Origin of the sequence: Corynebacterium singulare, assembly GCF_000833575.1 — a bacterium.
In the GTDB taxonomy this organism is placed as follows: domain Bacteria; phylum Actinomycetota; class Actinomycetes; order Mycobacteriales; family Mycobacteriaceae; genus Corynebacterium; species Corynebacterium singulare.
In genome coordinates this window covers 513,095-569,348 of record NZ_CP010827.1, presented here as the reverse complement: position 1 = coordinate 569,348, position 56,254 = coordinate 513,095, and the positions used below count along the sequence as shown (strand labels likewise).

Below are 56,254 nucleotides of genomic sequence, written 5' to 3'. Positions count from 1 at the left end.
TGATTGACCGCGTCGAGAAGGCCACCGCCGAATACACCGAACCTATTGCCAAGGTTGCGCCCAATCACCGCCCCGGCGCGGTCAACTTGGTGCGCTATATGGCACTGCGTTCCCAGGATGCGGTGGAGGTCCAAGAAGGCCTCAGTGCGCTGGGCGCGACGAGCCTGAGCCACCCGGAGCCGGCGGTGCTGGAGCGCCTGCATGCGGCGCGCAACGTGCTCGATGCTTTCGACGGCCAGGCTCCGACCTACCCCATGCAGGCCATCGCCACCGCCTATGCGGATGCTGACGACATCCTCGACGCGAACACCGAGGCGCTCCTCGGCCCGACACAGGAGGGCACCCATGCCCGCATCATGGTGACTCTTCCGTCCGAAGCCGCCGAGGATTACGACCTTGTTCTGGGGTTTGCCCGCGCGGGCATGGAGCTGGCCCGCATCAACTGTGCCCACGACGGTGAGGCCGCCTGGGAGAAGATGGTCGAGCACGTCCACCGCGCCGCCGCGGAGGTGGGTCGCGAGATTCTCATTTCCTGCGATATTGCCGGCCCCAAGGTGCGCACCGGCGCCATCGAGCCGGGGCCGCGAGTGGTTCGGGTGCGCGGCGAGCGCTCCGCGGCGGGTGAATTGTTATCCCCGCCGACGCTGGTGCTTTACGACGTCCCCCAGGCCGAGAAAGCCCAGGAGGTGGCGAAGGGGGCGTCGGCAAGCGTGGCTCGCCCGGCCATCGCCGTAGAGGTTGACGGCGCGTGGCTGACCGATCTGGAACCGGGCAGCGAGGTGCGTTTTACCGAGGCTCGCGGCCGTTCGCGGTCCTTCACCGTGGAGTCTGTAGAGGAGGACGTGGCGGTGCTGCGCGGCGAGCGCAATTGCTACCTAGCGGAGGGTACGGTGCTCAGCCACGGTGCCGAGACGACACAGGTGCGCGGGGTTCCCGCACTAGAGCAGAAAATTCGCCTCCACCGCGGCGATGAACTGGTGCTAAGCACCTCGCAGGAGCCGGCGCGGATTGCGGAAGGCGAAGTGACAACGATTGGCTGCACCATCCCGGAGGTCGTCACCGCGCTCGAGGTGGGGCATGCCGTGATTTTCGATGACGGCGCCATTTCGGGCCGCGTTACCGAAATCCGCACTCAGGGCGAGGACCGCGAGGCCGTCATTGCTATTGAGCACGCTGGGCCTAACGGCACCAACCTGGCAGCGTATAAGGGCATCAACCTTCCGGAGACCGACATCCCGCTGCCCAGCCTCACCGAGGAGGACATTGCGGCGCTGCGTTTCGTCGCCACGCACTGCGACATCGCAGCGGTGTCCTTCATCCGCACACCTGCTGACGTTTCCTTCCTCTACGACACCCTCGACGACATCGCCGCCGCACAGGAGTCCGAGGACATGGCGCAACGCGTGCGCAACCTGGGCGTCGTGCTCAAGATCGAGACGGTGCCCGCATATGAACAGCTGGGTACTGTGCTGCTGGAGGGCATGCGCCACGAGAAGTTCGGCATCATGATTGCGCGCGGCGACCTCGCCGTGGAGCTGGGCTTTGAGCGCATGGTGCAGGTGCCAGGCCGCATTATGAAGGTGGCTGAGGCTGCGCACATTCCGGTGATCATGGCCACGCAGGTGCTCGAGACACTGGCGAAGACCGGCCTGCCCTCGCGCGCGGAGATTACCGACGCCGGCTATGCACTACGCGCCGAGTGCGTCATGCTCAACAAGGGCCCGCATATTACGGAGGCCATCCAAATTCTTGACCGGATGTCGCGCAAGCTCGGCCGCTCGCGCCTGAAGAACCGCCAGATGCTGCGGAAGGTGGGCAGCTGGACGCAACCGAACGGCTAACACGTGACGCGACTGCGTCACGTGGTGAGGATCACCTAAAAAGTGCACGTCAGAAGTAGGTAATTTCTTCTTTACTTAGGGTAACCTATATTGGAACGCACGATAGGAAGAAGGCCGACCGATATGTTGTCTGGGTGCCCACGGCAGACTGCCGACGCCATCCCCATGGGATGTTCCGTGACCTTGGGTAGCGAATGCATTTCCTGCACCTGCGATGCCGCCTTGGCAGTGCGCTTGGGAGAGCTGGGCATCCGTCCCGGCGCCACGCTGACCATGGGCCCACGCGTGGCCGGCGGTGCGCGCGTTGTATCGGTGGGCAACTGCCGCTACGCCATCGATAAAGCAACGCTTAAGGCCATCGAGGTCTAGCTTATCCATGGCCTCCTCCCCTAGCTGCCACGGCGATCCGGGCGGCGCGCTCGCCCCTGCTGGCGCGCCCATCCTCGCCCTTGTCGGCTCCCCCAACTCTGGTAAATCCACCCTGTTCAACGCCCTGACCGGTGCGAAAGCGCAGACCGGCAACTGGCCGGGAACCACGGTGGAGGTCAGCCGCGGTGCGTGGAAGCTGGGTGATCGCACCGCCGATCTCATCGACTTCCCCGGCACGTATTCACTCGATCCGTTGAGCCCAGATGAGGCGCTGACTCGCGCCATGCTCATCGAGTGCGCGGGGGACGAGCGCCCCGATGCCGTCGTCGTGGTCGTCGATGCCACCGCCGTTGCCCGTGGCCTCAACGTCGCGCTCCAGCTGGCAGAGCAGCCTTATCGCCTCATCATCGCCCTGACGAAAACTGACGTTGCGCTCAATCAGGGCCAGGCGGTTGATGCCGCAGCGCTCGCCGAGGCCACGTCGATCCCGGTGGTGGTTGTGGATGGGCGTAGGAGGGAAGGCGTCGAGAAGCTGCGCGAGGTCGTGCTCGAGTCTTTGGCTCACCACCCGGTGCAGCTGCGTGAGAATACCGGGCTGGAGGGGCGCTTCGCGGAGCTGGACGCGGCGGCGAAGGCCTCGGTGAGCGAGGTCGAGCACGCCACTCCCCTTTCGCACCGACTCGATGCCGTGGCACTCCACCCGGTTGTGGGTCCCTTGCTGTTTTTGGCCGTCATGTGGCTGGTTTTCCAGATCACCACGACGGTGGCCGCTCCCCTTCAGGACGGATTGGAGGCGTTGGTCTCCGGGCCGCTGAGCGATTGGGCTCGGGCGGGGCTTGAGGCCATCGGCCTGGGTCACCCCCTCATTACGGGCCTGCTTGTCGACGGCCTCATTGGCGGCGTCGGCATGGTCCTCACCTTCGCCCCGCTCATGGCGCTGATGTTCTTGTGCTTGGCGGTGCTGGAAGATTCCGGCTACATGGCACGCGCGGCGGTGGTGACGGATCGCCTGATGCGGGCCATTGGCCTGCCGGGCAAGGCCTTTATCCCGATCGTCGTGGGCTTTGGCTGTAATGTGCCCGCGATTTCGGCCACGCGCGTGCTGGGCAGCCCGCGCCACCGCATCATGACTGCGCTGCTCATCCCGTTTACGTCATGCTCGGCACGCTTGGTGGTGTTCGTGATGCTCTCGGCCACGTTCTTCCCCGACCATGCCGGCAGCGTGGTGTTTCTTATGTACGTCATCTCGATTGCGCTACTCGTACTCGTGGGCTTGGCGCTGCGCAAGACTCTGTGGCGCGCGGTTCCGGAGGAAGCGCTGGTCATTGACTTGCCGACATATCAGCTGCCCACCGCGCGGTTGGCGCTGAGCGTCATGTGGACGCGCTTGAAGGGGTTCTTGAACACTGCCGGCGGCATCATCGTGAGCACGGTGGTCGTGGTGTGGCTACTCATGGCCATCCCCGTCGGCGCGGCCGTACACGACACCACCTTGGGCGAGCCTCCGGCCCCGGAGGATTCTGCTTACGGCGCAGTTGCCCACGCCATCGCTCCGGCCTTTGCTCCGGCAGGCTTCGATTCCTGGTCCCTGGCCGGCCCGCTGGTCACCGGTTTCGTGGCCAAGGAGGCACTGATTTCGACATGGGCACAGACTTACGCCGTCGACGATGTCACCGATGCTTCCGCCGAAGAGCAATCCCACAGCGCGCTCAGTGACCACGTGCGTCAAGATTTCGAGCAGGCGTCCGGCGGCCATACCCTGGCAGCGGTGTGGGCGTACATGCTCTTCCTTTTGGCCTACACTCCCTGCGTGGCCACGATTGCGGCGCAGCGCCGCGAGATTGGTTGGCGATGGACGCTTTTTGGCTTCGGCATGCAGCTTGTCACCGCGTGGGTGCTGGCCGTGGCAGCCTTCCAAATTTTGAAGGTGTTTATCTAATGCCTGCCTCCCCCATTCAGGCCGTGCAAGGAGCTATCGAATCTGGCGTGCGCTCGCGTGCCGCCATCGCCCAGGAGACCGGGCTAGAACCCGGCACGGTGGATCTCATCCTGGACCACCTCACCGCTTCCGGTGTGCTCGACATGGAGCCGCTGGGCTCCTGCCCCGCGGGCGGGTGCGGGTCCTGTTCTTCCGCCTCCGCCTGCGCGGGCCCCAGCAGCACCCGCGGGCCGGTGCTGCTTAAGCTTCGCCGCCCTGCGGACCGCTAATCGGCCCCTCCAGAGCCGGCAGGCGGCGGGTGCGCAGGCGGGTGAGGAGCTCGGAGGCGTCGGCAGGCGTAAGGTCCTGACCGGCCATCCTGACTGGGCCCGCGACGAGGTCGAAGCGCACGGTGCGCACGCCGGCGAGGTGGCTCAACGGCCCCACTTTCAGCGTGAGCTCCTGAATGTGCGGGGTGCCAATTACCATGACGCGGCGGTTGATGCGTCCGCGGTGGACGATGGCGACCGGCTGGGGTTCATCCACCAACGTCACCGACTGCTGCGCGCGGTCAACGGGGCTGACCCACGTCGCGCGCCGCGGCGAGGTGTACGTGGGCTGCGTGTGTCCTTCGGGTCGGGCGTAGTCCTCAATCTGCGTGCGGTCCAGGTCTGAAACGAGCGCCAGCAGCTCCAGTGCCTGCTCGCGGGTACCTACCGGCAAGATACGCGTGGAGCCCGACTGTTTTCCGCTACTCTTCGCGCCATAGCCTGCGACCGACACGTGCACCTCGTACCAGCCAAACATCCGCCACAACAGAGGCTGGCTGACCCGAACACCGTGGATGCGATTGATGCGGATGGTCTGGCGGCGGCGGTCGGCGAGGCCGTAGGAGATGTTGAGGGAGTTGGAGGGGGCGTCGTGAAGCGCGGTGAACGTCCACGAGGAATCCACCAGGCTCCACACGCGCCCCACATAGCCCACGATGACCGGCAGAAGCGCCGTCCACATGCCAGGAATGAAGAGCAACCCACCGATGAAGATCGCGGTCACGAGCGTGGGAAGACGAAACAGCTCCGCAAGAAGCGTGCGCAGGATAGGAATCTCCGGAATCAAGGCATCCGCGGCGGGTTCTTCCTCTACCTCCACGCTCGGTGCAGTTGCCGAGCCCCCTCCGTGCGTGCGGCGCAGCAATTCTTCACGCAGCTCTTCCGCCTTCGCCTTGGACAGGTACTCGATCTTGATGACGGATGACCTACCGCCAGCGGTCTCCACGCGCACCGTAGCCAATCCCAGCAAGCGTGCAATGACGGATTCCACCACATCCACAGCCTGAATGCGCTCATAACGCGCGGAGCGGAATGACGTGGAAATAACACCATGCCGTAGTGCAATTTCATCCTCGGTGAGCTTGTAGCCCAACTTGCGCCACCAGATGCTGGACACCAGCCAGATGACCGCGCACAACAGCACAAAGCCACCGATACCGAGCAGCGTTCCGCGGCCAACCTCACCTAGGTGACCACCTTGCAGGTAGGACAGAACGTCGGAGAGCATCGAGGCGTTGATATTGAGAACAAAGACGGCCACCAGGGCTAGAATCAGCGACCAAAAGCGCAGCAGCGGGGTGAGGCGATGGACGCGGGTGTAGCCGTCGACGTCGACAAGCGCGCGATCCTTCACAGTCCGCTCATCCTCTCACGTGCCTTGATGGCGAGGCGTTCGCGCAATGCGTCGGCGTCAACTGCGGGTAGGCCGGGGATGGTGGCATCGCTGCTTGGCGACGCCGTATGCAGCTTCACCTTTTTCAGTCCCATCGCCCGTTCCACGGGGCCGGCGGTGACGTCGACGAACTGGATACGGCCATAGGGAACGACGGTGAAGGTGTGCCAGATTTTGCCGCGGGTGACTAAGAGTTCGTCTGCGGTCTCCTGCCAACCTAGGTTTTTCACCTGCGCGGGAATGAGCCAGAGCTCATACAGCGCCCACACAACGAGTGCGCCGGCCACCCAGTAGAGCCAGTCCCAGAAGAAATATGCAGCGGCTGCTGCGAGGGCGGCGAGGATAATATCCCAGCTCAAATTCGTGATGTAGCGGGCCTTGGTGAGCTTAGGCGATACCGGATTCATGCCACCATTTTAACACGGACCCTTGACAAGTCGTTGGGTTTATACAACACTGTGATGCATGTCCCCAAAGAAAAAGCCCACACGCCCATTATTTAACCGGGTGCGCGTGCTCCGCGTTGAACGGGACATGACGCGCGCGCAGCTTGCCGAGATGATTGGGGTCAACCCCCAAACCATCGGCGCGCTCGAACGCGGCGACCACTCCCCCAGTTTGGATCTCGCTTTCAACATCTGCGAAGTCTTCAACCTGCCTGTGGAAGCCGTATTCTCCCGGACCGAATTCACCCCTATGTCCTCCGAAATCTACCGAAAAGGATAAGCCACACATGTCCGCCCCTATTCCCGATTCAGTAAAGACCCGCAAGCGCTACATCACCCTGACCGACCTGTCCGCCGGCCTCATCATCCTTTCCCTCCCCCTGCAGTTCTGGGACCTGTTCACCTCACTGATGGTGGCCGCCCTCGGAACGCTGCTGTGCGCGCTCATGACCGCGCGCCTGCGCACAACCATCAACTCGGCAGACCTGCCCACAGCGGAGCTCGATGAGTACCAGATGCAGCAGCACGTCGAAGCGCGCGACGATGGCCTCAAGTACTCCCTCGCCGCACTTGTCATCCTGCTGCTGGTCACCGGCGTCATTAGCTGGGGAGCAAGAACCATGCCCATCATGGATGGCGTGTTCGTCTCCTTGCTCTACTTCAAACTCATCCTGCTCTTGCTGGTGTGGCTGCCCTTCTCCGTGGCGCGCTCCCTCGCCGGAAAGATGAACCGCGACGAACTCATCTCAAAGGAGTAGACCACTTAGCGGAAGTCCCGCGAGCCGCGCGAGAGCGCCTCACCGAAAGCCAGCGGCTCCAGCTGGTCCGCGGCAACGGTGACCGCGCCGGAGGCATTCTGTACGATTCCGCGTACGATGAGCGCAGGAGCTGTCCGAGCCGTCACCTTATCCCGGGCCCACAAGCCAGGCGAGACCATCACGTTCATCAACCCGGTCTCATCCTCCAGGCCGAAGAAGACCACGCCACCTGCAGTCTGCGGGCGCTGGCGGTGCGTGACCACCCCGGCAATGCGCACGCGGGTGCCGTCCTCCACGCCTGGCAAGTCTGCGGCACACAGTATCCCGCGGTCTCGCAGCACCCCGCGTGCCTGCTCCATCGGCTGCTGGTTATGCGTCACGCCGGTGCTCGCCACGTCCGCTGCCATGAGCTCGAACGCGCTCATCCCAGGCAAGGACGGCGCCGTGATGGCCGACAGCCCCGGCAGCATCCCCTCTCGCTCCGTCGCAGCAACGCCCGCTTGCCACAGCACTTGGCGCCGCTCCACTCCAAAGACATCCAGGGCCCCCGCCACCGCGAGGGCCTCCACGTGATCGACGGTGAGGTCGGCGCGACGGGAGAGATCCGGAACGCTAGCAAACGGCGCGGCCGCCTCAATGCGATCAGCGGCCTTATCGCCCAGCCCCTTGATGAGGTTGAGCCCCAAACGGATGCGCACCTGGCCATCCTCCCCCAGCACGGCACGGGCTTCACGGCCCGAATCGTTGACAGTGGCCGGCAGCACCTCCACACCGTGGCGGCGCGCATCCTGGATGAGGGACTGCGGCGAATAAAAGCCCATCGGCTGCGCGCGCAATAGGCCCACGCAGAACTGCGCCGGATAGTAGCGCTTAAACCACGCCGAAAAGTACACCAAAGAGGCAAAAGACTGCGAGTGGGACTCCGGGAAGCCATAGGCGGCAAAAGCCACAATCTTGGTCCACAGCTTGTCCGCGACCTCCCCGGTAATCCCGTTGGTCTCACACAATCCGTCATAGAAGCGCTGCTTGAGCGCGGCCATCCTCTCCGGCGAACGCTTCGAGCCCATCGCGCGGCGCAGGTCATCGGCCTCTGCACCGCTAAAACCGGCGGCATCGACGGCAATCTGCATCAGCTGCTCCTGGAAAAGCGGAATGCCCAGCGTCTTGCCCAGGGATTTCTCCAGCACCGGATGGTCATATTCCACCGGCTCTTTACCATCGCGGCGCCGCAGATAAGGATGCACCGACCCGCCCTGGATGGGGCCGGGGCGAATGAGCGCGACCTCCACCACGAGGTCGAAGAAGACTCGCGGCTTCAGCCTGGGCAGCGTACTCAGCTGCGCGCGCGATTCCACCTGGAACACGCCCACCGCATCCGCGCGGCAGAGCATGTCGTAAACTTCCGGATCCGCCAGGTCCAGCTCCCACAGATTGACCTTCCGGCCCGTGGTCTCCTCCACTAAGTCCATCATGTGATGCAGGGCCTCGAGCATACCCAAGCCCAGCATGTCGAACTTCACCAACCCCGCCGCGGCGCAATCGTCCTTATCCCACTGCAGCACCGAACGGTTCTCCATGCGCGCCCATTCCACGGGCACGACATCCGCAATCGGCCGGTCACACAGCACCATGCCACCAGAGTGAATACCCAGGTGGCGCGGCTGGCCGAGGAACTGTTCGGCTAAGGATTCGACGTCGCCAGGCGCGGGCGCAATCCCCTTCGACCACGCATCGGCCGAGCCTTGCGGGTAGCCCAACGCGCGGGCGGCATCCCGCAGCGCGCCTTTGCGACGGTAGGTGATCACGTTGGCCACCTGCGCGGCACGCTCGCGGCCATGCTTGGCGTAGACGTACTGGATAACCTCCTCGCGCCGCCCGGATTCAATATCAATATCAATATCCGGCGGGCCATCACGGTCCGGGGACAAGAAGCGCTCAAAAAGCAGGCCGGCGGAAATCGGCTCCGCATTCGTAATCCCCAGCGCGAAACACACCGCCGAATTCGCCGCCGAGCCACGCCCCTGGCACAGGATGTTCTCCCGCCGGCAAAAATCCACGAAGTCGCACACAATAAGGAAGTAACCCGGAAAACCAAGCTGCTCGATAACATCCAGCTCGTACCGCATCTGCTCCCATGCCCTGTGCCGAATTTCCTCGGGGCGCGTGGCATAGCGCGCTGCCGCGCGCTCGAAGGTGAGATGCTCGAGCCACGACATTTCGGTGTGACCCTCCGGCACATCGAAATCCGGCAAGTTGGGGGCGAGCGCCTCCCAGGTGAAGCTGCACTCCTCCAGCACCGTGATGGTTTCCGCGATGAGTTCTGGCCGGTCTGGAAGCAATTGCGCCATCTGATCCCCAGAGCGCAGCCAGGGAGAGCCCATGGGGTGGGAGTTGGGGGAGGCGTCGACAAGCGCGAGGCGCTGGGCCAGCGCAAGCTTGGCCCCAGCCAGCCTGGCACGGTCCCGCGTAGCCGCAGCGGGCCGGGCAGTGGCAATGGCGCGCGGAACGGGGAGATTATCCAGCGCCGCGTGGTGGTCGGCGTCCTCCGGAGTTTGGGTACAGGAGTACTCCAAAACCATGCTGTCTATTTTAATTCTTTCGATCAAAAGATCGAAATGCTCTGCCCATTCCCACCCCACAAGGAAGAAACAATGCTCCTGCAACTCCGCCGCAATATCCGCCAACGGCGGATAGGACACCGCGCCCTTCTCCCCCGCCTCCATGCGCGCGCGGGAGATAAGCCGCGACAGACGGCGATAACCCTCCGGAGTGCGCGCCAGGACGGTCAGCGGAGCCGGATCAAGACTGAGCTCCGCGCCAAAAACGGCAGGCAGCCCCACCTTAGCGGCCGCCTCCGCAAACTTCATGAGGCCATAGAATCCATCCCTGTCTACCAGCGCCATTCCCTGCAAGCCCAGCTCGACGGCGCGCGCTACAAGCTCTTCCGGCTCGGACGCGCCCCGCAGGAAGCTATAGGAGCTCACCGCATGCAACTCCGCGAAGGGCACAGTAGAGTGCCCCACCCTCGGCTCATCCGTGGGCTGCGGCAGATGGTCCACCGATACCGGAATGGGCCCCGGGCGGCCGGACAGAATCCGCTCCACGCGGGACCACGGCAGCGCTGCACCCCCGTTGAACCTCATAGCCCCACACCCTAAATTAGAACAATAGTTCGCGTCAAGGTTTTCGTTGAACAATCACCGAAATAGACAAAGCGGTTCAATCATTGCTAGTTTTCGAGCAGTGTAATCACCTGCGGCATCCCTGCATGCCGCACAAACAATGAAGAAGGGACACTAGACCCATCATGAGCATCCGTCGCGCACTCGCTGCCACCTCCGCAGCCGTCATCGCCGCCACCGGCCTGGTTGCCTGCTCCTCCGACTCCTCGGACTCCGCTGAGTCCAAGGACTCCGGCGAGGCCATCACCAAGGACTCCACCATCACCATCGGCACCACCGATGCCAACATGGAAGAGTGGGCTGTCTTCCAGGACCTGGCCAAGGAGGCCGGCTACGACGTAAAGCTGGAGAACTTCGCGGACTACAACACCCCGAACCAGGCTCTGGATCAGGGTCAGCTGACCGCTAACAAGTTCCAGCACCTGCAGTTCCTCGCTAAGTACAACCAGGGCAACGGCACCGACCTCGTTCCGCTGGCATCCACCGAGATTTACCCGCTGGCCATCTACTGGAAGGACCACGAGGATCTCTCTGACGCCGAGGGCCAGGAAGTTGCCATCCCGAATGATTCCACCAACCAGGGCCGCGCTATCGGCCTGCTGGCTCAGGAAGGCCTGGTTACCCTCAAGGAGGACAGCCCGCTGATCCCGACTCCGCTCGACATCGACGAAAAGAAGTCCAAGGTCACCGTCACCCCAGTCGACGCCGCCCAGACTCCGGCCGCGTACGGCGAGGGCAAGCCGGCCGTCATTAACAACTCCTTCCTGGAGCGCGCCGGCATTGACCCGAAGTCCGCTGTTGCGCAGGATGACCCGAACTCCACCGAGGCCGAGCCGTACATCAACGTATGGGCCGTACGTGCAGAGGACGCAGACAACGAGACCCTCCACGAGCTGGCCAAGCTGTGGAAGGATCCGAAGGTCACCGAAGCTGTCCTGAAGTCCTCCGGTGACACTGCCGTGGCTGTGGACCGCCCGCAGGAGGAGCTCCAGGAGATTCTGGACCGCCTCGAAGAGGAAGCCTAAGCTCCCCTCTACTCCACATGTCCCCCCGCGTTCACGCTGAAGTGCGTGGCCGGGGGATTTGGCCGTTACACACGATTCACATAACCCCACAAGGACACCCACGTGACTGACTACTCTGGCGCCCACCGCGGCACCCGGATTGAGTTCCACAACATCACCAAGGTCTTTAAGAACAAAAAGACCACTACTAAAGCACTCGACAATGTCTCCCTGACCGTCGAGTCCGGCGAAATTGTCGGTATCATCGGCTTCTCCGGCGCAGGTAAGTCCACGCTGGTGCGCATGATCAACGGCCTCGATACCCCAACGTCGGGAGAGCTGCTTCTCGACGGCACCAATGTCGTCGGTATGCCCGAAAAGCAGCTGCGCGGCATCCGCCGCAACATCGGCATGATCTTTCAGCAGTTCAACCTCATGTCCTCACGCACCGCGGCGGGCAATATTGAATACCCGTTGAAGCTGCAGGGCGTCGACAAGCAGGAGCGTAAAAAGCGCGTCCAAGAGCTGCTCGATTTCGTCGGCTTGTCTGACAAGGGCGATAACTACCCGGAGCAGCTCTCCGGTGGCCAGAAGCAGCGTGTTGGCATTGCCCGCGCATTGGCGACGCAGCCTTCGCTGTTGCTTGCGGACGAAGCCACCTCCGCCCTCGACCCCACCACCACACACGAGGTCCTCGACCTACTACGCAAGGTCAACCGCGACCTCGGCATCACCATCGTGGTCATTACCCACGAGATGGACGTCGTGCGTTCCATCGCCGACAAGGTCGCCGTGATGGAAAATGGCCGCGTCATTGAGGACGGCAGCGTCTACGAGGTCTTCTCTCACCCGAAGACGAGCGTGGCCGAGAAGTTCGTGGCGACGTCGCTGCGCAACACCCCGGACATCGTCGAAGCCGATGACCTTCTCGCTCACGAGGGCCGACTGTTCACCATCAACCTGACCGAGAAGTCCGGCTTCTTCGACGCTGCCGGCAAGCTCGGCGACAAGGGCGTATCCATCGCCGTCGTCCACGGCGGTATTACGACCCTGCAGAAGCATTCCTTCGGCAAGCTCACCGTGCGCCTCAACGGCCCGGCAGAGGCCATCGAAGAATTCTACGCCCACATGCAACGCACCACCGAGATTGAGGAGATTCAACGATGACCGTCACTTACCTCGCGGAGGCCAACTGGGACCGTCTAAGTGGCACGCTTGTCGACGCCATCAAAGACACCCTCATCATGGTCGCCACCACCATGGTGCTCGCCGGCCTCATCGGCCTCGTTCTGGGTATCTTGCTCTACACCACCCGCCCAGGCGGCATCCTGCAGAACAAGGTTATTTACTTCATCATCAATATCCTGGTGAACTTCATCCGCCCGATTCCGTTCATTATCTTGCTGGCCTTTGTCCAGCCACTCACGGTGGCGGTGTTGGGCAGTTCCATTGGCCGCGGACCAGCAACGTTCGTCATGGTCATCGCTGCAACCTTTGCGGTGGCGCGCATCGTGGAGCAAAACCTCGTGGCGCTGGATCCGGGCGTCATTGAGGCGGCCCGCGCCATGGGCGCCTCACCGTGGAAGATCATCACCACAGTCATCGTGCCCGAGGCTCTCGGACCGCTGGTGCTGGGCTACACCTTCCTGTTCATCGGCATCGTCGACATGTCCGCCATGGCCGGCTACGTCGGCGGCGGCGGCTTGGGTGACTTCGCCATCGTGTACGGTTACCGCGCCTTCGAGTGGGAAGTCACCGTGGTGGCTACCCTCATCATCATCGTGCTCGTGCAGGCAGCTCAGTTCTTCGGCAACTGGCTGTCAGCGAAGATTATGCGCCGCTAGCCGTGTCGCGTCCTACCTACGTGTCGCGTCGAAAGACGCGACACGCAACATAAAAGCGAGAGGTCTTTGGCTCGTCTCCGCAGGAGGAGACGACGCCGGAGGCCTCTTTTTCTTCCAGCTCTACGTCCCACGCACGGCCATCAGCATGGCGCACGGTGACACTGTCCTCCGCAGCAGCCTCAGCTGCTGCGTCGACGTGGAGGTCGCCGTAGTGGAGGGTTTCGGGGACGTCGAGAAGCATCCGCGCCACCGCAAGTTCCGCCACCTGGCTCTGCGGTGTGTTCAGTCCCGAGCCGCGGTTCGCTGGGTAAAAGTACTCGCCGCGCAAAGCTTTGCCCACGAGCTCGCGGCCGGCCTCCACGTTGAGGCGCCCGAAGGAATAACCCCACGGCATGAGCAGCACCGACGGCGCGAAGCGATGGCCCTTGGTGTGCGAGGTCTCCCACACCGTCTCCTCGTACTCACAGGCCAGCGACGCCGCGAGCGGGCGACCCTTCACCGCGCAGCAGGCATCGCGCTTGGCGTGAGTACACACCAGCACTAGCGGCAGGCACGTGCCGCGCGGGTTCTCCAAGTCGAGGTCGAGGATGTCCTCCGGGCCGTTGAGGATGTAATCCTGCACCAGGCCCTCGCGAGCCCAGACCACGAAGCAGCGGAAATGACCCGTTCCGCGCTCCCGCCCGGCGCGTCCAGGGCGGCGGATGAGCTGCAGGCCGGCCACGCCCTTAAGCTTGGCCTTGAGCTTTTCGGTCAAGCCGGGGCCGAACGTGTGGCCGTCAAGCACATCGCGGGACCAGGCCGCGGGCCACTCGAAGAGAACATAGACGGATTCTTGCTTAGCGGTACCAGCCAGGGGTTCGACCTGGATGTCAGAGCAGAAGGTCATGGCGCCAGTTTAACTGTCATCACTTCTTTCACAACAATGTGGTTACGATGTTCACTTCGGTGCTAGGAATTTCTCTACCGGCAGCTACGCTCGGGGGTATGCCGAAACACACTCTCTCGCGCGCAGCTGCCTCCGTGGCAGCACTCGCTGTATCGAGTGCGCTCGTGCTGCAGGGCTGCTCCGCGTCCTCTGACGACGCCTCCGCCCCCACCGCCACGCTCGACGCCTCCTTGTCTGGAGCCTCCACCTCAACCGCCACCGTCACCGCCGCTCCGGCCCAGAACGCCACGGCCCCAGCCGGACTAACCCCACTGGGCGATGCCAACTTGGAGATGAAAACCCTCCGCCCGCCGGCACCCTCCGAGCTGGTCGTGACGGATGTGCGCGTGGGCAAGCACGATAACTTTGAGCGCGTCGTCTTCGAATTCGTCGGCAATGGCTCACCGGGCTGGCACATCGATTACACCGACTCCCCCGCCCAGCAGGGATCTGGCAACCCCATCTCGTATGAGGGCTCAACGGCTCTCGACGTCAGCATCGACGGCACCGCGTACCCATTCCAGCTCGACATGGAAGACCCGAACATCGGCACCGTCAAAGGCGCTGGCGGCATGGTCACCCAAGTTGTCAGCGGCGGCACCTTTGAGGCGCGTTCGCAGTTCGTCGTCGGGCTCGACGGGCGCCACCCCTACTCCGTCCAGGTGCTCAAGGCGCCAACACGTCTGGTTATCGATATCCAGAATTAGGTATACGTCGCCTCCACGGACCAGCGCCCGCCTGCCCACACAAGAAGCCAGGCGCGCTGGCCGTTCTCGTTGTCACCGACCACTTGCAGGCGCGCGCAGCGCTGCGCCTCGTTGGGGTCCCACCATCCGGTGTCCACTGGCCAGGGCCCGGCCCACCCGGTGACGCGGTAGCGGTGACGGCCCCAGCCCAGGCCCGCGGGCTCGCCGGAGAGGAGGGCCTCGGCGGTGACGATGATGTCGCGCGCGGAGGCGTCGATAAGCCGAATGCGCGCGGCCGGGTGCGCCAGGCTCGCCGGCAGCGGCGCGGGGATGCGCCCTGGCCACGTGCCCTCCGGGGCGGGGTCACGCTGCTCGCCGTAGGGAACCAGCTCGATACGCTCGGCCACCCCGCGCCCAGCCGCCGGCCGCGGCTGCAGCACACGGTCCACCCCCAGCTGGGACTGCACCCGCGCAATGACCCGTTTGGCCTGCTCAGTCGATTCACCCGCGCCCCACAGCACGCCATCCCCGGGCGGGGCGACTTCCACCGGCTCCAGCACCAGCTTCTCCACACCCCCACCCTCGCCCGCCCGCGCACTACTCAGCCACCCATCGAGCTGCCAGCGCACGCGGTCTGCCGTGGCGGCTTCACTCAGCGCTTCCTGGGTGCGCCAGATACGCTCCAGGCGCGTGCCGCCCTCGAATTCGGCGATGACCCGCAGACGCACACAGATAAGCCCCGCATCATCCAATGCCGCGTGCAGTCGCGCCGCCAGCTGGCGCGCGGCGAAGGCCGCGGCATCCACGCGCTCAAGCGGTTCCTCGAAGGCCTGCTCCACGCCGAGGTCAGGCCGCTGAAGCTCCGGAGCTACTCGCCTATCCGGCGCGGCGGAGGCCACCGCGTGGCAGCGCCGCCCCGCCTCACCGAAACGCGTGGTGACCTGCCGCAGTGGCAGGCGCGCCAGCTCACCCAACGTGCGCACGCCGAGACGATGAAGAGTATGGACCACCTCGGGCGGGCAGCCGAGCGAGACTTCCGCAGCCAGCAACCCCACCGGTTGCTCCGCCAGAAACTCCCGCGACCCACCTTCTGGCACCACCGCGCCGAGGTTCTCGTGGCGCGCGGCAATGAGCGCGGTGGCAATCTCGTCTGCGACGCCGACGGTGGCGTCGAGGTGGGCTCTGGAGGAGGCGTCGACAAGCATCTCCACTGCCCTATCTTCGCTTCCGTGGAAACGCCCCGCCGCGCGCGCATCCACAATAACCAGGCCGGGGCGCAGGACCTCCACCGAGGACGCCACCGCATCAAGCCCCGCGGCAATCCCTGCGAAGACTGCGCCATCGCGGTCCGGGTTAGCCTCCTCCACGCGCACATCCGGCAGCACCGCCTGGGCCTGGCGCACGCGCATGCCGCGGCGCACCCCGGCCCGGCGCGCCGCCGCGTTACACACTGCCACGTGGTACTGGGAGGCAATCACACACGCTGCCCTGTCGGCGTCCTGCAGCGCCTGGATGGGCCAATCCGGGAACCACAGGGCCGCGACTCTCATACCACCTCCAAGCGTGGCCGCTCAGCGCGTTCGCCGCAGGTGAGGATCCCACGACGCGGGCGCGTGCTTTTCGACGCCACCCGCACCTCAATGTCCACTCCCCTAATACGCCCCACGCCGCGGCCCACGCCGCGCACCGCCACGACGTCCGCACCAATTTCCGTGGCCGTGCCCGGCAGCCGCGCACCGACGGTCAGCAAAGCCGCCTGACCGCCGCGCACCTTGGCCAGCACTGGGCGTGCTCGCGTGGGGCTCAGCTCGCCGAGACCTTTGTGCACGACGAGGTCCAACCCCTCACATAACACACCGGTCACCGCCCACGGCTCCGCCCCTGGATCGGGCACAACGATAACCCGGGAGACATCCCCCTCCTCGGCCACCTGTGCGAGTGAAAGGTCTGGCCAGCCCACGATGCCCACATGTCCGCCCGCCGCGCTAACATGACTCACGAGATCCACCACTAGGGCCGCACATTCCGCGCATGCCGTAGCCTGCTTTCGGGGAAGCCCACCGCCAGGGAGCAGGGATGATAGCACATCGGGAACGCCAAGGATTTCCACCTCGGGCTGGACATCCACCGCCACATCTGGCGTTTCCAAACGCTGAATCTGGGCACGCAAAGCCGCAATGTGGTCGGCCCGTGAGCCACCCGCTAAGCGAACACCCGTTTGATTCATGGCTCCATTATGAACCTCCCACCGGACACGCGCAATTGCGCTGGTAGCGTAAGGCGGCATGAACCCCCTCCACGCGCACACCACCCCCATCCCCACCCCGCTGTGGGTACGCCTCGGCGCCTCACTGCTGGCCGGTGCCGCCGTGGCGGTAGGTACAAGCCGCATCCACTTCGGCCTCGCGCTGGGGCTGAGTCTGGTCTTCATCCTCGCTGCCTGCGCGGTGGTACTTCTGCACCCCTACCGCCAACGCATGCGCGAGTTCGCCGAGGACCACAACGTCTCCCCACTGCCCTCCATAGCTCAGCTTCTACCACTCATGGTGCTGTGGTTAGCCATCATGGTCGCCCCGCTCATCGCCCTCCCCACATGGGGCAGCGTGCTCGTGGGAGTCCTTGTCGGCGGGGCCGCGTTCGTGCTTTTCCCGCACGTGGACGGCTCCCGCAAGCTCGCCTACGCCTAACGCACCTTAAGCCAAATCGTGCGACGTAGCCCAACGGGTGAGCTGGTGGCGGTTGGACTGCTGCGTCTTGCGCAAAATGTTGGACGCGTGCGTTTCCACCGTCTTCACCGAAATAAACAGCTGTTTGCCAATTTCGCGGTACGTATAGCCGCGAGCGAGCAGCCTCAAGACCTCCAGCTCGCGCCGCGTGAGCGCATCCACCACTGGGTCTTGGCCTTCCTCAGGCTCTGGCGCAGGAGCACCGGAAGCAAAAGCATCGAGGACAAAGCCCGCCAGGCGCGGGGAGAAATACGCGTCCCCGCTGTTGACCTGCACTATCGCTCGGGCCAGGTCCGAGCCGGAAATATTCTTCGTCACGTAGCCGCGCGCGCCCGCCCGAATCAGCGCAATCACATCCTCCGCCGCATCCGACACGCTCAGAGCCAGATACACCGGCCGCGAGGGCTGGTTGGCCGTCGCGTTAATGACGGCAAGGCCGCCGCCGTCGGGCATGTGGACGTCGAGAAGCACCACGTCCGGGGCAGTGCGTGCAATGCCCTCCAGCGCCTCGGCGACGGTCCCGGCGTCGCCCACGATCTCAATCTCCTCCGACGCCGCCAACTCGGCGCGCACGCCCGCACGGAAAACGGAGTGATCATCAACCAAAAAGACCTTCACCATGCTCATAACGCTACCGCCAGCTCCACCTCGGTGCCTTCCCCTGGGGTCGAGGAAATCCGCACCCGCCCACCGACGCTCTCCACGCGCGCGCGAATACTGTCACGAATCCCGTGCCTATCAGCGGGAATATCCTCCACGTCAAAACCCACCCCGCGGTCGCGCACAAAGATGCTCAACTCGCCCGCCAACAGCTCCGCGTACACATCCACCGCACCCACGCCCGCATGTTTCCCGGCGTTGACCATCGCCTCGCGTGCTGCCTGAATAAGCAGCTTCGCAGACTCCGTCAGCTCCGCATCCTCGCCCACCGTCACGGGAGAGACCCGCAGGTCGAAAAGGTCCTCTACCTCCCCACACGCCGCCTCGAGGGCGCCGAAGCAAGTGGTGGGGGCGGCGGAGGGGGCGTCGAAAAGCCAGGCCCGCAGCTCGCGTTCTTGGGCACGTGCCAAGCGAGTCACCTCACGAGGTTCCTCCGCCCGCTTCTGAATCAGCGCCAGCGTCTGCAGCACCGAGTCGTGCAAGCGGGCGGCAATCTCCGCGCGCTCTTCCGATACCGCCTTCGCCGCCTGTTCCTGCGACAGCGACCGCCACAGCTTCAGCACCAGCGGCACCACCAGCGCGCCAAAGCCCACCAGCGTCAGCGCCGTGGCCACAATCGCCGAGCCCGATCCGCTCTCCCACGTCACCGCCGCCACCACGACGCCACCGAGCACCAAGGCGGCACCGGCTGCCACGGCGACCAACCCCACCGGTGTGTTCAGCCCTCGGTCGTAGGCCAACCACGCCAACACCGCGCCGATGGCCACCACTGCCAACGGCACCGCCGCGCTTGGCGACGCCCCCGACACCCCCAGCACGCCCACCGCACTGCCCGCCAGCGCCAGGGCCACCAACCCGAGGGAGAGGGGGCTGCGGCGGGAGGAGGGGGCGTCGTCAAGCGCAGGCGTGAAGATCCACAGCCCCGCATAGGCCAACGCCCCTACCCCACCCAGCAGGGACAACGCAGTCAAGGCGATGCGCACGGAGAGCACCGGAACCTGCAGATGCCGCGCAAGCCCCGCAGCCACGCCGGCCACCACGCGGCCAGACAGGGGGCGCGCCATCACGGGATAGGGCGCCGCGTTCTCTGCGGGCACATAGGGCGAAGTCATACTAGCTATAGTCCCACGCTCCACCCCTCGGGCACATCGGGGACAACCCTGAGGTCGAAAAATCAGGGCGATTACCGATACCGCCACAAGGCCCCACGCGGCACCATAAAAGTATGACGAAGAACAACACACTCAACCAGATGTGGGCGACCCGCCCCGTCCGCCTTCCCAAAAAGCAGGGCGGCGACTCTCACATCGCGGGTGTCTGCGAAGGCATCGCGGTGCGCTACCAGGTCGATCCCACGCTCGTGCGCGTGGCCTTCGTGGTCGCCGCGCTCGCCTTCGGCGGTGGCATCGCCGCCTACCTCACCGCGTGGGCGCTCATGCCGCGCTTTGGCTCACCCTACTGCCCGCTCGATGCGGCCCTGGGCAAGGACGGTGTTAAGGAGGAGCAAGAGCTCGGCTGGATCCTCATTGTCGGTGTCCTTCTTACTTTTAGCTCCGGCCCGCTGCTCCTCAGCGGACAATCCCTCGCAGGCCTTCCACCCGCTGTGCTGACCTTCGGGCTGCTGGCGCTGGCGTGGTACGCCCTTCATCAGCGCGAGCCGCTACCGCCCAGCGGGCTGTTGGCCACTGAGCAGCCGGTGCGCGAGGAGCCAGTCGATCTCACGTCTTATACTCCGGCAGACGGCCACCCCTTCCCGCCAGGCCGCGCGGCCCCGCCGTCCTGGGATCCGCTCGGCGTGGTACCTGAAGCTTGGGACCTACCGGAGCCGGGTCCGCGGGAAGAACCGACAAAGAAGCGCGGTTCACAGTGGGCTGAGGGCGCAATTGCGCTAGGTGCCGTCGGCGTCGCTTTGACGATTGCTTTCCTGGGAGTCACCTTCGTCACCGAGGCTGACGACGAGTCCGGTTTCAGCGCCCGCTTCAACGTCGGTTCTCAACACATCGCGCCCACCCATGAAGATGAGCTCGAGGACTACTACGACCTGGGTATTGGCACCTCAACAGTGGATTTGAGCCAGATTAAAGAGCTTAAGGCCAAGCACGACGTCACCATCGACATCGGCATCGGCAGCGTCGAGGTCATCCTCCCGAAGGACATCCCTGTATCACTCACCTGTGATGGCGGCTTGGGAGAAAGCAACTGCACCGACCGCCATGACCCCGGCGCGCTGCTGAATATCCGCATCGACCAGGGCATCGGCGAGCTCACGGTCACTGGCTAGACTTGCCTGCATGATTCACTTCGGCAACGACTACCACCGCTCCGCTCACCCCCGCGTCCTTGATGCCATCGCGGGGGCGGCCGGGGCTTATGCCGGCTACGGCGCCGACGAGCTGTGCACCCAAGCCGCCGAGCGTATCCGCACGGCGTATCAGGCGCCGAACGCCGAGGTACATTTCATGGTTGGTGGCACGCAGGCCAACGCCACCATCATCGCCCATCGCCTGCGCCCCTGGGAGGGTGTTATTGCGGCGGATAGCGGGCACATCTCCACTCATGAAACGGGCGCTATCGAACGCACCGGACACAAGGTCATCACGCTGCCGAACCAGCTGGGAAAGATCACCGCCGCGCAGGTTCGCGCGTGCGTGGACGAGTACCGTGCCTCCGGGGTGGAGGAGCACATTCCGGAGCCGGCGTTGGTCTACATCACCCAGCCCACCGAGTTCGGCACGGCCTATACCCGCGCGGAGCTGGTGGCCCTGCGCGAGGTCTGCGACGAGTACGAATTGGGCCTGTTTGTCGACGGCGCCCGCCTCGGCTACGGACTTTCCGCTTCAGATATCACCCTGCCGGACCTAGGCGCGCTTGTCGACGTCTTCACCATCGGCGGCACCAAATGCGGCGCTCTCTTCGGCGAGGCCATCGTCTTTCCCGCGGGCGCACCGCGTTTTCGCAACGCGATGAAGCAACAGGGCGGCCTGCTGGCCAAAGGCTGGTTGTTGGGCGCGCAGTTCGACGCCCTCTTTAGCGCTCCCGCTACCACGCCTGAGGCCGCATCCGCCCACACTCTTTCTGAGGCTAACTCCGGCAAGGAGACAGCCAGCACGCTCTACGAACACATCTGCGCCCGCGCCAACGCCCAAGCCCAGCGCATTGCTGCGGCTTTTCGCGCAGCTGGCATCGACATGCTCTTCGATTCCCCCACCAACCAGCAATTCGCACTGCTGACCCGCGAGCAAGAAGACACGCTCTCGCAGCACTTCGTGTGCCAGTTCTTCGAAGAACACGAAGGGCTACGCGTGGTGCGGTTGTGTACGGCGTGGTCGACTGCGGAGGGGGACGTCGATAAGCTCTGTGCTGCGATTTCTGCGCTCGGGTAGCGAGGTGGCTCGGCCTGGTTTAGGCTGTGGGCTATGCAACTGGGGGGTTACATTCAGGCACTAGCGCATGGACTCGACGTGGTCGAGCAATGCGCCGATGTCTCGCGCGCGCAGCTGGTGCAGATGGGCGCGCGGCCGGACTTCGCGGAGAAGCTGCTGCACCTGCACGCGGTGTATTTCGGCGACACTATGTTCCGCTCTCGGCAGCGCAAGGCGCGCCGCACGCGGCACGACGTCTTTACGCTGCTCGATATTGAGCGCTATTGTTCTCGCCTCAAGGCGCGCAAGGCCTGGGAGCTGCGCCAGCTGCTCGCCGCTACCCCGCGGGAGAAAATCCCCATGGTGGCGAAGGCAAAGCTCAAGGAATGGCGCCCTCCGAAGGACCCGAAACCGGGTGTGCGTGTGACGCGCCGGGAAGGCCGCAACCACACGCTGAGCATTACGGATTCCTCGTTGAGCATCTCCAGGATGCTGGCCGTGCTGAAGACCACCGATAAGGATTTGCTCACCGCAGCGCACACCGTCTTCCGCGGCGGGGGTGGCTCGGGCCAGAAGCTCCAGTCCAACGTCATCGTGCGCCTCGATGAGCTGGACCGCATCGTCGACGGCGATGGCGAGGAGATTGAGCTTCAGCTCACCAACGGTGCCACGATGACCGGCGCGGACTTTGTGCGCGAGGCGCTTGCCGACGTCGGCCTCATCACCCTCGTCCATCCCCACGCCGGCCCCGTCAACTTGTACATGGCGAGCCGCTTCGCCAGCCCGAAGCAGCGACTTGCCTTGTCCGCGGAGCATCCCACGTGCGCGTGGCCGGGCTGCAACGCGCCTGCCGACGAGTCCCAGATCCACCACCTCACCCGCTTCCAAGACGGCGGGCCGACCAATATGGCCAATATGGTGCCGCTGTGTGCGTATCACAATGCGGTCAACGACGATGACCCCGAGCGCCCCACCGGCCGCGGACGCCTCGATCGCATTGACGGCCGCGTGCACTACCTGCCGCCGTGGGCCGGACCGCCGGTCCCGATTCCCAGCCCCGCGCATCCGCCTCCCGACTCTTCGCCTGAAGCTATGGCTAGCTCGCGGCCGCATGACAGTGGGGCGCCCCCTGACCCGCCGCCGGATTCAGGAGAACCGCCCACGGGCTAGCCGCCCCGTTCCCCGTAGTGTCGAGCCCCGCGGTGTTAACCTGCGCTGGACTCCAGCCGCTCGCTGAGAAATCTTCTCGGCGTGCGGCTACTCGTGCGCGCCTTCAACGCGGGTATGCCTGCACACTGGCCCGCCTCAGGCTGCCGAGTGCCCTAGTGTGGGGAAGCATGACCCGTTTATCGTTGTTTCCTTGGCTCCTGCACGTCGCGATGTTGACCGCATGCGCCACGCCGGTGCCCGAAACGCCGAAAGACTCTACCGCGGCGTGTGAGACGGAGAATGCGTTTTACCACCAGCGCTACGGGCTCGGTGCGGAAGGCGTCACGGCGCTGCGAAGCGACGCCGTACCGCGCTTCTACTTCACCGTCACCGAAGGCGGTTTTGACCCCTGTGCACCGCTGAGTTACTCGGTGCTCACCGGTTCCTATGGCGACCTCGAGAAACCGAACGGGATTGTGGCGTCAACAGCCCAGGGTCTCATCGTCTGGGATGGCCCGAACCCCTTGGCTAACACGGGCGTAACAGCAGCAAGCATCGAAGACGTACAGGTGATTGGCGCCGACACCCTCCGCGCCACCTTCGGCCGCCGCGCCGGCGCTACCGCTGAAGGTGTCACCGAGCGCGCCACCGTGCAGCTCCAAGTTCAAGGCGACCAGCTCGTCCCTGTCGGTGGTGATGTCGAACTCTATGTCAGCATCATTGGTGAGACCCCCACCATCATCCCCTAACAAAGGAACGAAAACGCACAACGCGGCCGAGCCCCATTCCTCAAGGGCCCGGCCGCGCACCGTCGCGAGGGAGTTTTTACTCCCGCGCGTTTACTCCCACTCGATAGTTCCCGGCGGCTTCGAGGTCACATCGAGCACCACTCGGTTAACGTCCTTGACCTCGTTGGTGATGCGGGTGGAGATCTTCTCCAGCACATCATATGGCAGGCGGGTCCAGTCCGCGGTCATGGCGTCCTCAGAAGACACTGGGCGCAGCACGATTGGGTGGCCGTAGGTGCGGCCATCGCCTTGGACGCCGACGGAGCGGACGTCGGCAAGCAGCACCACCGGGCACTGCCAAATCTCGCCATCCAAACCGGCATTGGTCAGCTCGGTACGCGCGATGAGGTCCGCCTGGCGCAGGGTCTCGAGACGTTCCTCGGTAACCTCACCGATGATGCGGATTCCCAGGCCCGGGCCCGGGAAAGGCTGGCGCCCCACGATTTCCTCCGGCAGGCCGAGTTCGCGGCCAACGGCGCGAACCTCGTCCTTGAAGAGCAGGCGCAGCGGCTCGACGAGCTCAAATTCGACGTCGTCAGGCAGGCCGCCCACGTTGTGGTGGGACTTAATGTTGGCGGTGCCGTCGCCGCCGCCGGACTCCACCACGTCCGGGTAGAGCGTGCCCTGCACCAGGAAGGCAGCATTCTGGCCGTCCAGCGCTTGGTCGACAACGCGCTCGAAGGAGCGGATAAACTCCGCGCCGATAGCCTTGCGCTTGGCTTCTGGCTCGGTCACGCCGGCCAGCTTGTTAAGGAAGGCCTCGCGTTCGTCAGCGGTGATGAGCTTCGCGCCCGTCGACGCCACGAAGTCCTTCTCCACCTGCTCGCGCTCCCCCGCGCGTAGCAGGCCGTGGTCCACGAAGACACACGTCAAGCGCTCACCGATAGCGCGCTGCACCAGGGCTGCAGCCACCGCGGAATCCACGCCGCCGGACAAGGCACAGATAGCGCGGCCATCCTCGCCGATTTGCTCACGCACATCCTCAATGAGGCGCTCCGCAATGTTCTCCGCGGTCCAGTTCTGCTCCAGGCCAGCCACCTCGGTGAGGAAGCGGGTCAGCACTTCCTGACCGTGCGGGGAGTGCAGAACCTCCGGGTGGTACTGAACACCGGCCATCTTCTTGGACAGACACTCAAAGGCCGCGACAGGCGCGCCGTCGGAGGACGCCGTCACCTCGAAGCCCTCCGGGGCCTCGGAGACGGAATCGCCGTGGGACATCCACACCTTGTGGGTTTCCTCTAGGCCCTTATGCAGCACGCCGCCGGACACGGTCATGTCCGTGCGGCCGTACTCACGAGCACCAGTGGCAGCCACGGTGCCGCCGAGGACGCGAGTCATGGACTGGAAGCCATAGCAGATGCCGAAGACCGGGATGCCAAGTTCGAGCAGTTCAGGCTTGAGCTCCGGGGCTCCGTCAGCGTACACAGAAGACGGTCCACCAGAGAGGATCAGAGCGGCCGGGTTCTTGGCCTTAATCTCCTCGACCGACGCAGAGTTGGGGACGACCTCGGAGTAGATGTTGGCCTCACGCACGCGGCGGGCAATGAGCTGCGCGTACTGGGCGCCAAAGTCCACCACGAGGACAGGACGCGGGGTTGTATTTGGGGTAGTCACGGCCACCAGTTTAACGCAGTACCCCCGTGCCAGTGAATGTTGGACAATAGTCCGCATGACCAATCCGCTCGCCATTCTTTGTGTCATCGGCTCGTGCATCTCGCTGCAGCTCGGCGCAAGCCTGGCCATCCAGCTATTTCCCCACGCGGGCACGTGGGGCACGGCATCGATGCGTTTGCTTGTGGCCTCGGCAATCCTGCTTCTCATCTCGCGCCCGAAGGTCCACACATGGGGACGCGAGAAGTGGGTATCGGCCACCATTTTTGGCGTGTCGCTGGGGCTGATGAACGGCTTCTTCTACGCGGGCATCGACCTCGTACCGCTGGGTCCGGCGGTCACCATCGAGTTCTTAGGCCCTTTGCTGTTGGCAGCGGTGTTATCGCGCTCGCTTCGCGACGCCACCTGCGTCACCCTCGCGCTTATCGGTATGGCCCTACTGGGCGTGGACTCGCTGACCGGAGAACCACTTGCCCCGCGCGGCGTAGTTTTTCTGATACTCGCGGGCGCGTGCTGGGCGGCCTATATCTTGGCCAGTAAGAAGGCCGGGGCGCTGTTCAGTGGGCAAGACGGCCTCGCAGTGGCGCTGTGTATCGGAGGGATCACGCTCCTCCCCCTCGGCGGCAGCGGCGCGGCGAAGCTGGTGAGCGATCCGCAGCTGTTCGCCTTGGCCTGCGGCACGGGCGTGCTGGCCTCGCTTATCCCCTACTCGCTCGAGTTCATCGCCCTCAAGCGCCTTGCCCCCAATGTCTTTTCCATCCTCATCGCCTTGGAGCCGGTGTTCGCAGCCTTCTTCGGCTGGCTGCTCCTAGCCCAAGGCGTGACCGCGCTCAAGCTCACGGCCATTGCCTTGGTCGTTGCAGCGTCGGTCGTTCAGACGATGGTGCCGGCACGCGGGCGCATTATCTTCCGCAAAATTGCACTGCGCCCGCGCCGGACCCGAACCCCATGGCGTTTCCGCTGCCCTAAGAGCTAGCGGACGGCTAGGCCGACCTTCTGGAAGGACTTCAGGTCCGTGTAGCCGCACTTAGCCATGGCCCGCTTGAGGCCACCCACGAGGTTAAGCTCACCCAGCGGCTCGTTCGACGGGCCGTGGAGAACCACTTCGAGGGAGGGGACCTCGCCCAGCTCGGCGTCGATAACGCCAACCGGCTCGATGATGCCGCGCGGAAAACGCGGGTGGCCAGCGGTGGACGGCCAGTACCAGCCCTTGCCGCCAGCCTCCGCTGCGCGTGCGAGGACCGGTCCCAGCACGACGCCATCAGCGCCGCACGCGATGGCCTTGGCGATGTCTGCGGAGGTGTGAATGTCGCCGTCGGCAAGCACATGCACGTAGCGGCCCCCAGTCTCATCAAGGTAATCGCGACGTGCGGCCGCAACATCCGCGATGGTCGTCGCCATCGGGATATCAATGCCCAGCGTCTCCGGGTTCGTGTTCACGCCCGAGCCGACGATGATGCCTGCCGCACCCGCACGCATGAGGTGCAGGGCCGTCGTATAGTCCGCCACACCACCAGCGATGACCGGGGTATCGAGCGAACCGATGAACTCCTTGAGATTCAGCGGCTCACCACCAGTCTGCACGTGCTCAGCAGAAATGAGCGTGCCATGGATAAACAGCAGCTCCGCACCGGCCTTGATGACCACCGGAGCCAGTTCGCGGGCATGCTGCGGCGACACGCGCACGGCCACGGTCACACCGGAATCGCGGACCTGGGCGATGCGCTCCGCCAGCAGCTCCTCATTGAGCGGCGCCGCATGCAGTTCCTGCAGCGTAGACAGATCCCCGAAGTTCTCCGTCACGCGGGCAATCGCGCCCTCGAGATCCTCGTGGCGGCCCCACAGGCCCTCAGCGTTAATGACGCCAAGGCCGCCCTGCTTGCCCATCTCAATGACAAACTCCGGGGTTGCCAGCGCGTCGGTGGGTTGGGAGACCAGCGGAACGTCGAAGGTATACGCGTCAATGTTCCACGAGGTGTCAACGTCCTTGGAGGAACGCGTACGGCGGGTCGGCACCAGGGAAACCTGGTTGAGGTCATAAGTACGGCGAGCCTCACGGCCGACGCCGATTTCTACGTAATCGCGCATGATGAGTCCTTAGCGGTAGTTCGGGGCTTCAACGATCTGCTGCAGGTGGTGCGGGTGAGACTCCTTGAGCCCCGCAGCAGTGATCTGGACAAACTGCTTGGTCTTCAGCTCAGCCAAGGTGGCAGAACCTGTGTAGCCCATGGAGGCACGCAGGCCACCGACAATCTGGTGAACAATGGCATCGATATCGCCACGGAACGGCACGCGGCCTTCTACGCCCTCCGGAACCAGCTTGTCCTCACTGCGCACATCCGCCTGGAAGTAGCGGTCCTTGGAGTAGGAACGCTTCTCGCCCGACAGGCCGCGGCCTTGCATGGCACCCATGGATCCCATGCCGCGGTAGCGCTTGTACTGCTTGCCCTGGACCACCACGATGTCACCTGGGGACTCGGTAGTACCAGCCAGCATGGAACCGAGCATGACGGCGTCCGCGCCGGCGGCCAGGGCCTTCGCGATGTCACCGGAGTACTGCATGCCGCCGTCACCAATGACCGGCACACCGGCAGGACCAGCGACGGACGCGGCTTCCATGATGGCGGTAATCTGCGGCGCGCCCACACCGGCCACGACACGAGTGGTGCAGATGGAGCCCGGGCCAATACCCACCTTGATGGCATCCGCGCCGGCCTCAATCATGTCGCGTGCGGCCTGACGGGTGGCCAGGTTGCCGCCGATCACGTCGATGCGGTCGCCGAAGTCCTTCTGGACGCGGGAAACCATCTCCAGCACGCGGTTGTTGTGGGCGTGGGCGGAGTCGACGACGAGGACATCCACGCCGGCGTCGACAAGCATGCCTGCGCGCTCGTAGGACTCCTCACCCGTACCGATACCCGCGGCCACGAGCAGACGTCCGGAGGAATCCTTGGACGCGTTAGGGAACTGCTCAGTCTTCACAAAGTCCTTGACGGTGATGAGGCCGACGAGCTTGTTCTCGTCATCAACAATGGGCAGCTTCTCCACCTTGTTGGCGGACAGCAGCGCCAGCGCCTCCTCCTTGCTGACGCCTTCCTTCGCCACGACCAGCGGCATCGGGGTCATAATCTCAGAAACCTTGCGGGAGAAATCCGGCTCGAAGCGCATGTCACGATTGGTGCAGATACCCACGAGGACGCCCTGCTTATCGACGACCGGCAGACCCGAAATCCTAAACCGCGCGCACAGCGTATCAACTTCATCGATGGTCATATCCGGGGTGGCGGTGACCGGGTCGGTGACCATGCCGGACTCAGAGCGCTTCACAATCTCAACCTGCTGGGCTTGATCCTCGGCGGACAGGTTGCGATGCAGCACGCCGATGCCGCCTTGGCGGGCCATGCCGATGGCCATGCGGGCCTCGGTCACCGTGTCCATCGCCGCGGACGCCAGCGGCACGCCGAGGCGAATGTTGCGGGTGAACTGCGCCGAGGTGTCCACCTCGGAGGGAACGACGTTGGATTCTGCTGGCAATAGCAGAACATCATCAAACGTGAGGCCGTACAGTGCAATCTTGTCGGGGTTGTCTCCGCCGGTGTGGACGTGGCTCATGAGGGTAAAGCTCTCCTAAACTGACCGAATAGTTGTATGCGGTGATCCTCACTGTAGTGCGTGAGCAGCCCCTAGTGGTAGCCGTGGGTAGGCTCAATAAAATTGCCATGTGAGCGCGGAGTCAATAGGCTCGCAGGCGTGAACTTTTTCGCCAACATGCCCCGCGATCCCTTCGCGGACGATCCGAACGACCCGGCTTCCTTCCTCGGGGAGGAGGAACACGTCGATCCGCTGTCCGAGGAGGACCGCCTCGGCGTTATTCATGACCTCGCCATGGTCCAGGAGTTTGCGCGCGTGCTGAGCCCGCGCGGCATCGACGGAATATTCTTCTTCTGCGAGGACTGCGAGGAAAACCACTTCTATGAGTGGCACATCCTGGCCGCCAATATGCAGGCCACTCTGCAGGGCCAATTGGCGCCGGTCCACGAGCCAGGCGCCGAACCGGATCCCGCGCGCTATGTGCCGTGGGATTATGCCGTGGGCTACCTCGATGGCATGGATTCACGCTACTAGCGCACGGCCAACGTGCTGCACCTCAAAAAAGAACCTCTCCCTGGGATTCGGGGAGAGGTTCTTTCTTGTAGTACTACTGCTGGAACTGCGCCGGCGCAAGGCCGTTATTCTCCGCAGCGCCCTCTGTGTCGCCGTTCGGCGCTGGGGCTGGCTGCTGCGGAACCTGCTCGCCGCCACCTTGTTCAACGGGCTCAGGGTAGTTCTGCACCGGCGGACTCAGCGGGTTACCAACCGAGACGGTGCTCGTCACCACAACGGTGGACACTGCAGTCTCGAACTGCGTCACGGTGACCGGCTCCCGCGGTTGCTGCTCTTCTTCTTTCGCTGGGGCGGGCTTCTCCACGGTCTGGGTCTGCGTCACGGTGGTACGGGTCTGCTGCTTTGCTGGGCGCTCAGCCTGCTCTGCGCGGTCCTTCTTGGCCTGATCCACCATCTTTCGGGCTTCCTCAAGCAGCTGGCGGGTACCATCCATGTCCCCCTGTGCCGAGCGCTTTTCCATCTCCTCCAGCGTGCCGGCCAGCTCAACCACGGAGACGTCTTGGTCATCGGCACCGAAGAGAGACTGGTTGAGGCCGTACAGCGGGGAGCCGGGGCCCGCGTTGACGATCACGGCGCCGGAGCCTGCAATGAGCAACGTGGCCGCGGCAGCACCAATAAGGCCGTGCATGAGCGGCTTACCGCGACGGCGACGACGTGCCGCCGCCAAGGAAATAACCTCAGGTTCCTCGTCCGCGCCTTCAATGAGCGGAGCCGGGGGCATGTGCTGTTCAACATCCCCGCGAAGCTCCAACAGGAGACCCGCTAGCTCATCACCGCCATCAGAGGGGTCAGTGCCTTCGGAGAGACTGGTGAGGAATGCATCATCGTCAACCAAAGGCTGCAGCTGCTCAGCGACGCTCGGCTGAGCCTGATCCTTTTGTGCCATGATGTCCTCCCTTCCTTGATAGAGAATGCTTTAAATTATCCGTGCCAAGTGCCGATGACTTACTGAGTCTCGGTCGCGCGCGAATCGAGAGACTTACGCAGTTGCGCCAGCGCACGATGCTGTGCCACGCGGACTGCGCCAGGGGTAGACTCCACAATCTCCGCAGTCTCCTCTGCCGACAGCCCCACGAATACACGCAAGATGATGATGTCCCGGGCCTTGTCACTTAACGTATCGAGCAACGCACGTACTCTGTTACTACCGTCCATGACCAGCACAGATTCTTCGGGAGTGGCGTCGTCAGCAGCGTCCTCCGGAACCTCATCTGTGGGATGGGTCTGGTCACGGCTGAGCGCACGGTGCGCGTCGGTAACCTTGTGGGAGGCAATACCGTAGACATAGGCCATGAAGGGGCGGCCCTTGTCCTTGTACGTGCTTATCGACGTCGCCACCGCCAAGCAAATCTCCTGCGCCACATCCTCGGCCGTGGGTTGGCGATTGCCGCCAATACGGGCACGGCAATAGCGCAGCACCTGTGGGTGGATGATGCGCATGATGTTCTGAAGGGCACGGCGGCTACCGTCGGCAGCCAGCGGAACGAGGTCCGCTAATTCCTTATCACTGTCACGCTTCGACGCCATTGCATCGCCGCCCGTGCCTGTAGCTTGAGTAGCCACTGCCATCCTTGCTCTGCTTGCCCTAATTTCTTCACATTCTGCACAGACATCATGTCACACCCTTCTCACGAAACCCGAAACGACGGGGCCTATTCCCAGCCCTTAAGCCAGTCTGGGAAAAGTTCATACATAGTTCACCTTCGACATAAAGGCAGGTCACTACCGCTAAAAGCGGCAGATTTCGGGCGGTTACACCTGAATGTCAGCAGTGTGTAACGTGCCGTTTACCCAGGGGGGACACACTTCAATCTCGTCTCACCACGCCTCGGCGCTCGTGATGCCTGTCGTACTGGCCTCACACTCGCTAGGGCGCTCTATCTTCGACGAAGGAGAATCGAACGTGTCTCAGTCTTTCCTGCTCCCCGGGCCGAATGCGGACTTATGGGATTGGCAGCTCCAGGGCGCATGCCGTGGAGAAAACTCTGACGTGTTCTATCACCCAGACGGCGAGCGCGGGCGCGCCCGCGCCCAGCGCGAGAACCGTGCCAAGGCCATCTGCCACACCTGCCCGGTCATCGAGCTCTGCCGCGAGCATGCCCTAGCATCCGGCGAGCCCTACGGCGTGTGGGGCGGCATGAGCGAATCTGAGCGCGTCGTCGCCCTGCGCTCGCGTCGCACCCACGCGACCGTCAGCGCTTAAGACTCCTCCGCTTCGGTGCTCTCACGCTCGGTGCGCCCCTCCACCACCTGCGCCAGGTAGCGGGCCGTGAGGGTCTCCGTGTTGAGGAACTCGCGCGGCGAACACGCCGCCACGACCTCACCACCAGCAGAGCCCGCGCCGGGTCCCATATCGATAACGTGATCGGCGTGTGCCACGACAGCGCGGTTGTGCTCGACGCAGATGAGGGTGAGAGAGGAGTCCACGAGATCGTCGAAAAGCGCCAGCAGCGTGTCGACGTCCTTTCGGTGCAGCCCCACCGTCGGCTCATCCAGCACGATGATGTCCGTCTTAGCCTTGCGGTCACTCAAGCGCACCGCCAGCTTCAGGCGCTGACGCTCACCACCTGACAAAGTAGAAAGCGGCTGCCCCAGCGTGAGATAGCCCAGCCCCACCGCAACGAGCTGCTCACAGACGCGCTTCGCCGCGGCAACTTTGGCGCTCTTGCAATATTCGACGGCCTCCGCAGCCGGCAGTGCCAGCACCTCCGCAATGTTCTTCCCCGCCAGCTTGTAGCCCAAAACGTCGGCGGCGAAACGGCGACCTTCACAGACCTCGCAGGGCACATCCGCGCTATCCATTGCGCCGAACTCCACCGTCACCACGCCCGCACCGGAACACACCGGACAGGCCCCGTCCGAGTTGAAGGAAAACATGCCGGGGGTCACGCCCTCGTTGGCCTTAGCGAAGGCCTTGCGCAACGCATCCATCGCGCCAGTGTAGGTAGCAGGGTTGGAACGCCGCGAGCCCGACAGCGGAGACTGGTCGACCATGAGGATGCGGTCACTGTCCGGCACACAGTCTATGAGCGAGGACTTACCCGACCCCGCCACGCCGGTAATCACCGTGAGCACGCCCAGGGGGATATCCACGTCGATGTTCTTCAGGTTATTGCGGCTCGCCCCGCGGATTTCCAGCACACCGGTGGGCTCGCGCACCTCCTCTCGGAGCTGAACCGTCTCGCGGTCGATGCTTCCAGTGGAGACAATTTCACCACGCTCCACGCCTGCGCCTGGGCCAAGTTCCACAACACAGTCCGCGATGGCCATCGTTTCCGGGTTGTGCTCCACCACGAGCACCGTGTTGCCTTTATCGCGCAGCTGCAACAGCAGATCGTTCATCCGCGTGACATCGTACGGATGCAGGCCAGCAGTGGGTTCATCAAAAACGTAGGTGACGTCCGTAAGCGCCAAGCCGATGTGCCGCACCATGCGCGTGCGCTGCGCCTCCCCGCCGCTCAACGTTCCAGTGGCGCGGTCGAGAGTCAGGTAGCCCAGTCCGAGTTCCAAGGCGGCTTCCAGCCCGCGCAGCGGGGCGGCAGCTAGCGGTGAGGAGAGAGTGCGGAGCCAGGAGGTGGCGTCGGCAAGCTCCATGGCGCACACATCCGCGATGGAGACGCCATCGATGAAGGACTCACGCGCGTGCTGTGCCAAGCGCGTGCCCTTACACTCCGGGCAGTCGATGAAGACCACCGCACGCTCGACGAAGGCGCGCATGTGCTTCTGCAGGGATTCCACCGGCTTGCTCAACACGTTGCTCTTCAACCGCGTGACCAGCCCCATGTAGCTCATGTTGACGCCGCCGACCTTAACTTTGGTCTCGGTTTCATACAGGTCGCGTTTTTGCTCCTCCGTGAACTCCGTGACAGGCACGTCCGCCGGGTACAGCCCGGACTCGGCGTAGGCGCGCCACATCCACGAGTCCACTTTCATGCCGGGGTAGATGATGGCGCCGTCGTTGAGGGACAGGGACTCATCGACGAGCTGGCGCTTATCGACGTCCCCCACCTCTCCCCTTCCCTCACAGCGCGGGCACATGCCGCCGGTGCGTTCAAAGCGACGTACCTCCTTGACCCCATTGACTTCAATTGCGCCCTGGCCCGAAGCGGAGGGCACGTTGAAGGAGTAGGCGGCGGGCCCGCCGGCGCGGGGCTCGGCGAGGCGGGAGAAAAGCACACGCAGGTGCCCCGTGATGTCGGTGGCGGTACCGAACGTGGAGCGCGCGGAGGCCGCCATGGGCTCCTGCCCCACCACAATGGCAGCCGTAAGCCCCTCCAGCTTGTCGACGTCCGGCCGTGGCGGCGCATCCATAAACCCCTGGATGAATCCGGGGTAGGTCTCGTTGATAAGCCGCTGGGACTCAGCGGCGATGGTATCGAAAACCAGCGACGTCTTGCCGGAGCCGGACACTCCGGTAAAGACGGTGAGCGCATGCTTGGGGATGCGCACGTTGACGTTTTTGAGGTTATTTTCGCGAGCACCAGTGACCGTGATGAATTCCTGTTTCACGGCTGCACAGTCTAGTAACGGGGCTGTCACCATGCCCGGGCACGGCGAAGACCCGCCAAGCCCCGCAGGGTGTGCGGGGAGGCGGGCCTTCCTTACGGCAACGTGGGAAGCTCCTGCTTCCCACGCGCACGTTTAGTGCGCGTGCGCGTGGCCGGACTGCTCCGGCTCTTCCTCGGCGGGCTTCTCCACAACGGAAGCCTCAGTAGTCAGCACCATACGGGCAACAGAGGCAGCGTTGACGACGGCGGAGTGGGTCACCTTCACCGGGTCGATGATGCCCTGCTCGAGCAGGTTGCCATACTCCAGGGTGGCAGCGTTGAAGCCCTCACCGTTGCCCAGCTCGGCAACGTGGGCGACGACAACGGAACCGTCCAGGCCGGCGTTCTCGGCGATCCAGAAGGCCGGGCGGGTCAGCGCGCGGGACACGGCGAGCACGCCAATCTTGGCCTCGCCCTCAAAGCCCTCAGCGAACTCCTCGAGCTCCTTGGAGATCTGAACCAGCGCGGAACCGCCGCCGGCGATAACGCCTTCCTCAACAGCCGCGCGAGCGGCGTTGATGGCGTCCTCGACGCGCAGCTTGCGCTCGTTAACCTCGGTCTCGGTAGCGGCGCCGACACGGATGACGGCAACGCCGCCCGACAGCTTGGCCAGGCGCTCCTCGAGCTTCTCCTTGTCCCAGGTGGAGTCGGTGCGCTCGATTTCGCGACGGATCTGCTCGCGGCGCTCCTCGACGGCCTCCGCCGTACCAGCACCGTCCACGATCACGGTGTCTTCCTTGGACACGGTGACGCGGCGGGCGGAACCGAGAACCTCCGGGCCGACCTCCTTGAGGTTGATGCCCACCTCCGGGTCCACCACGGTGGCGCCGGTGACAACGGCCAGGTCATCCATGAAGCCCTTGCGGCGCTCGCCGAAGTACGGGGACTTCACGGCGGCGACCTTGAGGACCTTGCGGATGGAGTTCACGACGAGTGCCTGCAGCGGTTCACCCTCGATGTCCTCAGCGATAATCAGCGTCGGGCGCGAGGACTCCGCGATCTTCTCCAGCAGCGGCAGGAAGTCCGGCAGGGAGGAGATCTTGTTGCGGACGAGGAGAATTGCGGCGTCGTCAAGCACGGCGTTGTAGGTCTCTTCCTCCGTAGCGAAGTACGGGGAGAGGTAGCCCTTGTCGAAGGAAATGCCTTCAGTGACGTCCACGGTGGACTCGATGGTCTGGGACTCTTCGACGGTCACGACGCCGTCCTTGCCCACCTTGTCCATCGCACCAGCGACCATCTCGCCGACCTCCGCGTCGCGGGAGGAGACGGTAGCGACCTGGGAAATCTCCGCGGAGGAGTTCACCGGGGTGGCGCGCTTCTTCAGTTCCTCGACGACCTTCTCAGCCGCCGCCGCGATGCCCTTGTTGAGCTCCACCGGGTTAGCGCCGGCAGCAACGTTGCGCAGGCCTTCGAAGACGATAGCCTGGGCCAGCAAGGTCGCGGTGGTGGTGCCGTCACCGGCGATGTCGTTGGTCTTGACGGCCACCGACTTCACCAGCTGGGCACCAAGGTTCTCAAACGGGTCATCAAGGTCGATGTCGCGAGCGATGGTCACGCCGTCGTTGGTGACGGTCGGTCCACCGAAGGCCTTGGACAGCACGACATTGCGGCCGCGGGGGCCGAGGGTGACCTTGACGGCGTCGGCAAGCGTGTCTACACCGCGCTGGATGCCCTCGCGGGCCTCCTGGTCAAATGCAATCAGCTTTGGCATAGGGTCAATCGCCTACTTCTCGATGACAGCGAGCAGGTCACGAGCGGACAGCAGGAGGTACTCCTGGCCGTCGTACTTCAGCTCGGTGCCGCCGTACTTGGAGAAGATGACGGTGTCGCCCTCGTTGACGCCAACCGGGACAACCTCGCCCTTGTCGTTGGTGCGGCCCGGGCCGACAGCCACGACGGTGGCCTCCTGCGGCTTCTCCTGAGCGGAGTCCGGGATAACCAGGCCGGATGCAGTGGTGGTCTCAGCTTCAACGATCTGGACGAGGACCTTGTCCTCCAGCGGCTTGATGTTTGCCATGATGATTTCCTCCGAATTGTTCCTAATGCGCGCCCACATGAGCGCGCGCGTGCCGGTTGTGGGTAGTCCAGCACAGCCGTCGTCGCGGGTGAACAACTGTGGGTCAAAACAACCTGACTAGCACTCTACCCGCGCGACTGCTAACCCTCAACGTTGTGGGGCGCTCACTCGTTCGCCCTGCGCGAACGACATCTCTCGCGCGCGCGAGAGTTATCACACTTCCCGTTCCGAGCTGGCGGAATGCCTCTGCGCAGAAACCAGCGCCGAGGTAGGTAGCGGGTGGACCTGAAAACGAAAAAGACGCGCGGGCCCATGACGGACCGTTGCGTCGTGAAAACTTCGTGCGCGGCCTAGACCTGCTTATCAGAGTTGAGCACGGCCGCGCGCCAGAGGTTGTACTCCTCCGGGTTGTCTTCGCGGTAGTTTTTCACCGCGCGGATTCCGTGCTCCACGGCCTCGATAACCTCGTCGATATTCTTATCATCGCCATCAGCCGCAACAAAGATGACCTGGCCACAGATGGAACGGATCGGGTCCTGCAGGAAGGCGGAGTTGCCGGTTGCAGCGGCGTTGCGTGCGAGGGAAGCGACCGGGTTGGGGTCCGCGCCTTCTGCCTTGGCGTTCGGGTTGAACAGTGCCGCGTAGGTCTGGCCATCGTCCTGGAAGGCCACGGAGACGCGGTCCTCGGTGGTGCCACCGAGGAACTGGTTCGCGTGCTCCAGCTCAAACTCGATGGTGCGGCGGGACAGGTCCGGGTTAACGAGGAATCCAGTGGTCATAGCTGTGAGAGCTCCTTAATAGCCAGTGAGGGCAATTTTCCGCCCTCACACTACCTGTGCGCTGGGGATCCCGCATCCGCTAGAAGCGGAACCTCAACCTCCAGTTGGGTATCGGTACCGCAGGCCAGCCCGGAGGGCTCTGCGCCCTCGTGGATGAGTTGGGAGGCGATGGCAGCGATCATGAGGCCATTATCCGTACAGAGGGAAAAGCGCGGTACGCGCAGCTCGATGCCAGCAGACTCGCAGCGCTTGGCCGCCAGGGCGCGCAGGCGCGAGTTCGCCGCCACGCCGCCACCGAGTAGGAGCACCTTGGCACCGGTGTCCTGGCAGGCGCGCACGGCCTTGGCGGTGAGCACGTCAGCCACCGCTTCTTGGAAGGAGGCACACAGGTCCTCCACGCGGATGGTGTCGCCTTCGCGCTCCGCCTTTTCCACGTGGCGCGCCACCGCGGTTTTCAGGCCTGAAAAGGAGAAGTTGTGGCGGTTGGGGCCACGCAGATCCTCGGCGCGGGAGAGGCCACGTGGCAGGTCGATGGTGGGTTCGCCTTGGGCGGCCAGCTTATCGATGACCGGCCCTCCCGGATACCCCAACCCCAGCAGGCGGGAGACTTTGTCGTAGGCTTCGCCGGCGGCGTCGTCAAGCGTGGTGCCCAGTTCCTTCATGGGTTTGCCCACGGACTCGACCTCGAGCAGCTGCGTGTGCCCGCCGGAGACGAGCAACGCCACTGAGTGCGGCAGCTCCTCGCCCTCCAGGTTCGCCACCGCCACGTGGCCACCGAGATGGTTCACGCCGTAGAAAGGCACGCCCCACGCGGAGGCGAAGGCCTTAGCGGCAGAAGCGCCTACGAGGAGTGCGCCGGCCAGTCCCGGCCCCACCGTGGCGGCCACCGCATCTGGCTTGTCGACGCCCGCCTCCTCCAGCGCCGCCTTCATCACCTGAGGCATGGCCTCGAGGTGGGCGCGGGAGGCAATTTCGGGCACGACGCCGCCAAATCGCGCGTGCTGTTCCATGGAGGAGGCGACGACGTTGGCGAGGATCTGCATGTGGCCGTCATCAGATAGCTCAATGATGCCCACACCGGTTTCGTCGCAGGAGGACTCAATGCCGAGGATGATCATCTCTCACTCTTTCGTGGTCGGTACATAGTGTGGGCGTCGGCGCCGGACGGCTGGTAGTAGTTGCGGCGCAGCCCGTTGATCACAAAATCATAGGCCTCGTAGAGGCGGATGGCAGGCTCGTTGCCCACGCGGACTTCGAGGAAGATGGGCGCATCGTGGGCATCTGCCAACTCGACGAGAGCATCCATCATCATGCGCGCGATGCCGCGGCGCTGCGCCTCGGGCGCCACGCCGATGGTGCGGATTTCATAGTCCGGCCACGCGGCAGGACCCATCCGCCCCACGCCGGCGTAGCCCAGAGCTTCCCAAGGTTCATCATCCTGCTCCGCCTCATCCACTGCCCAGTAGGTGGTGTGTCCGGCGGCGATCTCCTGTTCAAAGGCACGCGCGGGCCAGGGGCTTTCGCCGGGGAAGAGGATTTTTTCCAGCTCAGCGCAGCGCGGGGCGTCAGCAGGAATGAGCGGGCGCAACCTCATGATTCGGTCAGTTCAGCGCCGCCGACGAGCGCAGTTGAGCGTGGCTTAGCCTGCGGAACCTTCGCATCAGGGCGGCGCAGATAAAGCGGGACGAGCGGCGCGGGTTCGGCCGTAAAATCTGCGCAGGCGACAAGGCCGGCCGCGCGCGGGGTCGCCCACTCACGGGGAAGCCCGGAAAGGGCTTCCGGCAGGCGCGGGGCGATGGATTCAGGGAAGATGAGCCGCGCGGAGTCCGTCGGCATTTCAAGCGTTTCCGGCTTGGACACCTCAGGGCCGCTCACCCGGCGCCCATCGGCATAGGTTCCCCAGTACACCTCTTTGCGGCGCGCATCGATGGCCACCAGCCACTCCCCTGCTCGACCATGCGCGATGGCATCGAGGGTGCACACTCCGTGCACCGGCAGATTCAACGCCACGCCCAGCGCGGACGCGGTAGCCATGCCAACGCGCAGACCCGTGAAGGGCCCCGGCCCCGTGCCCACGACGAGGGCGGAGAGGTCGGGGTAGGTGAGGGAGGCGTCGACAAGCAGCTGCTCAATTGTGGGGACGAGCTGCTCGTTGTGGGCCCGCGTGTCGGTGATGACACGATCGATGCTCTCGCCTGTATCCGTATCGACGATTCCCGTGACGAGGTCAGTCGTGGCGGTGTCGAGTGCGAGAACCTTCATTAGCCCACGAAGTGCCAGTTGGTGCTGTCGTCATCCTTCTCGGCGCGGAGGAACTGCATCGGCGTGTTCGGCTGGACCGGGTACACAGCCGGCAGGTCCTGACCCTGTTGCTTCGCAGCTTCAGTCTGTTTGAGCAGCTCGTCACACAGATCAACGTTGGAGCGCTGAAGCTTCTCCGCGTGATACTCCTGCTCAGTGGAGACGGTGACGAAGTAGTTCACGTCATCGGCCACCTTGCCGTCCTCGAATTCAATGTCAGCGGTATCCACCTGGGCTTCGGAGAGATCCTTCTCCGACGTGCCCGGACACACCACCAGGCCGCCGACCTGATCGGAGCCATAGACATCCGGAACGATGAGCGCAGCAAAGTTGAGGTTCTTCGGGTAGTCCGTCAGAGTCTCAGACAGCGTCGACGTGATCTCGCCATCAGCGGAGTCTTTATTCATCGACAATGCGATGAGGGCCGCAAGGAAAATGGCGAAGCCGCCGATAACAACGGTGGTGATGAATTGGCCGAGCTTGTTCATAAAGTTTATTCGCTCCTAAAAAAGGGAGGTACAGTACGCGTTCATCCTACGCGACTGCCCTCCCATGCTCCTGCACTACCCAGCGCAGGCGCGTGTTAGACGATGATCAGCGCCAGCATCTGACACATGAGGATCTTTCCGATAATCGTGGTCGGATAAACCGTGGCATAGCCACGCTCCGCCAACTGAGTTCCGGTCTGCGAGTTAAGGTATGCCATGACCGCAGGGTTGGTGGTCATGCCGGCGGCTACGCCCATGGCCTCATCAAACTTGAGACGCAGCACCAAGGTGCACACGAGACCGATGCCGATGGCAGAAACGAGGGACAGCACAACGCCCACACCCATGTACTTCAGTGACGTCGGATCCGACAAGGCGTCACGGAACTGACCACCGGCAGAGGTACCCACGCCCGCCAAGAACAAGGTCAGGCCCAAGGTCGAGATGGTCTGCTTAGCGTGGAATGGCATCTGCCAGTGAATGGGGCCCGTTCGGCCAAGCGCACCGAGGATGAGGCCCACGACGATGGGGCCGCCACCGAAACCGAAGGACAGGGTGGTACCGCCTGGTAGCGGAATCGGGATAGCACCGAAGAGTAGGCCGATGAGCAAGCCAAGGGCAAAGGGGAACAAGTCAACGTTGCCGAGCTTGGATTCGGAATCACCGAGGAAGTTACGGACGCTATCAAGACGGCCCGGTGCAGTGACAACACGGACACGGTCCGAGTAGTAGAGCACGGTGTTCTCATTCGGCACGATTTGAGTATCACCGCGGCGGATACGGGCGATGAGGAAGCCATGGCTCAAGGTGTCCAATTCCCCAATCGTGCGGCCGGCGACCTTCGGATTCGACACCGTGAGGCGGCGGTAAATAAGGCCATCTTCCTCATGAAGATGCAGTTGTATCTCTTCGCCCAAGATAGCGATCGCGCGCTCTAGCGCTGGGATGGTGCCGTTGAGCAGAAGCTCCATACCGGCACGCAGCTCCATGTTCGGATCAGCAAGGACGTGATCATTCGACGTGCGGAGGCAGCGGGTAGCGATGACCGCCTCACCCGTGTATTCCGCAAGCTCGCCCACGGTAATGCCGTGGTCTTTGGTCAGGCGCACTGCCTTCCACTTGAGAGGCTCGGACAGCATGCCTTCTTCTTTGGCATCCTTGACGTGGTTGATACCGAAGAGCGGGGCGCCGATTGCGGCTACCAGGATGGTGGCGATGATGCAGCCAGGGTAGGCCAGGGAGTAGCCAACGACGGGGGCACTGTTTCCACCCAATGTCTCAACCACAGCAGCCATACCCGGCGTGGAGCTCTGGGAACCGGCCAGCATACCGACGGCCTGGGCCGGGTCGAGATCGAAAAAGCGCACCGCCGCAGTGGTCAGGCCAGCCAAAACGAAGAACAGAATGATGACGACCAACGACATCTTCCAGCCGCGTCGACGGAAATCCTCAAAGAAGCTACGACCAAAGTTCAAACCAATGACGTAGACGAAGATGGCCAGACCAAACTGGTAGACAAACGGGGGAACCACAATGTCCGGGTTAGCTGCGGACAAGCCCAAAGCCACGAACATTGCAGCCGCGGCACCGAGGGAAATTCCAAAAAAGTTGATTTTACCGACGGCCAAACCGACCGCCATGATCAAAAAGAGTGTTAAGAGGGGTTGTTCAGCCAAAAAGGCCAGCACATCACATCACCCAATTCCAAGAAAAAACGCGAACATCATCATCTGAGTCGCGATTAATCGTTACTGCAAGATAGGAATCCGAAAGACGCTCCATAAAGCCACCACCCCACTCGGCAACGACCACAGCGTCCTCGATATCGGTGTCTAAGTCTAGACTGTCGAGCTCCCCCAATGGATCATCGGAATGGTCAAGGAGCCGGTAGGCATCGACGTGCACCAACGTCGGCCCACCCACGGTTGAGGGGTGCTCGCGGGCGATGACAAAGGTGGGTGAGGTGACCCGCCCTTTCACCCGCATTCCCCGAGCAATGCCCTGGGTAAAGGTGGTTTTTCCGGCACCCAGAGGGCCATCAAGAATGACGAGATCCCCGGCTTCGAGCGCGGCTCCCAATTCTTCGCCGAAAACCTGCGCGTCCTCCGCAGTGGCGGCCTCGCGGGTTCCAGAGTGTGGAAAATCACTAAGCATTAGAAGTTCCTTCACAATAAATTCGGGTGGTACGGCCGGTGGGACGGCACACGATTTCATAGTTGATGGTTCCGGCGGCGTCGGCAAGCTCCGTCGCGCTCATTCCGCCGCGGCCAAACAGGACAGCAGTGTCCCCCGCCTCCACGCCGTGCGGGTTGGAACCGAGATCAACGATGATCTGGTCCATGCACACGCGCCCTACCTGCGGGTACAGCTCACCGCCAAGCCCCACTTGGAGCGCCCCTTGAACGTCGCGCGGAAGACCGTCAGCATAGCCAACAGCCACAGTGGCGAGGTAGCGGTCACTCTCCGCGGTCCACGTAAGTCCATAACTCGTGGACTCACCTGCCGAAATCGGCTTCACTGCCACGACGGAACTTTCCCAGCTCATGGCAGGTATGAGTCCATGCTCGCGGCCGGCGACGGGCTCCAGCCCGTAGAGAGCCACGCCCACGCGCACCTGGTCAAAGCGCGCGGAGGGCCGCGTCAGCGCCGCCGGAGAGTTCGCCAGATGGTTAATGGGGCACTCCAGTCCCACCTCACGGGCACAGGAAAGGGCCTCCCGGAATTCCGCTTCCTGGTGGTCATTGTGGGGATGCGTAGGATCATCTGCGCACGCAAAGTGGGACATGAGGCCGAGGACGGTGATCGTGGGGGCGTCGCGAAGCACTGCGAACGTTTCGGACCACTCGTGCTTATCGACGCCCGACCGGTGCATCCCCGTCTCCACCATCACGAAAGCCTCGGCGTGGCGCCCAGTCGCAATCAGTGCGCGAGCGTGCTCGAGGGAAGGAATGCCTATCTGAATGCCGGCATCCAGCGCCGGTGTGAGATCCTCGTGCGGGTCCCACAACCAACCGGCGATTGGAGCGGTGGGGATGACCTGACGCAGCGCCACGGCTTCGGACAGTGTGGCAACGCCGAAAGCATCCGCTCCCGCCTCCTCCATGACTGGAGCCACGCGCTCGATGCCGTGGCCGTAGGCATCCGCCTTAACCACGCACATAAGACGGGCTGGGGCCACCGCCTCCTTAACAACAGCGACGTTGTGGGCAATAGCGGCGAGGTCAACGGTGGTTCTCAACATGCCCTCATTGTGCCACGAGCGGGCAGGAGCTCCATGCTCGCTGCCCGCTCGTTGGTACTGGGGATGGATTTACTCCACGGTGACGGACTTGGCCAGGTTACGTGGCTGATCCACGTCATAACCCTTAGCCGTGGCCACGCCGCAGGCAAAGATCTGCAACGGCACGGTGGCCAACAGCGGCTGCATGAGGGTGGGCGCCTGCGGGATGCGGATGATGTGGTTGGCGTAGGCCTCCACAGCCTCATCTCCTTCTTCCGCAATAACGATGGTGATGGCACCACGGGCGCGGATCTCCTGGATGTTGGAGACCACCTTGGAGTGAAGGGAATCGCGGCCACGCGGGGACGGCACAATGACGAAGACCGGCTGGCCTTCCTCAATCAGTGCGATAGGGCCGTGCTTGAGCTCACCAGCAGCGAAGCCCTCGGCGTGGAGGTAAGCAATCTCCTTGAGCTTAAGCGCACCCTCAAGTGCTACTGGGAAGCCCACGTGACGGCCCAGGAAGAGCACCGACTTGGCGTTCTCCATAGCGTTGGCCAGGTCATAGACCTGCTGCTCATTGGCGATAACCTTTCCAACCTTGTCGGGCATCGCACGCAGCTCGTTGAGGACAGCGTTGACCTCATCGGAGAACATGTTGCCGCGCAGGCGCGCCAGGTACAGGCCCAGCAGGTAAGTTGCGGTGATCTGCGCCAAGAAGGCCTTGGTAGAGGCCACGGCGATTTCCGGACCGGCGTGGGTGTACAGGGCAGCGTCGGACTCGCGAGGAATGGAGGAACCCTGGGTGTTGCAAATGGCGATAACCTTGGCGCCCTGCTGACGTGCGTGGCGCACAGCCATGAGGGTGTCCATGGTCTCGCCGGACTGCGACAGAGCCACCACGAGGGTCTTCTCATTCACGATTGGGTCGCGGTAGCGGAACTCGTGGGCGAGCTCAACCTCGCACGGGATTCGGCACCAGTGCTCAATGGCATAGCGCGCGACGTGGCCGGCATAAGCTGCCGTACCGCAGGCGATGACGATGATTTTGTCGATCGACTTGAGAACCGACTCCTCGATACGAATCTCATCAAGAATTAGGTTGCCGTTCTCATCGAGGCGGCCCAGCAGCGTATCGCGCACGGCGGCAGGCTGGTCGTGGATCTCCTTCTCCATGAAGGAGTTGTAACCACCCTTTTCGGCCGCTGCGGCGTCCCACTTGATCTCGAAGGGCTTGCCTTCTGCGGGGTTGCCCTCATAGTCAGTGATCTCAATGTCATCAGCGGTAATGGTCACGACCTGGTCATTGTCCATCTCAACGGCGGACTTGGTGTAGTCAATGAAGCCCGAGACATCCGAGCCCAGGAAGTTCTCACCTTCACCCAAACCGATGACCAGCGGCGAATCGCGGCGCGCCGCCACGATGCGGTCAGCCTGGTCAGCATGAATAGCCAGGAGAGTGAAGGCACCCTCGAGGCGGGCAGCGGTCAGCTGCATAGCCTTGGTGAGGTCTTCACCAGCTTCGTTGTGGAAGATATCTCCCAGCAGGGTGGCTGCCACTTCGGTATCCGTTTCAGAGACGAAGTTGTGGCCCTTGGACTCCAGCTCGTGCTTAAGTTCGGCGAAGTTCTCAATGATGCCGTTGTGAACGACGGCAAGCTTGCCTTCATCAACCACATGCGGGTGGGCGTTGAGATCCGTCGGGCCACCATGAGTGGCCCAACGGGTGTGACCAATGCCCAGGACGGAATCCTTAAGCGGGCGGGCTTCGATTTCCGCCTCAAGTGCCGATACCTTACCGGCTTTCTTGCGCCAGCCAATCTCACCATCGGTGTACATGGCAACGCCCGCGGAGTCATACCCGCGGTATTCGAGACGGCGCAGGCCTTCCAGCACCACGTCCAAGGCAAAGTAGTCACGACCATCAGTGTTATGGCCTACATATCCAACGATTCCACACATAAAACGGGATCCTACAGCACGTATCCCTTTACCGACGGTCGGGGACCGGACTTTCGCTGAGGAGGACACCACCCTACTCAGGGGCTTTATGACACCCCTCCAGACGACGCTTTCCACCTGTGCGGGCAGTCTTTCCTCTATTCTGTAAAGCGTGTCTGCGAATTTGAAGAAGCATCTCGGTACGTTGTCCAAGCGCGGCCCGCACCGCGTCCTCGTTGGTGACCTGTCCTATGCAGGTCTGGAGGGCAAGGTCTACACCCCCGCTGAGGGTAAAGGCTTGCCGGCCGTGGCCTTTGCCCACGACTGGACGAAGAACGTGAAGGACTATCACGCCACCCTGCGCCACCTGGCCAGCTGGGGAATCGTCGTCGTCGCCCCGGATACGGAAACTGGCGCTTTTGCCAATCACCGCAACTTGGCTGCTGACGTTGAAAGCGCCCTGCAGATCGCCACAGGTGTCAAGATGGGCGCCGGTAAGATTTCGGTTTCTCCTTCGAAGCTGGGCATTGTCGGCCACGGCATGGGCGGCGGAGTCGCTACGTTAGCTGCAGTGGATAACTCCAAGGTCCGCGCGGTGGCCGCACTTTACCCTGCTGATACGTCACCGTCCGCAATCCAAGCCGCACGTGCTGTGAAGGCACGTGGCCTCATCATTGGCTCGGGCCAGGATGATATTTTCCGCGCTGGCAACCCTTCCAAGCTGGCCAACGCGTGGGCCGGCCCAGTGGCGTACCGCGAGATTGCTAAGGGCACGCAGTCCGGTTTTAGCGAGGACAAGTTCTTCAAGCTAGCGCTCGGCTCCGGATTCTTCCAAGGAACCGAGGTTGAAACCGCACGTGGCTTGGTCACCGGCTTCCTCCTCAGCCAGCTTGCCGGCGAGTCTAAGTATGACGATTTCGCGGCTGCCGACGCTTCCGCGAAGGGCGTCGAGAGCTTCACCGGTGAGGCCCTGGCCAAGCGCGCTGGCTTCGAACGCGACTAAATACGTATCAACTAGAAGGCGCCGCAAGGCGCAACTCTTCCTTCAGCTACAGCAGGACGGTCAGTTATCCGTCCTGCTGTAGCCTTTTTAGTCGAGGGACCTCAATAAGGCACCAGGCGATAAGTCCAATGCCTGGAAGAAGCAACTGAGCGGCCGTCCACAGCTTTATGTGCGCCATATCTCTGTCGTATTTAATCTCAACGCCAAGCACAACAAAAGCCACCACGAGGTACAGCATGGGAAGAACGCCCCACAGGACGTCATAAAGCCAAGGCACTGACATGCGGCATTCTCCTCACCCTGGTTGATACATGCAGTAGTCAGCCACCTCACAGTATCACCTGTGACTGCGAGGAACCAGACTTGTTTCTCGCTGCTGCATCAGCTGCGCCTGAGCACCGATTGCACTTGACCACGCGGGCGGTTCTGGCCCTGTCCCTGGCTTTGTCCATGCATAACGCCTCTAGAAGCTGTGCTTCGTCCCTGTCTTTCTGCGTGCGTTTGGGCTTGGGTAGCGCGCTGCGCAGACTTCTCCAGTTCGTCCTGCGCCTTGGCCATCGCTTTTTCAAACTCCAACAATCGGGCTGCAGTGCGCTCGCGGAAACCGCGGGCAAAGTCATCAAAATCATTGTGCGGCATTACCACTGCCCTGCCTTTCGTGCGTGTACGGACGGGGATTCTGGCTTCGGTGCCTCGGGAGCATCATGAGGTTCAGTCCCTGGGGCTGCCTCGGGCGCTGACGGCGCAGGCGCAGGCAAAGGATCCGCAGGGACAGGAGCTCCTGCTGCTTGTACATGCGCAAGCTTCTCCGCCGGCGGCGCAGGTTCGGGCACCGTGTTCAGCTCTGGAGGTGGAGCAATCACACCATCGCTTCGTGCAGGTTCCGGAGCTGGCTCTGGCTCGGGAGCTGGCATGTCCTCTGGCTGAGGCTCTGGCTCAAGCTCCGGAACATTTTCCAGAAAATCCATAGCTGCATCAGCGAGGAGGCCAATCCCGACCAGCGCAACCCCCACGCCGAGGATGCCCAGGATTCCGCTGCACGACACCTCCGGAGTGCACTCCTCCGTCGGGGCGGGTGGTTCCACGTCCTCGCTATCTTCCGACTCATCCGGGGTGCCAGCATCGTCCGGTTCGTGGGTTTCATCGGTACCGTTTGAGTCTTCAGTTGGCTGTGGGTCCGCAGGAGGGACCATCTCCGTCGAAGCTTCAGAACCTGCATCAGCTGGCGTAGTGGGTGTGTCATCGCGAACGCCTTTGGCTTCCTCGCAATCGCAGGAAGAGTCCTCAAAGGTCTCGGGACAGCCACATGGTTCGGGAGCGTTGTTCTCGCATTCTATCTCCGGAACGGTCGTCATAGGCTCCGGAGCAGCGACGTTTTGTGGCTGGGTCTTCGGGACAATCTCCTCGGCTGGGACAACCTTCTGCTCCGTTTCAGGCTCAACTGGTGGTGCCGGCTTCGGTGAAGACTCGGGCTGCGGGCACTCCCGAGGCTCTACGGCCGCAGGTTCGGTCTCTTCCTTCGGTGGTGTCTCCTGCTCACCCGGAGCTTCAGGCGCGGAGGGCTGGCTTGGAGCCGAAGGCCCTGACGGCTGCGTAGGTGCGGCTGGCTGGGCCGGAACTGCCGGAGCTGCCGGTTGAGTCGGCTGCGCTGGTGTCTCGGGTGCGGCAGGCTCACACGGTTCAGGGCTAGGCTGCGGCTGTTCTTCGCGGCCGCACTCAGGCGCAGGTGGAGTTTCGGGCAATTCGCGTTCGCAGACGTCACTACAACGTTGTTCAAACTCGCAGTAGCAGTTCTCAATAGCGGTATCGCGATCCCGGCACGTCTGCGAAATTGTGTCATTCGTTTGCTCGATGAGGTCACCACCGATGGATGAAATCACTGGAATGATGAGCTTGCCCAGGGGATGACGCTGCAGCAGCATGGTCAAAATGTTGAGTAGCGGGATTACTGCCGTAATGAGCTCTACCAAAGCAGAGTCAGAGATGTGAACAACATCCTCAATGGCATCCGAGCATTGTTGCGCTGACTCCACGAGGTCATCGGCCTCCCGACGTTCCTCTTCAAAGTCATCCTGGACGCCACGTAAGCGGTCCATAATCGCGCCTCCAGCCAGAGACAGTACCGTGCCGAACAAGAACTCTTTCAAGCCCTTACCACCGCCCAACGGACGCCGCGCGCCCATCGCGGACGCAGTGTTCATGACGAGGTCCCCCGGGTTGATGCCTTCGACCGATCCGACCATGTCCCCCAGCAAACCGATGGGCGTGCTGGGGCCGGCGTAGCTGCCCCTACTTGCAGCCTGAAACTGGGATACCGCCTGCGAATAATCCCCAAGAAGGGATGTGACCACCGCCGACATTAATCCACCCCCATGGTCTGCGCGCCAAGCTTACCTGCAAGGCCACGATCGACATCACCGTAGGCGCGGATCTGCGCGCGGGCGGCGTCAGCGGTGGCAGATATGTTGTCCAAACGCCAGGCGCCACGCTCATGCAAGCGACTCAACAGTGCTTGAATCTGTGCTCCATGACCCCCAAAATCCCTGCCTGCTGAGGATTGAGGGAAATCGGGGGCATCGCCCCGGTGGGCATCGCTTTGCACGGCAGTCTGGTCAATGACGTTGCTCAGAAGCCGCATGGCTTCGTCTTCATCAAAAAATACGTCGGGCATACAAGCGCCCTCCTTCTCGTCCACAATGAACAGTTATTCCTGCTCTTATTGGACTGAGAAAGCCCCCTCTCGGTTCCCCGTCATCCCAAATTTTCCGGGGAACCGCTGAACACGTGATTTACACTGCGGAAACGGCCGCGGCAAGGCGTCCTGCTACCTTGCGTGCCTGCTCCTTCTCAGAGGCCTCCACCATGACGCGGAAAAGCTCCTCGGTACCGGACGGACGCAGCAGTACGCGGCCAGTGTCACCCAGCTCCGCCTCGGCGGCGGCGATGGCTTCCTTGACCTCGGGGGCGTCGAGAATCACGGCTTTGTCAGACACCGGAACATTAATGAGGACTTGTGGCAGCACGGTCATGACGGAAGCCAGCTCCTTGAGGGACTTCCCGGATTTTGCCATGCGCGCCATGATGGACAGTCCGGTCAGCGTACCGTCACCGGTGGTGCAGTCATCCGGAAGAACGACGTGACCGGATTGCTCACCGCCCAACGAGAAATCACCACGGTTGAGCTCCTCAAGCACGTAGCGGTCACCCACCGCAGTTTCCTTGACCTCAATGCCCTGCTCCTTCATCGCGATCTTGAGACCCAGGTTGGACATGACAGTAGCTACGAGCGTGTTGAAACGGAGGTCATTCTCCTCCTTCATCCCCACAGCCAGCAGCGCCATAATCTGGTCACCGTCGACGACAGTCCCTTCAGCGTCAACGGCCAAGCAGCGGTCGGCGTCACCGTCATGCGCCAGGCCCAGGTCTGCGCCGTACTCCACGACGGCCGCCTGTGCCTTGTCAATGTGGGTCGAACCGCAGTCCTCATTGATGTTGAAGGCATTCGGCTTGTTGTGGATAGCAATAACCTCAGCACCAGCTGCCTCATACGCAATTGGAGCCACCTTAGACGCAGCACCATTGGCGGTATCGACAACAACCTTGATGCCGGTCAGGTCAGTGGTGACAACTTCAGCGAGATGCTTGAGGTAACGCTCGCGGCCATCGGGAGCCTCAGAAATAATGCGGCCGATCTTCGTGCCTGTTGGACCGCCCTCCGTGATGGTGTCCATGGTGTCTTGGATGCGGTCTTCGACCTCATCCGGGAGTTTCTTGCCGCCCGCGGAGAAGAACTTAATGCCGTTGTCCGGCATCGGGTTGTGCGACGCCGAAATCATCACGCCGAGATCGGCCCCAAAGTCATCGGTAAGGAACGCGATGGCCGGGGTCGGCAGCACGCCAACACGGACGACGTCGACGCCACGCGAGGCCAAACCCGATGCGATAGCCGCGTCCAGCATTTCACCGGATACGCGGGGGTCACGGCCGATAATGGCGAGCGGGCGGCGCTCGTAGGACTCACGGTCCGAGGTCAAAACCTCTGCCGCAGCCTGTCCCAGGCGCAGCGCCAGAATCGGGGTGAGCTTCTTGTTCGCGAGACCGCGAACTCCGTCGGTTCCAAAAATACGAGTCATAGCCCTCAATTATGCCTGCTGCACCCCACCTGTCGCAGGTTGGGACAATTTGCCGCCTGAGCAACGCTAGTCTCGAGCCATGCGCTGGGGAAACTTCCCCAATCACCGCGCGCGATGCGCCAACCTCTGCTTGAATAAGCAGCATGGCTGATGCGACAGGTTTAAAGCGCGTGAGGGAATCGAAGGGAGTGAAGCTCCTCAAGACCCTCACTGACGGCGTGCTGACCAAGTTCAATATGGCTGTACTCGCCGTCGCGGCGCTCTTCCTGGTGCTTGGCAACACCGAACCCGCGAAGACGGAGGAGCCCTCAGTCATCACACCTGGTGAAGCGGTGGAATTGAAGCAGGCTGAGGTGGTCGTCGATAAGCCCCGCGTCGAGGACGGTCAGGTACACGTCACCGCAACGTTCCGCAACACCCAGGACCTCGCCTTCACTGGCTACCGCGACATGTTTAGCCTGACCCGCGAGGGGGAGCCACTGCCGATCGATCAATTCTCTATTGCACCCGCAGTCTCAAATGGCGCGGTGCAGATACCGAATCCGGACGTACCTTTTGCCGTCGACATCACTGTCGACGATGTTCCAGGGACAGCGTTGGTGCTCAACAACCTGACGCTGCGTAAGTCCACGCTGGACATGTCCTATAACTGGTTTGATCCCACCCCTGTCGCAGAGTTGGAGCTGGCGTGACACATCGTAGAACCTCTGCTCGCCCGCTGCTCAACCGCAAACGGATCCCCATGGTGGCCGTCGCCGCCGCCATTACCTCCTTGGGCATCTTCATTAGTGACCAGTTGCCGAAGCCGCGAGACGTCGAATTTGCCTCCTTTGAGTACGCCGACGAGATTCCTGGCCACACGCGCATCAGCGATGTCATGGCCAGTGTGCGAGAGTTGGAGCCGGGGGAATACGCCGAATACACGGGCAGCACCGCCAGCGATGCGGAAGAGTTATATGAAGCCACGGTGCATTTCACCGTGGAACGCACCCGTACCTATGTCCTTAGCGTCAAACTGGAGGACGCCGAGGGCCGTGTCTTCCGCACGGGATTCCCGCAGTGCAACGCGGAGGTCCTCTCACAGCCCGTCGACTGCACAAGCATATTTATCCTGCCCGAAGGTTCTTTGGGAGCGGCCACATTCGAAGTCGAGGTGGAAAACCTTGCCGGTGATGGATTCCATGAGCAACCCGTGCCGATGAGCAAGGAAATTCACTCTGACGTGGAGGTTTCTCTATGAGCAAACGCATCAGCACTGGATGGTGGTGGGCAGCTACACTTCCCGCACTCGCCGTAATGCTCGCTGCATCGTCGTCAGTCATGGTGCACGGCTATCGCCCGCTGTCCGTCCATAACGTGGTGGCGTCAGGATTCAACGAACCAGCGTCCTTCAACTTTGAGTATCGCGTAGACGAAGAGAAGGTTAAACACGCAGCGACGGTGCAGTTGACGCAGCTTGATGCAGGCTACCGCGAAGAATTTAACGCTGCCTATGCTGCGAAAAACCTGATGGATCCCCCAACGCTGGCCGGTGAGACAGAGGTTGTCAAAGCAACCGTGGCGTGGCAGGCCGATCCGGAGACTCCACTCGGTTCGTGCACTGTTGCGCTTCGTGATACCTCACGGCTCGAGCACCCAGCCCGCCTCGCTGTCTCCCCACAGGACGTTCCTGGGGAATTGCCGGCGGCAGTGCCGAGTCTGTGCGAGCCGGAAGGCGCCACGGGTCCTGGCGGCGTCGATCTCCTCGAGCTCGACGCGAACATCCTCCCCGAGCCCAGCACCCGCCCCGGAAACTGGGAGATGAGCTACTACTTCGTGGTTAATTCCGGTTTCGAGCCAGAAGACTTAGTGATTTCGTGGGGCGCTCCCCACGAGGTGCGTTTGAGCGCTCGCGCTTAAAAACCCTCGCCGCGTACCACGGCTTCCACATCGTCGGCACCGGGATCAGTCTTGTTCCACGGCCACGTGATGAGCACCTTGTCCTCGGGATAATAGACATAGATGTCACCGCCACCGACACCATCATTCTCCCAGGCGTTGACGAGAACTGCCGGCTGATCCCCTTGAGCATCGCGCACAGTGCGGGTGGAGGTCCGGAAGGTGGGGTCGTGGTAGGTCGGGAGGGCATCGACAAGCGCGGCGGCCTCATCCCCGAGGACGACGCTGCGCGGACTGTGGAACGTCACGAGCCCCTCGGCGTCCTCTTGCTTGGTCAGCCACAGTTTGCAGGAATAGCCGTGAGTACCCGTCAGCAGGGCGTTATTCGACTCCAGCGTGGTCTCCTGGCACAAGGCGATCTTCTCAATAAACGCCTCGGGCAGAACACCCTCGGTTTCCGGATGCAGGTTCACAATGTGGTCCGCGCGCAGATCTGGGCGCGCAAGCTCTTCCTCGGGCTGATGCCGGTTAATTTGCTCAATCGTAATTCCCCCGGCAACCAGCACCACCGCGGCACCCACAGCAAGGAGATTGAGTGTGCGTGAGCTGAGCTCAGAGGATCCATCAACCGTGGCTTCCGTGCGATCAACGTCCTCCTCGGGTTTCTGACCTTTCTGGCCGGAATCCTGGGAGGACTTCTGCGGGACAGCGTTAGCGTTCATGGTGTCTCCCCTATTCTTGGCCTGCGGTCACGGACTCGGCTGCACGGTCACCCTCCACAGATGGCTCCGTCTCGCTGGCGTACTCTGCATTGAGGAATCGATCGAGCGCGGCAACAACGAGCGGGAGCGCCACCACAAAGTACACCGCGCGGGCCAGCACCAACACGTACGGCTCAAGGCCTATTGTGATGATGCCAAGTCCCATGGGTTTGAGGATGGCGCGCAGGCCATAGACGACGCCCAGCTCAGCCCCCGATGCCAGAACAAAGACGAAGCAGAACGTCAGCATCGGGACAGCACCGGCGACGGCGAGCGTTTTAAAGTTGCGCCATGCATTGCGGAATGGCCCGACGAGGGGCTGCGCAGCGTTGTCGAGCATGTCCCTGGTTGTACGGAATGCTGCCTCCGAATAGCGGCGACCATACTCAGACCACATCTTTTGCTCGTCGTGTGGGGAAAGCTTGCCTTTTTCCGCTGGGCCTTCAATCGGCGCGTCAGCAACCGTCTGCTCCGGCGGGATCGCCTCCTCGTCCGGAGCCGACTTTGTGTCATCATCCTTGGTCAGGCTGGTGTTGTACACCACCGCGCCCAGCGTGAGCCAGGCGAATGGCACAACGATGAAGTTACCCATCTGGGCAGCGTTGTTCCACAGCCAGCCAATCACATCACCGATGATCCAGGTGTGGGCGACAACCCAGTCCTTGGCCGCAACGATCGCATCCCACGCAGGACCGATGCCCTGTCGGGACAGAATCCAGGAACGCACCTGGGAAAAATTGCTGCTGACGCTGAGCGACGCCGTGGCCATCCACAGCACCTCCAAGTAAGCCGCCGCGGTGGCAATGCCGAAAGCGCGCTCACCCAGCTTGAGCGCTCCGATGAGCTTGCGCAGAACAAGGATGGAAATAATGAACCCCGCAAACAACCATCCGGAGCTTATGAGCGCCCGGTCGAAGTCATAGTCCGCCACGCTGTTGGCTACCTCGATGGTCACCGAGTCATAGACAAAGGTGCGCCCATCATCGCGCAACAGCCCATGGGAGGAGTAGACGGTAAGAAACGGGATGAAGAGACCACCGACGGTAAGCAGAGTAGCTTTATCCAGCTTGTTAAACCGTGTTTCCCCGCCGAAGAATTCCATGGAGGGCTGCAGGATCCAGAAGCAGATGATGACGCCAATCATAACAGAGAGCGGCGCAAACGGGAAGATGAGTGTTGCTGCCAACGGTGACCATGCCGAAACCACCACGGCAAGCCACAGTACAGCGCCACGCACCGCCAGCGATAGGCAGATGACCGTGACCAGCTGCGGCAGATACCGCCACAACAGCTTCGCGGCGTCTAACGGAACCGATACTGCGTCCCGTACGCTCTCCATAATGATGTTCACGCCGCTTAGTATAAGGAGAATCACTTCTGTGCGCTGCACAAACGAGTAAGCTTTCGGAGTTCTCCCCGCATTCGGTACTGTGCGCGCGGCACCGTGTTAGGCCCCGTCTGCCGCCATCAACGGTGAAAGCCGCCGCCTCCTGTGCAAGGAAGCAGCGGCTTTCGGGAAATGCAGTAAGCGAAGAATTAACGCTTGGAGTACTGCGGGGCACGACGTGCCTTGTGCAGACCAGCCTTCTTACGCTCAACGGCACGAGCGTCACGGGTGAGCAGGCCAGCCTTCTTGAGGGCCGGGCGGTCAGCCGGGTTGTAGACGTTCAGTGCGCGGGCGATGGCCAGGCGCAGAGCGCCGGCCTGACCGGTCGGGCCACCACCGTTGACGGTGACCTTGATGTCGAACTGGCCATCGCGCTCGAGGATGGTCAGCGGCTGCAGGATGTCCTGCTGGTGCAGCTTGTTCGGGAAGTAATCGTCGAACTCGCGGCCGTTGACGGAGATCTTGCCGGAGCCAGCAACGAGGCGAACACGAGCGATGGCGCGCTTACGGCGACCAACGGTCTGAATCGGGCCCTCGTGGATGGCCGGAGCAGCGGTCTCAGCCTCTGCGTCGGTTTCCGGTGCCAGGGAATCACCAATGGTGTTGGTGAACTCCTCGGTAGCGGCGGTTGCTGCAGCGATGTCGGCAGCGTCGGCTACATTGTTGTCGATGTTCTGCTCGGTCATTACTGTGCCACCTGCTTAAACTCAAAGGTTTCCGGCTTCTGGCCGGCGTACGGGTGCTCCTCGCCCACGAAAACGTGCAGCTTCTTGATGGAGGCGTTGGAAAGCTTGTTGTGCGGCATCATGCCCTTCACAGCTTCCTCGATAACGCGAACCGGGTTGGTGTCCAGGGACTGACCAAGAGTCATGGACTTCAGGCCGCCCGGGTAACCGGAGTGGCGGTAGCGCATTTCGCGCTCGCGCTTGTTAGAGGAAACGTGGATCTTGTCCGCATTAAGGATGATGATGTGGTCGCCGCAATCAACGTTCGGTGCGTACTGGGGCTTGTGCTTGCCACGCAGCATGTCTGCCACGGTGGAAGCGAGCTTGCCCAGAACCACGTCGGTAGCGTCGATGACGTACCACTTGCGGGTGATGTCACCGCTCTTCGGGTGGAAAGTAGACAAAATGACTCCTTGAAAGTCTGTCTCGGAACTGCCGGCCAACGCTATGTAAGCCCCTACGCGGTACATACAGCGGCCGGTGGAGACCTGCAGTACGCGCGCACCTCAATAAAGGGTGCGGACACATAGGTGATTCACCTTAGTACGCAGCAGGTCAAAACCCAAAACGCCGATATCGCCCCCCGCCAACTTTTCTATTCCCGGTGAATGGGGGTGGGGGAAGCGGGAGAAGAATTGTTGACGAGAAGCGATACCGGCGCCTTCCGCAGGCGGGAGGTACTTCGAGCACACAGGTGATGGTTGATGGTGCGTCCAGCCTCTCCTTATCTCTTGTCCAGCGCCATTCACCGCTCACAAGTGTGAATGGATACGGAAAAGAGTGCTCGGGTAGCCCGCTGTGGAAGGACGGTGAGCGTTTAGCCCCAGCTCGCAGCGGCGCGACGGTTGACGTCACTCATATTGTCGTTGCCCTGAGAGACGGTGGTGGAAATGGTGGCGAGCACCGTGTTGAGCTCGGCGGCGGCCTTATCCCACTTAGCCTGCGCGGCGTTGTAGGCAGAGGCAGATTCGCCTTCCCAGCTGGACACCATGGGCTGCAGGGTGGCCTTGAGGTCACCGAGGAGACCGTTGATGCGGCCGGAGGTGGAGTTGATATCGGCGGCGGCGCCGGCGATGGCGCCAAACTGGTACTTGATTCCAGACATTGTGTGTTCCTTGATCTGTGGGTTAGTGGAGTCGTGATAGCTGACGTGGGTGGTTACAGGGCGAGGCCGACGCCACCGACGTTGTCGAAGGACTGGGCGTTATCTGCCTCGACAGAATCGAAGTTGCGGGCGTTATCGCGGATATTGTCACTGATGGCGGTGAGTGCCTCACGCAGCTGTTGCGCAGAGGAGTTGTAGCGCTGCATGAGGTTGTCGAAGGACACCTGTGCGCGGCCCGACCAGCTTGCGCGGACGGAATCCACCACGCCCTGCAGGCGGGTGAGTTCTCCCTGTACTTCATCGTTGGTGGAGTCGACGCGGCCGGCGGTGGCCACCATAACGTCGGCTTCAGTGCGGAAAGTCTGAGTCATAATCTTTGGTCTCTTTCTGTGTCCCTTGCTGGGGCATGTCCCTTCGGTACAAAGGGCTTCAAGCTAGTGAATAGTTCCCCCGAGAAGCACCCTGTGTCCTTCTCACCCTTATTGGACTGAAGCAGCACCTCATCGGTTCCCGCCGATCCGAAAGTTTTTAATTTTTCTCTGACAACCGGCGCTATTCTTTTTTGACCAGCGATTCTGCGGCCATGCGGCAGGCAGCTTTTTGTACCACGTTGGGTTCAAATTTGGTGTGGCAGCCCACGGACATCTGATGGCCTTTGTCCTCCCACATCATCCACGACACGCGAGAACCATCTCCGGGCTCCTCGGTGTAGCTCAGTCGCCCGTTGTGTTCCGACGGTTCCTTCAGCGTTGGGTCGGAGTCAATTTGTTGTGTGATTTCGGCAAAGAGGGCCTCCACCGGAACATTGAAGAGT

General features: G+C 62.7%; 59 protein-coding genes (2 of these 59 cut by a window edge). 22 read left to right on the top strand and 37 right to left on the bottom strand.

Annotated features, from left to right (window positions below; translation table 11 throughout):
- The 4 genes from CSING_RS02715 to CSING_RS02700 all read left to right on the top strand — a co-directional run.
- Positions 1-1,841, top strand: partial view of a pyruvate kinase gene (locus CSING_RS02715; RefSeq protein WP_042529489.1) — the 3' portion only. It extends 31 nt beyond the left edge of the window; the window shows 1,841 of its 1,872 coding nt (coding positions 32-1,872); the start codon falls outside the window, past its left edge; its stop codon occupies positions 1,839-1,841.
- A gap of 177 nt (positions 1,842-2,018) precedes the next feature.
- On the top strand, positions 2,019-2,210 hold the full coding sequence (locus CSING_RS02710) for a FeoA family protein (protein WP_236684014.1): 192 nt from the start codon (positions 2,019-2,021) through the stop codon (positions 2,208-2,210).
- 7 nt (positions 2,211-2,217) lie between these two features.
- Positions 2,218-4,149 carry a ferrous iron transport protein B gene (feoB, locus tag CSING_RS02705; protein WP_042529485.1) on the top strand — a complete coding sequence of 644 codons (1,932 nt, stop codon included), beginning with the start codon at positions 2,218-2,220 and terminating at the stop codon, positions 4,147-4,149.
- Entirely contained in the window at positions 4,149-4,418 is a 270-nt protein-coding gene (locus CSING_RS02700; RefSeq protein ID WP_042529483.1) for a FeoC-like transcriptional regulator, read from the top strand. The genes feoB and CSING_RS02700 overlap by 1 nt, the downstream gene beginning before the upstream one ends.
- On the opposite strand, the gene CSING_RS02695 is transcribed toward CSING_RS02700, so the two are convergent.
- Complete coding sequence (locus CSING_RS02695) at positions 4,390-5,811, bottom strand: PH domain-containing protein (protein WP_042529481.1); 1,422 nt, start codon at positions 5,809-5,811, stop codon at positions 4,390-4,392. The genes CSING_RS02700 and CSING_RS02695 overlap by 29 nt on opposite strands.
- On the bottom strand, positions 5,808-6,257 hold the full coding sequence (locus tag CSING_RS02690; protein WP_042529479.1) for a PH domain-containing protein: 450 nt from the start codon (positions 6,255-6,257) through the stop codon (positions 5,808-5,810). Before CSING_RS02690 ends, CSING_RS02695 begins: the two co-directional genes overlap by 4 nt.
- Before the next feature lie 58 nt (positions 6,258-6,315).
- Between CSING_RS02690 and CSING_RS02685 the strand changes: the two genes are divergently transcribed.
- The gene (locus tag CSING_RS02685; protein ID WP_042529477.1) at positions 6,316-6,576 is read left to right on the top strand and encodes a helix-turn-helix transcriptional regulator; all 261 of its coding nucleotides are present in this window, start codon (positions 6,316-6,318) and stop codon (positions 6,574-6,576) included.
- Between the two features lie 7 nt (positions 6,577-6,583).
- Entirely contained in the window at positions 6,584-7,054 is a 471-nt protein-coding gene (locus CSING_RS02680) for a hypothetical protein (protein WP_042529475.1), read from the top strand.
- Between the two features lie 5 nt (positions 7,055-7,059).
- Here CSING_RS02680 and CSING_RS02675 read toward each other — a convergent pair whose 3' ends face one another.
- Complete coding sequence (locus CSING_RS02675; protein ID WP_042529473.1) at positions 7,060-10,197, bottom strand: error-prone DNA polymerase; 3,138 nt, start codon at positions 10,195-10,197, stop codon at positions 7,060-7,062.
- A 164-nt stretch (positions 10,198-10,361) separates the two neighbouring features.
- On the opposite strand from CSING_RS02675, the gene CSING_RS02670 reads away from it, so the two are divergent.
- The 3 genes from CSING_RS02670 to CSING_RS02660 all read left to right on the top strand — a co-directional run bounded on the left by CSING_RS02670 (position 10,362) and on the right by CSING_RS02660 (position 13,084).
- Complete coding sequence (locus CSING_RS02670; protein ID WP_042529471.1) at positions 10,362-11,261, top strand: MetQ/NlpA family ABC transporter substrate-binding protein; 900 nt, start codon at positions 10,362-10,364, stop codon at positions 11,259-11,261.
- 102 nt (positions 11,262-11,363) lie between these two features.
- Complete coding sequence (locus CSING_RS02665; RefSeq protein WP_042529469.1) at positions 11,364-12,407, top strand: methionine ABC transporter ATP-binding protein; 1,044 nt, start codon at positions 11,364-11,366, stop codon at positions 12,405-12,407.
- On the top strand, positions 12,404-13,084 hold the full coding sequence (locus tag CSING_RS02660; protein WP_042529467.1) for a methionine ABC transporter permease: 681 nt from the start codon (positions 12,404-12,406) through the stop codon (positions 13,082-13,084). The genes CSING_RS02665 and CSING_RS02660 overlap by 4 nt, the downstream gene beginning before the upstream one ends.
- 16 nt (positions 13,085-13,100) lie before the next feature.
- On the opposite strand, the gene CSING_RS02655 is transcribed toward CSING_RS02660, so the two are convergent.
- Positions 13,101-13,970: a sucrase ferredoxin gene (locus CSING_RS02655; RefSeq protein WP_042529465.1), complete on the bottom strand. Its 870-nt coding sequence runs from the start codon at positions 13,968-13,970 to the stop codon at positions 13,101-13,103.
- A 98-nt stretch (positions 13,971-14,068) separates the two neighbouring features.
- On the opposite strand from CSING_RS02655, the gene CSING_RS13715 reads away from it, so the two are divergent.
- Entirely contained in the window at positions 14,069-14,716 is a 648-nt protein-coding gene (locus CSING_RS13715; RefSeq protein ID WP_042529463.1) for an AMIN-like domain-containing (lipo)protein, read from the top strand.
- Here CSING_RS13715 and CSING_RS02645 read toward each other — a convergent pair.
- Positions 14,713-16,245: a DNA polymerase Y family protein gene (locus tag CSING_RS02645; protein ID WP_042529461.1), complete on the bottom strand. Its 1,533-nt coding sequence runs from the start codon at positions 16,243-16,245 to the stop codon at positions 14,713-14,715. The genes CSING_RS13715 and CSING_RS02645 overlap by 4 nt on opposite strands.
- Positions 16,242-16,922, bottom strand: coding sequence for a hypothetical protein (locus CSING_RS02640; RefSeq protein ID WP_042529459.1), 681 nt, complete (start codon positions 16,920-16,922; stop codon positions 16,242-16,244). Before CSING_RS02640 ends, CSING_RS02645 begins: the two co-directional genes overlap by 4 nt.
- A 58-nt stretch (positions 16,923-16,980) precedes the next feature.
- Here CSING_RS02640 and CSING_RS02635 point away from each other — a divergent pair, with 58 nt between their 5' ends.
- Positions 16,981-17,382 carry a hypothetical protein gene (locus tag CSING_RS02635; protein WP_042529457.1) on the top strand — a complete coding sequence of 134 codons (402 nt, stop codon included), beginning with the start codon at positions 16,981-16,983 and terminating at the stop codon, positions 17,380-17,382.
- 6 nt (positions 17,383-17,388) lie between these two features.
- Here the strand turns inward: CSING_RS02635 and CSING_RS02630 are convergent, their stop codons facing one another.
- Positions 17,389-18,042, bottom strand: coding sequence for a response regulator transcription factor (locus CSING_RS02630; protein ID WP_042529455.1), 654 nt, complete (start codon positions 18,040-18,042; stop codon positions 17,389-17,391).
- Positions 18,043-18,044: 2 nt separating this feature from the next.
- Positions 18,045-19,193, bottom strand: a complete 1,149-nt coding sequence (locus tag CSING_RS02625; RefSeq protein ID WP_084226144.1) for an ATP-binding protein — start codon at positions 19,191-19,193, stop codon at positions 18,045-18,047.
- Between the two features lie 113 nt (positions 19,194-19,306).
- Between CSING_RS02625 and CSING_RS02620 the strand changes: the two genes are divergently transcribed.
- The 4 genes from CSING_RS02620 to CSING_RS02605 all read left to right on the top strand — a co-directional run bounded on the left by CSING_RS02620 (position 19,307) and on the right by CSING_RS02605 (position 23,341).
- Positions 19,307-20,362: a PspC domain-containing protein gene (locus tag CSING_RS02620; RefSeq protein ID WP_042529454.1), complete on the top strand. Its 1,056-nt coding sequence runs from the start codon at positions 19,307-19,309 to the stop codon at positions 20,360-20,362.
- A gap of 10 nt (positions 20,363-20,372) precedes the next feature.
- Positions 20,373-21,464 (top strand): threonine aldolase family protein, encoded by a 1,092-nt coding sequence (locus CSING_RS02615; protein WP_042529452.1) that lies wholly within the window; start codon positions 20,373-20,375, stop codon positions 21,462-21,464.
- Between the two features lie 33 nt (positions 21,465-21,497).
- Entirely contained in the window at positions 21,498-22,613 is a 1,116-nt protein-coding gene (locus CSING_RS02610) for an HNH endonuclease signature motif containing protein (RefSeq protein ID WP_042529450.1), read from the top strand.
- A 167-nt stretch (positions 22,614-22,780) separates the two neighbouring features.
- Positions 22,781-23,341: a hypothetical protein gene (locus tag CSING_RS02605; RefSeq protein WP_144403099.1), complete on the top strand. Its 561-nt coding sequence runs from the start codon at positions 22,781-22,783 to the stop codon at positions 23,339-23,341.
- Between the two features lie 90 nt (positions 23,342-23,431).
- Here CSING_RS02605 and guaA read toward each other — a convergent pair whose 3' ends face one another.
- Entirely contained in the window at positions 23,432-24,994 is a 1,563-nt protein-coding gene (gene guaA, locus CSING_RS02600; protein WP_201773963.1) for a glutamine-hydrolyzing GMP synthase, read from the bottom strand.
- 55 nt (positions 24,995-25,049) lie between these two features.
- Here guaA and CSING_RS02595 point away from each other — a divergent pair, with 55 nt between their 5' ends.
- Positions 25,050-25,967: an EamA family transporter gene (locus tag CSING_RS02595; RefSeq protein WP_042529444.1), complete on the top strand. Its 918-nt coding sequence runs from the start codon at positions 25,050-25,052 to the stop codon at positions 25,965-25,967.
- On the opposite strand, the gene CSING_RS02590 is transcribed toward CSING_RS02595, so the two are convergent.
- Positions 25,964-27,079, bottom strand: a complete 1,116-nt coding sequence (locus tag CSING_RS02590; protein ID WP_042529442.1) for a GuaB3 family IMP dehydrogenase-related protein — start codon at positions 27,077-27,079, stop codon at positions 25,964-25,966. The genes CSING_RS02595 and CSING_RS02590 overlap by 4 nt on opposite strands.
- Positions 27,080-27,088: 9 nt before the next feature.
- The gene (gene guaB / locus CSING_RS02585) at positions 27,089-28,603 is read right to left on the bottom strand and encodes an IMP dehydrogenase (protein ID WP_042529440.1); all 1,515 of its coding nucleotides are present in this window, start codon (positions 28,601-28,603) and stop codon (positions 27,089-27,091) included.
- A gap of 138 nt (positions 28,604-28,741) precedes the next feature.
- Here guaB and CSING_RS02580 point away from each other — a divergent pair, with 138 nt between their 5' ends.
- Positions 28,742-29,116, top strand: coding sequence for a DUF5319 domain-containing protein (locus CSING_RS02580; protein ID WP_042529438.1), 375 nt, complete (start codon positions 28,742-28,744; stop codon positions 29,114-29,116).
- Positions 29,117-29,189: 73 nt separating this feature from the next.
- Here the strand turns inward: CSING_RS02580 and CSING_RS02575 are convergent, their stop codons facing one another.
- Positions 29,190-30,041 (bottom strand): hypothetical protein, encoded by an 852-nt coding sequence (locus CSING_RS02575; RefSeq protein WP_042529436.1) that lies wholly within the window; start codon positions 30,039-30,041, stop codon positions 29,190-29,192.
- Between the two features lie 59 nt (positions 30,042-30,100).
- Entirely contained in the window at positions 30,101-30,724 is a 624-nt protein-coding gene (locus CSING_RS02570; protein ID WP_084226143.1) for a sigma-70 family RNA polymerase sigma factor, read from the bottom strand.
- 334 nt (positions 30,725-31,058) lie between these two features.
- On the opposite strand from CSING_RS02570, the gene CSING_RS02565 reads away from it, so the two are divergent.
- The gene (locus CSING_RS02565) at positions 31,059-31,358 is read left to right on the top strand and encodes a WhiB family transcriptional regulator (RefSeq protein WP_042529434.1); all 300 of its coding nucleotides are present in this window, start codon (positions 31,059-31,061) and stop codon (positions 31,356-31,358) included.
- Here the strand turns inward: CSING_RS02565 and CSING_RS02560 are convergent.
- The 12 genes from CSING_RS02560 to glmS form a co-directional block, all read right to left on the bottom strand.
- A complete protein-coding gene (locus CSING_RS02560; RefSeq protein ID WP_042529432.1) occupies positions 31,355-33,697 on the bottom strand; it encodes an excinuclease ABC subunit UvrA in 2,343 nt (780 codons plus the stop codon). The genes CSING_RS02565 and CSING_RS02560 overlap by 4 nt on opposite strands.
- A 99-nt stretch (positions 33,698-33,796) precedes the next feature.
- Complete coding sequence (gene groL / locus CSING_RS02555) at positions 33,797-35,413, bottom strand: chaperonin GroEL (RefSeq protein WP_042529430.1); 1,617 nt, start codon at positions 35,411-35,413, stop codon at positions 33,797-33,799.
- Positions 35,414-35,425: 12 nt separating this feature from the next.
- Positions 35,426-35,725, bottom strand: a complete 300-nt coding sequence (gene groES / locus CSING_RS02550) for a co-chaperone GroES (RefSeq protein WP_296131649.1) — start codon at positions 35,723-35,725, stop codon at positions 35,426-35,428.
- Positions 35,726-36,069: 344 nt separating this feature from the next.
- On the bottom strand, positions 36,070-36,498 hold the full coding sequence (locus CSING_RS02545) for a hypothetical protein (protein WP_042529428.1): 429 nt from the start codon (positions 36,496-36,498) through the stop codon (positions 36,070-36,072).
- Between the two features lie 50 nt (positions 36,499-36,548).
- Positions 36,549-37,616, bottom strand: a complete 1,068-nt coding sequence (gene tsaD / locus CSING_RS02540; RefSeq protein ID WP_042529426.1) for a tRNA (adenosine(37)-N6)-threonylcarbamoyltransferase complex transferase subunit TsaD — start codon at positions 37,614-37,616, stop codon at positions 36,549-36,551.
- Complete coding sequence (gene rimI, locus CSING_RS02535; protein WP_042529424.1) at positions 37,613-38,092, bottom strand: ribosomal protein S18-alanine N-acetyltransferase; 480 nt, start codon at positions 38,090-38,092, stop codon at positions 37,613-37,615. The genes tsaD and rimI overlap by 4 nt, the downstream gene beginning before the upstream one ends.
- Positions 38,089-38,760 carry a tRNA (adenosine(37)-N6)-threonylcarbamoyltransferase complex dimerization subunit type 1 TsaB gene (gene tsaB, locus CSING_RS02530; protein ID WP_042529422.1) on the bottom strand — a complete coding sequence of 224 codons (672 nt, stop codon included), beginning with the start codon at positions 38,758-38,760 and terminating at the stop codon, positions 38,089-38,091. Before tsaB ends, rimI begins: the two co-directional genes overlap by 4 nt.
- Positions 38,760-39,287 carry a hypothetical protein gene (locus tag CSING_RS02525; protein ID WP_042529420.1) on the bottom strand — a complete coding sequence of 176 codons (528 nt, stop codon included), beginning with the start codon at positions 39,285-39,287 and terminating at the stop codon, positions 38,760-38,762. The genes tsaB and CSING_RS02525 overlap by 1 nt, the downstream gene beginning before the upstream one ends.
- 95 nt (positions 39,288-39,382) lie before the next feature.
- A complete protein-coding gene (locus CSING_RS02520; RefSeq protein ID WP_042529418.1) occupies positions 39,383-40,975 on the bottom strand; it encodes an aspartate:alanine exchanger family transporter in 1,593 nt (530 codons plus the stop codon).
- A 1-nt stretch (position 40,976) separates the two neighbouring features.
- A complete protein-coding gene (tsaE, locus tag CSING_RS02515; RefSeq protein ID WP_042529415.1) occupies positions 40,977-41,441 on the bottom strand; it encodes a tRNA (adenosine(37)-N6)-threonylcarbamoyltransferase complex ATPase subunit type 1 TsaE in 465 nt (154 codons plus the stop codon).
- The gene (gene alr / locus CSING_RS02510) at positions 41,434-42,528 is read right to left on the bottom strand and encodes an alanine racemase (protein WP_042529413.1); all 1,095 of its coding nucleotides are present in this window, start codon (positions 42,526-42,528) and stop codon (positions 41,434-41,436) included. The genes tsaE and alr overlap by 8 nt, the downstream gene beginning before the upstream one ends.
- 69 nt (positions 42,529-42,597) lie before the next feature.
- Entirely contained in the window at positions 42,598-44,469 is a 1,872-nt protein-coding gene (glmS, locus tag CSING_RS02505; protein ID WP_042529411.1) for a glutamine--fructose-6-phosphate transaminase (isomerizing), read from the bottom strand.
- A 151-nt stretch (positions 44,470-44,620) separates the two neighbouring features.
- Here glmS and CSING_RS02500 point away from each other — a divergent pair, with 151 nt between their 5' ends.
- Entirely contained in the window at positions 44,621-45,451 is an 831-nt protein-coding gene (locus tag CSING_RS02500) for a dienelactone hydrolase family protein (protein WP_042529409.1), read from the top strand.
- A 64-nt stretch (positions 45,452-45,515) separates the two neighbouring features.
- Here the strand turns inward: CSING_RS02500 and CSING_RS02495 are convergent, their stop codons facing one another.
- The 5 genes from CSING_RS02495 to glmM all read right to left on the bottom strand — a co-directional run bounded on the left by CSING_RS02495 (position 45,516) and on the right by glmM (position 49,584).
- Complete coding sequence (locus CSING_RS02495; protein ID WP_042529408.1) at positions 45,516-45,734, bottom strand: hypothetical protein; 219 nt, start codon at positions 45,732-45,734, stop codon at positions 45,516-45,518.
- 98 nt (positions 45,735-45,832) lie between these two features.
- Complete coding sequence (locus CSING_RS02490) at positions 45,833-46,090, bottom strand: hypothetical protein (protein WP_042529406.1); 258 nt, start codon at positions 46,088-46,090, stop codon at positions 45,833-45,835.
- On the bottom strand, positions 46,090-47,811 hold the full coding sequence (locus tag CSING_RS02485; protein WP_042529404.1) for a hypothetical protein: 1,722 nt from the start codon (positions 47,809-47,811) through the stop codon (positions 46,090-46,092). The genes CSING_RS02490 and CSING_RS02485 overlap by 1 nt, the downstream gene beginning before the upstream one ends.
- Complete coding sequence (locus CSING_RS02480; protein ID WP_042529402.1) at positions 47,811-48,122, bottom strand: hypothetical protein; 312 nt, start codon at positions 48,120-48,122, stop codon at positions 47,811-47,813. The genes CSING_RS02485 and CSING_RS02480 overlap by 1 nt, the downstream gene beginning before the upstream one ends.
- Positions 48,123-48,240: 118 nt before the next feature.
- Positions 48,241-49,584: a phosphoglucosamine mutase gene (gene glmM / locus CSING_RS02475; RefSeq protein ID WP_042529400.1), complete on the bottom strand. Its 1,344-nt coding sequence runs from the start codon at positions 49,582-49,584 to the stop codon at positions 48,241-48,243.
- A gap of 143 nt (positions 49,585-49,727) precedes the next feature.
- Between glmM and CSING_RS02470 the strand changes: the two genes are divergently transcribed.
- Genes CSING_RS02470 through CSING_RS12965 form a run of 3 tightly spaced genes read left to right on the top strand, consistent with a single transcriptional unit; the run spans position 49,728 to position 51,483 of the window.
- A complete protein-coding gene (locus CSING_RS02470; RefSeq protein ID WP_144403098.1) occupies positions 49,728-50,276 on the top strand; it encodes a hypothetical protein in 549 nt (182 codons plus the stop codon).
- A complete protein-coding gene (locus CSING_RS02465) occupies positions 50,273-50,824 on the top strand; it encodes a hypothetical protein (RefSeq protein ID WP_144403097.1) in 552 nt (183 codons plus the stop codon). The genes CSING_RS02470 and CSING_RS02465 overlap by 4 nt, the downstream gene beginning before the upstream one ends.
- Positions 50,821-51,483: a hypothetical protein gene (locus CSING_RS12965; RefSeq protein ID WP_052471362.1), complete on the top strand. Its 663-nt coding sequence runs from the start codon at positions 50,821-50,823 to the stop codon at positions 51,481-51,483. Before CSING_RS02465 ends, CSING_RS12965 begins: the two co-directional genes overlap by 4 nt.
- Here the strand turns inward: CSING_RS12965 and CSING_RS02455 are convergent.
- From CSING_RS02455 to CSING_RS02425, 7 genes are all read right to left on the bottom strand, one after another.
- A complete protein-coding gene (locus CSING_RS02455) occupies positions 51,480-52,184 on the bottom strand; it encodes a hypothetical protein (RefSeq protein WP_042529393.1) in 705 nt (234 codons plus the stop codon). The genes CSING_RS12965 and CSING_RS02455 overlap by 4 nt on opposite strands.
- 10 nt (positions 52,185-52,194) lie before the next feature.
- Positions 52,195-53,574 (bottom strand): hypothetical protein, encoded by a 1,380-nt coding sequence (locus CSING_RS02450; RefSeq protein WP_042529391.1) that lies wholly within the window; start codon positions 53,572-53,574, stop codon positions 52,195-52,197.
- A 185-nt stretch (positions 53,575-53,759) separates the two neighbouring features.
- Positions 53,760-54,296 (bottom strand): 30S ribosomal protein S9, encoded by a 537-nt coding sequence (gene rpsI, locus CSING_RS02445; RefSeq protein ID WP_042529389.1) that lies wholly within the window; start codon positions 54,294-54,296, stop codon positions 53,760-53,762.
- Positions 54,296-54,739 (bottom strand): 50S ribosomal protein L13, encoded by a 444-nt coding sequence (rplM, locus tag CSING_RS02440; RefSeq protein ID WP_042529387.1) that lies wholly within the window; start codon positions 54,737-54,739, stop codon positions 54,296-54,298. The genes rpsI and rplM overlap by 1 nt, the downstream gene beginning before the upstream one ends.
- 413 nt (positions 54,740-55,152) lie before the next feature.
- Positions 55,153-55,440 carry a WXG100 family type VII secretion target gene (locus CSING_RS02435; RefSeq protein WP_042529385.1) on the bottom strand — a complete coding sequence of 96 codons (288 nt, stop codon included), beginning with the start codon at positions 55,438-55,440 and terminating at the stop codon, positions 55,153-55,155.
- 53 nt (positions 55,441-55,493) lie between these two features.
- Positions 55,494-55,811 carry a WXG100 family type VII secretion target gene (locus CSING_RS02430; protein ID WP_042529383.1) on the bottom strand — a complete coding sequence of 106 codons (318 nt, stop codon included), beginning with the start codon at positions 55,809-55,811 and terminating at the stop codon, positions 55,494-55,496.
- Between the two features lie 181 nt (positions 55,812-55,992).
- Positions 55,993-56,254, bottom strand: the 3' end of a protein-coding gene (locus CSING_RS02425) for a type VII secretion-associated protein (RefSeq protein ID WP_042529380.1). 833 nt of this gene lie beyond the right edge of the window; only the last 262 of its 1,095 coding nucleotides appear in the window; its start codon lies off the right edge, out of view; it ends in the stop codon at positions 55,993-55,995.

Coding starts and splice junctions, on each gene's coding strand:
- feoB (WP_042529485.1), top strand. CDS start 2,218: ATGGCCTCCTCCCCTAGCTGCCACGGCGATCCGGGCGGCGCGCTCGCC.
- CSING_RS02700 (WP_042529483.1), top strand. CDS start 4,149: ATGCCTGCCTCCCCCATTCAGGCCGTGCAAGGAGCTATCGAATCTGGC.
- CSING_RS02690 (WP_042529479.1), bottom strand. CDS start 6,257: ATGAATCCGGTATCGCCTAAGCTCACCAAGGCCCGCTACATCACGAAT.
- CSING_RS02685 (WP_042529477.1), top strand. CDS start 6,316: ATGTCCCCAAAGAAAAAGCCCACACGCCCATTATTTAACCGGGTGCGC.
- CSING_RS02680 (WP_042529475.1), top strand. CDS start 6,584: ATGTCCGCCCCTATTCCCGATTCAGTAAAGACCCGCAAGCGCTACATC.
- CSING_RS02675 (WP_042529473.1), bottom strand. CDS start 10,197: ATGAGGTTCAACGGGGGTGCAGCGCTGCCGTGGTCCCGCGTGGAGCGG.
- CSING_RS02670 (WP_042529471.1), top strand. CDS start 10,362: ATGAGCATCCGTCGCGCACTCGCTGCCACCTCCGCAGCCGTCATCGCC.
- CSING_RS02660 (WP_042529467.1), top strand. CDS start 12,404: ATGACCGTCACTTACCTCGCGGAGGCCAACTGGGACCGTCTAAGTGGC.
- CSING_RS02655 (WP_042529465.1), bottom strand. CDS start 13,970: ATGACCTTCTGCTCTGACATCCAGGTCGAACCCCTGGCTGGTACCGCT.
- CSING_RS13715 (WP_042529463.1), top strand. CDS start 14,069: ATGCCGAAACACACTCTCTCGCGCGCAGCTGCCTCCGTGGCAGCACTC.
- CSING_RS02645 (WP_042529461.1), bottom strand. CDS start 16,245: ATGAGAGTCGCGGCCCTGTGGTTCCCGGATTGGCCCATCCAGGCGCTG.
- CSING_RS02640 (WP_042529459.1), bottom strand. CDS start 16,922: ATGAATCAAACGGGTGTTCGCTTAGCGGGTGGCTCACGGGCCGACCAC.
- CSING_RS02635 (WP_042529457.1), top strand. CDS start 16,981: ATGAACCCCCTCCACGCGCACACCACCCCCATCCCCACCCCGCTGTGG.
- CSING_RS02630 (WP_042529455.1), bottom strand. CDS start 18,042: ATGGTGAAGGTCTTTTTGGTTGATGATCACTCCGTTTTCCGTGCGGGC.
- CSING_RS02625 (WP_084226144.1), bottom strand. CDS start 19,193: ATGACTTCGCCCTATGTGCCCGCAGAGAACGCGGCGCCCTATCCCGTG.
- CSING_RS02620 (WP_042529454.1), top strand. CDS start 19,307: ATGACGAAGAACAACACACTCAACCAGATGTGGGCGACCCGCCCCGTC.
- CSING_RS02615 (WP_042529452.1), top strand. CDS start 20,373: ATGATTCACTTCGGCAACGACTACCACCGCTCCGCTCACCCCCGCGTC.
- CSING_RS02610 (WP_042529450.1), top strand. CDS start 21,498: ATGCAACTGGGGGGTTACATTCAGGCACTAGCGCATGGACTCGACGTG.
- CSING_RS02605 (WP_144403099.1), top strand. CDS start 22,781: ATGACCCGTTTATCGTTGTTTCCTTGGCTCCTGCACGTCGCGATGTTG.
- CSING_RS02595 (WP_042529444.1), top strand. CDS start 25,050: ATGACCAATCCGCTCGCCATTCTTTGTGTCATCGGCTCGTGCATCTCG.
- CSING_RS02590 (WP_042529442.1), bottom strand. CDS start 27,079: ATGCGCGATTACGTAGAAATCGGCGTCGGCCGTGAGGCTCGCCGTACT.
- guaB (WP_042529440.1), bottom strand. CDS start 28,603: ATGAGCCACGTCCACACCGGCGGAGACAACCCCGACAAGATTGCACTG.
- CSING_RS02575 (WP_042529436.1), bottom strand. CDS start 30,041: ATGGCACAAAAGGATCAGGCTCAGCCGAGCGTCGCTGAGCAGCTGCAG.
- CSING_RS02570 (WP_084226143.1), bottom strand. CDS start 30,724: ATGGCAGTGGCTACTCAAGCTACAGGCACGGGCGGCGATGCAATGGCG.
- CSING_RS02560 (WP_042529432.1), bottom strand. CDS start 33,697: ATGGTGACAGCCCCGTTACTAGACTGTGCAGCCGTGAAACAGGAATTC.
- groL (WP_042529430.1), bottom strand. CDS start 35,413: ATGCCAAAGCTGATTGCATTTGACCAGGAGGCCCGCGAGGGCATCCAG.
- CSING_RS02545 (WP_042529428.1), bottom strand. CDS start 36,498: ATGACCACTGGATTCCTCGTTAACCCGGACCTGTCCCGCCGCACCATC.
- tsaD (WP_042529426.1), bottom strand. CDS start 37,616: ATGATCATCCTCGGCATTGAGTCCTCCTGCGACGAAACCGGTGTGGGC.
- rimI (WP_042529424.1), bottom strand. CDS start 38,092: ATGAGGTTGCGCCCGCTCATTCCTGCTGACGCCCCGCGCTGCGCTGAG.
- tsaB (WP_042529422.1), bottom strand. CDS start 38,760: ATGAAGGTTCTCGCACTCGACACCGCCACGACTGACCTCGTCACGGGA.
- CSING_RS02525 (WP_042529420.1), bottom strand. CDS start 39,287: ATGAACAAGCTCGGCCAATTCATCACCACCGTTGTTATCGGCGGCTTC.
- tsaE (WP_042529415.1), bottom strand. CDS start 41,441: ATGCTTAGTGATTTTCCACACTCTGGAACCCGCGAGGCCGCCACTGCG.
- alr (WP_042529413.1), bottom strand. CDS start 42,528: ATGTTGAGAACCACCGTTGACCTCGCCGCTATTGCCCACAACGTCGCT.
- glmS (WP_042529411.1), bottom strand. CDS start 44,469: ATGTGTGGAATCGTTGGATATGTAGGCCATAACACTGATGGTCGTGAC.
- CSING_RS02495 (WP_042529408.1), bottom strand. CDS start 45,734: ATGTCAGTGCCTTGGCTTTATGACGTCCTGTGGGGCGTTCTTCCCATG.
- CSING_RS02490 (WP_042529406.1), bottom strand. CDS start 46,090: ATGCCGCACAATGATTTTGATGACTTTGCCCGCGGTTTCCGCGAGCGC.
- CSING_RS02485 (WP_042529404.1), bottom strand. CDS start 47,811: ATGTCGGCGGTGGTCACATCCCTTCTTGGGGATTATTCGCAGGCGGTA.
- CSING_RS02480 (WP_042529402.1), bottom strand. CDS start 48,122: ATGCCCGACGTATTTTTTGATGAAGACGAAGCCATGCGGCTTCTGAGC.
- glmM (WP_042529400.1), bottom strand. CDS start 49,584: ATGACTCGTATTTTTGGAACCGACGGAGTTCGCGGTCTCGCGAACAAG.
- CSING_RS02470 (WP_144403098.1), top strand. CDS start 49,728: ATGGCTGATGCGACAGGTTTAAAGCGCGTGAGGGAATCGAAGGGAGTG.
- CSING_RS12965 (WP_052471362.1), top strand. CDS start 50,821: ATGAGCAAACGCATCAGCACTGGATGGTGGTGGGCAGCTACACTTCCC.
- CSING_RS02455 (WP_042529393.1), bottom strand. CDS start 52,184: ATGAACGCTAACGCTGTCCCGCAGAAGTCCTCCCAGGATTCCGGCCAG.
- rpsI (WP_042529389.1), bottom strand. CDS start 54,296: ATGACCGAGCAGAACATCGACAACAATGTAGCCGACGCTGCCGACATC.
- CSING_RS02435 (WP_042529385.1), bottom strand. CDS start 55,440: ATGTCTGGAATCAAGTACCAGTTTGGCGCCATCGCCGGCGCCGCCGCC.
- CSING_RS02430 (WP_042529383.1), bottom strand. CDS start 55,811: ATGACTCAGACTTTCCGCACTGAAGCCGACGTTATGGTGGCCACCGCC.